This is a genomic window from Actinotalea soli (assembly GCF_017565425.1).
GTDB classification, from domain to species: domain Bacteria; phylum Actinomycetota; class Actinomycetes; order Actinomycetales; family Cellulomonadaceae; genus Actinotalea; species Actinotalea soli.
In genome coordinates this window covers 1-57671 of the sequence record NZ_JAGEMK010000006.1, presented here as the reverse complement: position 1 = coordinate 57671, position 57671 = coordinate 1, and the positions used below count along the sequence as shown (strand labels likewise).

Annotated in this window: 49 protein-coding genes (1 of these 49 running past the window's edge); 23 read left to right on the top strand and 26 right to left on the bottom strand. The window is 71.5% G+C overall.

Going from position 1 to position 57671, the window contains the following annotated elements; translation table 11 throughout:
• The 6 genes from J4G33_RS11900 to J4G33_RS11875 form a co-directional block, all read right to left on the bottom strand.
• Positions 1 to 1379: the 5' portion of a cytochrome b gene (locus tag J4G33_RS11900; protein ID WP_307793870.1), read on the bottom strand. It extends 208 nt beyond the left edge of the window; 1379 of the gene's 1587 nt are visible here — the first part of the coding sequence; it begins with the start codon at positions 1377 to 1379; its stop codon lies off the left edge, out of view.
• Positions 1380 to 1392: 13 nt separating this feature from the next.
• Entirely contained in the window at positions 1393 to 2787 is a 1395-nt protein-coding gene (locus J4G33_RS11895; protein ID WP_208056309.1) for an NAD(P)/FAD-dependent oxidoreductase, read from the bottom strand.
• 83 nt (positions 2788 to 2870) lie between these two features.
• Positions 2871 to 3467: an NADPH-dependent FMN reductase gene (locus J4G33_RS11890; RefSeq protein ID WP_208056189.1), complete on the bottom strand. Its 597-nt coding sequence runs from the start codon at positions 3465 to 3467 to the stop codon at positions 2871 to 2873.
• A 67-nt stretch (positions 3468 to 3534) separates the two neighbouring features.
• Entirely contained in the window at positions 3535 to 4776 is a 1242-nt protein-coding gene (locus tag J4G33_RS11885; RefSeq protein ID WP_208056188.1) for a dihydrolipoamide acetyltransferase family protein, read from the bottom strand.
• Between the two features lie 11 nt (positions 4777 to 4787).
• Positions 4788 to 5780: an alpha-ketoacid dehydrogenase subunit beta gene (locus J4G33_RS11880; protein ID WP_208056187.1), complete on the bottom strand. Its 993-nt coding sequence runs from the start codon at positions 5778 to 5780 to the stop codon at positions 4788 to 4790.
• Positions 5777 to 6874, bottom strand: a complete 1098-nt coding sequence (locus J4G33_RS11875; protein ID WP_208056186.1) for a thiamine pyrophosphate-dependent enzyme — start codon at positions 6872 to 6874, stop codon at positions 5777 to 5779. The genes J4G33_RS11880 and J4G33_RS11875 overlap by 4 nt, the downstream gene beginning before the upstream one ends.
• 234 nt (positions 6875 to 7108) lie before the next feature.
• On the opposite strand from J4G33_RS11875, the gene J4G33_RS11870 reads away from it, so the two are divergent.
• Entirely contained in the window at positions 7109 to 7558 is a 450-nt protein-coding gene (locus J4G33_RS11870; RefSeq protein WP_208056185.1) for a carboxymuconolactone decarboxylase family protein, read from the top strand.
• A gap of 27 nt (positions 7559 to 7585) precedes the next feature.
• Here J4G33_RS11870 and J4G33_RS11865 read toward each other — a convergent pair whose 3' ends face one another.
• Positions 7586 to 8437 carry an NAD-dependent epimerase/dehydratase family protein gene (locus J4G33_RS11865; RefSeq protein ID WP_208056184.1) on the bottom strand — a complete coding sequence of 284 codons (852 nt, stop codon included), beginning with the start codon at positions 8435 to 8437 and terminating at the stop codon, positions 7586 to 7588.
• 238 nt (positions 8438 to 8675) lie between these two features.
• Here J4G33_RS11865 and sigJ point away from each other — a divergent pair, with 238 nt between their 5' ends.
• Entirely contained in the window at positions 8676 to 9578 is a 903-nt protein-coding gene (sigJ, locus tag J4G33_RS11860) for an RNA polymerase sigma factor SigJ (protein WP_208056183.1), read from the top strand.
• A gap of 22 nt (positions 9579 to 9600) precedes the next feature.
• Here the strand turns inward: sigJ and J4G33_RS11855 are convergent, their stop codons facing one another.
• The 7 genes from J4G33_RS11855 to recQ all read right to left on the bottom strand — a co-directional run bounded on the left by J4G33_RS11855 (position 9601) and on the right by recQ (position 19619).
• Positions 9601 to 11331: an FAD-binding protein gene (locus J4G33_RS11855; protein WP_208056182.1), complete on the bottom strand. Its 1731-nt coding sequence runs from the start codon at positions 11329 to 11331 to the stop codon at positions 9601 to 9603.
• Between the two features lie 16 nt (positions 11332 to 11347).
• Complete coding sequence (locus J4G33_RS11850; protein ID WP_208056181.1) at positions 11348 to 12505, bottom strand: lipocalin-like domain-containing protein; 1158 nt, start codon at positions 12503 to 12505, stop codon at positions 11348 to 11350.
• A 795-nt stretch (positions 12506 to 13300) separates the two neighbouring features.
• Positions 13301 to 13738, bottom strand: a complete 438-nt coding sequence (locus J4G33_RS11845) for a hypothetical protein (protein WP_208056180.1) — start codon at positions 13736 to 13738, stop codon at positions 13301 to 13303.
• A gap of 88 nt (positions 13739 to 13826) precedes the next feature.
• Positions 13827 to 15839, bottom strand: a complete 2013-nt coding sequence (locus J4G33_RS17845; protein WP_208056179.1) for a beta-xylosidase family glycoside hydrolase — start codon at positions 15837 to 15839, stop codon at positions 13827 to 13829.
• A 161-nt stretch (positions 15840 to 16000) separates the two neighbouring features.
• Positions 16001 to 16147, bottom strand: coding sequence for a hypothetical protein (locus tag J4G33_RS11835; RefSeq protein ID WP_208056178.1), 147 nt, complete (start codon positions 16145 to 16147; stop codon positions 16001 to 16003).
• Between the two features lie 461 nt (positions 16148 to 16608).
• Positions 16609 to 17544 (bottom strand): AEC family transporter, encoded by a 936-nt coding sequence (locus J4G33_RS11830; RefSeq protein WP_208056177.1) that lies wholly within the window; start codon positions 17542 to 17544, stop codon positions 16609 to 16611.
• Positions 17545 to 17573: 29 nt separating this feature from the next.
• On the bottom strand, positions 17574 to 19619 hold the full coding sequence (recQ, locus tag J4G33_RS11825) for a DNA helicase RecQ (protein ID WP_208056176.1): 2046 nt from the start codon (positions 19617 to 19619) through the stop codon (positions 17574 to 17576).
• Positions 19620 to 19897: 278 nt separating this feature from the next.
• On the opposite strand from recQ, the gene J4G33_RS11820 reads away from it, so the two are divergent.
• From J4G33_RS11820 to J4G33_RS11800, 5 genes are all read left to right on the top strand, one after another.
• Positions 19898 to 20692, top strand: coding sequence for a 3-ketoacyl-ACP reductase (locus J4G33_RS11820; protein ID WP_208056175.1), 795 nt, complete (start codon positions 19898 to 19900; stop codon positions 20690 to 20692).
• 65 nt (positions 20693 to 20757) lie between these two features.
• On the top strand, positions 20758 to 22881 hold the full coding sequence (locus tag J4G33_RS11815) for an FAD-dependent oxidoreductase (protein WP_208056174.1): 2124 nt from the start codon (positions 20758 to 20760) through the stop codon (positions 22879 to 22881).
• A gap of 64 nt (positions 22882 to 22945) precedes the next feature.
• On the top strand, positions 22946 to 24124 hold the full coding sequence (locus tag J4G33_RS11810) for a GDSL-type esterase/lipase family protein (RefSeq protein ID WP_208056173.1): 1179 nt from the start codon (positions 22946 to 22948) through the stop codon (positions 24122 to 24124).
• A gap of 73 nt (positions 24125 to 24197) precedes the next feature.
• The gene (locus J4G33_RS11805) at positions 24198 to 24539 is read left to right on the top strand and encodes a cupin domain-containing protein (protein WP_208056172.1); all 342 of its coding nucleotides are present in this window, start codon (positions 24198 to 24200) and stop codon (positions 24537 to 24539) included.
• Positions 24540 to 24570: 31 nt separating this feature from the next.
• Positions 24571 to 25332, top strand: a complete 762-nt coding sequence (locus J4G33_RS11800) for a deoxyribonuclease IV (protein WP_208056171.1) — start codon at positions 24571 to 24573, stop codon at positions 25330 to 25332.
• Between the two features lie 164 nt (positions 25333 to 25496).
• Here the strand turns inward: J4G33_RS11800 and J4G33_RS17840 are convergent, their stop codons facing one another.
• The 5 genes from J4G33_RS17840 to J4G33_RS11775 form a co-directional block, all read right to left on the bottom strand.
• Positions 25497 to 26402: a DUF559 domain-containing protein gene (locus J4G33_RS17840; protein ID WP_208056170.1), complete on the bottom strand. Its 906-nt coding sequence runs from the start codon at positions 26400 to 26402 to the stop codon at positions 25497 to 25499.
• A 220-nt stretch (positions 26403 to 26622) separates the two neighbouring features.
• The gene (locus J4G33_RS11790) at positions 26623 to 27615 is read right to left on the bottom strand and encodes a sugar phosphate isomerase/epimerase family protein (protein ID WP_307793881.1); all 993 of its coding nucleotides are present in this window, start codon (positions 27613 to 27615) and stop codon (positions 26623 to 26625) included.
• Between the two features lie 8 nt (positions 27616 to 27623).
• On the bottom strand, positions 27624 to 28781 hold the full coding sequence (locus J4G33_RS11785; RefSeq protein WP_208056169.1) for a Gfo/Idh/MocA family protein: 1158 nt from the start codon (positions 28779 to 28781) through the stop codon (positions 27624 to 27626).
• 190 nt (positions 28782 to 28971) lie between these two features.
• A complete protein-coding gene (locus tag J4G33_RS11780; RefSeq protein WP_208056168.1) occupies positions 28972 to 30492 on the bottom strand; it encodes a mannitol dehydrogenase family protein in 1521 nt (506 codons plus the stop codon).
• A complete protein-coding gene (locus J4G33_RS11775; RefSeq protein ID WP_208056167.1) occupies positions 30489 to 31562 on the bottom strand; it encodes a LacI family DNA-binding transcriptional regulator in 1074 nt (357 codons plus the stop codon). The genes J4G33_RS11780 and J4G33_RS11775 overlap by 4 nt, the downstream gene beginning before the upstream one ends.
• A 197-nt stretch (positions 31563 to 31759) precedes the next feature.
• Here J4G33_RS11775 and uxaC point away from each other — a divergent pair, with 197 nt between their 5' ends.
• Positions 31760 to 33202 (top strand): glucuronate isomerase, encoded by a 1443-nt coding sequence (gene uxaC, locus J4G33_RS11770; protein WP_208056166.1) that lies wholly within the window; start codon positions 31760 to 31762, stop codon positions 33200 to 33202.
• Between the two features lie 85 nt (positions 33203 to 33287).
• Positions 33288 to 33650 carry an ester cyclase gene (locus J4G33_RS11765; protein ID WP_208056165.1) on the top strand — a complete coding sequence of 121 codons (363 nt, stop codon included), beginning with the start codon at positions 33288 to 33290 and terminating at the stop codon, positions 33648 to 33650.
• 68 nt (positions 33651 to 33718) lie between these two features.
• Here J4G33_RS11765 and J4G33_RS11760 read toward each other — a convergent pair whose 3' ends face one another.
• The gene (locus tag J4G33_RS11760; RefSeq protein WP_208056164.1) at positions 33719 to 35272 is read right to left on the bottom strand and encodes a UxaA family hydrolase; all 1554 of its coding nucleotides are present in this window, start codon (positions 35270 to 35272) and stop codon (positions 33719 to 33721) included.
• Positions 35269 to 37563: a DUF6807 family protein gene (locus tag J4G33_RS11755; protein ID WP_307793868.1), complete on the bottom strand. Its 2295-nt coding sequence runs from the start codon at positions 37561 to 37563 to the stop codon at positions 35269 to 35271. The genes J4G33_RS11760 and J4G33_RS11755 overlap by 4 nt, the downstream gene beginning before the upstream one ends.
• Before the next feature lie 263 nt (positions 37564 to 37826).
• Here J4G33_RS11755 and J4G33_RS11750 point away from each other — a divergent pair, with 263 nt between their 5' ends.
• The 4 genes from J4G33_RS11750 to J4G33_RS11735 all read left to right on the top strand — a co-directional run bounded on the left by J4G33_RS11750 (position 37827) and on the right by J4G33_RS11735 (position 42701).
• A complete protein-coding gene (locus J4G33_RS11750; protein ID WP_208056163.1) occupies positions 37827 to 38768 on the top strand; it encodes a carbohydrate ABC transporter permease in 942 nt (313 codons plus the stop codon).
• Positions 38769 to 38781: 13 nt separating this feature from the next.
• On the top strand, positions 38782 to 39783 hold the full coding sequence (locus tag J4G33_RS11745; RefSeq protein ID WP_372435058.1) for a carbohydrate ABC transporter permease: 1002 nt from the start codon (positions 38782 to 38784) through the stop codon (positions 39781 to 39783).
• 83 nt (positions 39784 to 39866) lie between these two features.
• Positions 39867 to 41222, top strand: coding sequence for an ABC transporter substrate-binding protein (locus tag J4G33_RS11740; protein ID WP_208056162.1), 1356 nt, complete (start codon positions 39867 to 39869; stop codon positions 41220 to 41222).
• A 126-nt stretch (positions 41223 to 41348) separates the two neighbouring features.
• Positions 41349 to 42701 carry a Gfo/Idh/MocA family protein gene (locus J4G33_RS11735; RefSeq protein ID WP_307793867.1) on the top strand — a complete coding sequence of 451 codons (1353 nt, stop codon included), beginning with the start codon at positions 41349 to 41351 and terminating at the stop codon, positions 42699 to 42701.
• A gap of 62 nt (positions 42702 to 42763) precedes the next feature.
• Here J4G33_RS11735 and J4G33_RS11730 read toward each other — a convergent pair whose 3' ends face one another.
• Positions 42764 to 43948, bottom strand: coding sequence for a LacI family DNA-binding transcriptional regulator (locus J4G33_RS11730; protein ID WP_307793866.1), 1185 nt, complete (start codon positions 43946 to 43948; stop codon positions 42764 to 42766).
• A gap of 65 nt (positions 43949 to 44013) precedes the next feature.
• Positions 44014 to 44910, bottom strand: coding sequence for an NAD(P)-dependent oxidoreductase (locus J4G33_RS11725; protein ID WP_208056161.1), 897 nt, complete (start codon positions 44908 to 44910; stop codon positions 44014 to 44016).
• 115 nt (positions 44911 to 45025) lie between these two features.
• Between J4G33_RS11725 and J4G33_RS11720 the strand changes: the two genes are divergently transcribed.
• On the top strand, positions 45026 to 46081 hold the full coding sequence (locus J4G33_RS11720; RefSeq protein WP_208056160.1) for a D-2-hydroxyacid dehydrogenase: 1056 nt from the start codon (positions 45026 to 45028) through the stop codon (positions 46079 to 46081).
• An 18-nt stretch (positions 46082 to 46099) separates the two neighbouring features.
• On the opposite strand, the gene J4G33_RS11715 is transcribed toward J4G33_RS11720, so the two are convergent.
• Positions 46100 to 47059 (bottom strand): DUF4862 family protein, encoded by a 960-nt coding sequence (locus tag J4G33_RS11715; protein WP_243759034.1) that lies wholly within the window; start codon positions 47057 to 47059, stop codon positions 46100 to 46102.
• A gap of 241 nt (positions 47060 to 47300) precedes the next feature.
• On the opposite strand from J4G33_RS11715, the gene J4G33_RS11710 reads away from it, so the two are divergent.
• From J4G33_RS11710 to J4G33_RS11670, 9 genes are all read left to right on the top strand, one after another.
• Entirely contained in the window at positions 47301 to 48356 is a 1056-nt protein-coding gene (locus J4G33_RS11710; RefSeq protein WP_208056159.1) for a TRAP transporter substrate-binding protein, read from the top strand.
• A 31-nt stretch (positions 48357 to 48387) separates the two neighbouring features.
• Entirely contained in the window at positions 48388 to 48891 is a 504-nt protein-coding gene (locus J4G33_RS11705; protein ID WP_208056158.1) for a TRAP transporter small permease, read from the top strand.
• 14 nt (positions 48892 to 48905) lie between these two features.
• The gene (locus J4G33_RS11700) at positions 48906 to 50216 is read left to right on the top strand and encodes a TRAP transporter large permease (RefSeq protein WP_208056157.1); all 1311 of its coding nucleotides are present in this window, start codon (positions 48906 to 48908) and stop codon (positions 50214 to 50216) included.
• 87 nt (positions 50217 to 50303) lie between these two features.
• The gene (kduI, locus tag J4G33_RS11695) at positions 50304 to 51143 is read left to right on the top strand and encodes a 5-dehydro-4-deoxy-D-glucuronate isomerase (RefSeq protein WP_208056156.1); all 840 of its coding nucleotides are present in this window, start codon (positions 50304 to 50306) and stop codon (positions 51141 to 51143) included.
• 45 nt (positions 51144 to 51188) lie between these two features.
• On the top strand, positions 51189 to 52019 hold the full coding sequence (locus tag J4G33_RS11690) for an IclR family transcriptional regulator (protein WP_208056155.1): 831 nt from the start codon (positions 51189 to 51191) through the stop codon (positions 52017 to 52019).
• Between the two features lie 70 nt (positions 52020 to 52089).
• Positions 52090 to 52881 (top strand): SDR family oxidoreductase, encoded by a 792-nt coding sequence (locus J4G33_RS11685; RefSeq protein ID WP_208056154.1) that lies wholly within the window; start codon positions 52090 to 52092, stop codon positions 52879 to 52881.
• Positions 52881 to 53894: a C-terminal binding protein gene (locus tag J4G33_RS11680; protein WP_243759033.1), complete on the top strand. Its 1014-nt coding sequence runs from the start codon at positions 52881 to 52883 to the stop codon at positions 53892 to 53894. The genes J4G33_RS11685 and J4G33_RS11680 overlap by 1 nt, the downstream gene beginning before the upstream one ends.
• A 1-nt stretch (position 53895) precedes the next feature.
• A complete protein-coding gene (locus tag J4G33_RS11675) occupies positions 53896 to 54930 on the top strand; it encodes a zinc-dependent alcohol dehydrogenase (protein ID WP_208056153.1) in 1035 nt (344 codons plus the stop codon).
• Positions 54927 to 55697, top strand: a complete 771-nt coding sequence (locus tag J4G33_RS11670; RefSeq protein ID WP_208056152.1) for an SDR family oxidoreductase — start codon at positions 54927 to 54929, stop codon at positions 55695 to 55697. Before J4G33_RS11675 ends, J4G33_RS11670 begins: the two co-directional genes overlap by 4 nt.
• 324 nt (positions 55698 to 56021) lie before the next feature.
• On the opposite strand, the gene J4G33_RS11665 is transcribed toward J4G33_RS11670, so the two are convergent.
• Positions 56022 to 56918, bottom strand: coding sequence for a PKD domain-containing protein (locus J4G33_RS11665; protein WP_208056151.1), 897 nt, complete (start codon positions 56916 to 56918; stop codon positions 56022 to 56024).
• Positions 56915 to 57517, bottom strand: coding sequence for a DUF6318 family protein (locus J4G33_RS11660; protein WP_208056150.1), 603 nt, complete (start codon positions 57515 to 57517; stop codon positions 56915 to 56917). The genes J4G33_RS11665 and J4G33_RS11660 overlap by 4 nt, the downstream gene beginning before the upstream one ends.
• Positions 57518 to 57671: the final 154 nt, after the last annotated feature.

Below are 57671 nucleotides of genomic sequence, written 5' to 3'. Positions count from 1 at the left end.
GCGGTGATCGGCTGATGGGTCTCGACGTAACCACCGTTCGGCGTCCGCACGATCCGGCCGGTCTCGTGCCCGTGCAGAAGGACCTTGCGGTCTCGGCGCTGGAGCCCGATGCCGATCCGGCGCGTGATGCCGAACGCGAGGGGTGGGCCGACGACCAGCGCCACCTGCAGCGTCGTGATGATCGCCTCGAAGCTGATGCTGAAGGTCGTCGCAAGGACATCGGAGCCCGCCGCGGCCCACAGGATTCCGTAGAAGAGCGCGCCTGCGACGCCGATGCCGGTGCGGACAGGGACGTTCCTCGGCCGGTCAAGCACGTGGTGCTCGGCGCTGTCGTTCGTGACCCATGACTCGACGAACGGGTAGGCGATGACCAGAACGAAATAGACGCCGACGACGGCGAGCGGGGCGAGGATGGCGAAGGTCCATGTCCAGCCGAACCATTCGGTCTCCCATCCCGCTGGGACGAGACGCAAAGCGCCGTCGAGGAACCCCATGTACCAGTCGGGTTGGCTGCCCGCGCCGACGTTCCCGGCGGAGGTGGGCCCGTAGGTCCAGATGGGATTGATCGTGGAGGTGGCGCCGAGCAGTACCAGCACGCTGCTGGTGATCGCAGTCAGCCCGACTGCGCGCATTGCGGCGTCGGGCCACAGCCGTAGTCCGAGCGACGCCTGGACAGGTGTTCCCGTGCCAGCGGGCCCCGGCGACCCGTGCCGGTATGCGAGCCAGCCTCGGGTCAGGAGCAGCAGGACGACCAGGGTCGGGGCGATCAGGACGTGGACCGGGTAGAGGTGCTCCACGATCTCGCCGGGGAACCGACCGCCGAACATCCAGGACACGAGCCGGGTCCCGATCACGGGGATCCCGAGCACGACACCTTCGACGATGCGCAGCCCGGTGCCCGACAGCATGTCGTCGGGCAGGGCGTATCCGCTCCAGCCGGCCAGAAGGACGGTGAGGAATGCCAGCGTCAGCAGCACCCAGCCCGCACGCCGGGGCCGGCGGAACCCACCGGTGAAGAAGAGGGCCAGGATCTGCAGGACCATCGCGGCTGGCATGAGAAGCGCTGCCCAGTGGTGGGTCTGGCGGATGAGCATCCCGCCGATCTGGGCGAAAGAAATGTCCATCGTGGAGTCGAAGGCCGCGCTGACCTCGGCCCCGACAAGGGGCGCATACGGGCCGTCGTAGGTGACCATCTCGCTGGACGGGGTGTAGGTGAATGCCAGCAGGATGCCGGTGAACGCAAGGACCAGCATGGACGCGACCGCCATGACGCCGAACAGGTTCGCCCAGTGCAGGTGTACACGCCGCTGCCCGAGCGTCCGGCTGAGTCTCCCCTCGGCCTGCACGACGAAGGCCTTCGCGCGGTGGCGTGCGGTCACGCGGGGGCGGCGGTCAACGGGCACGGTCGGCCCCGCTCAGCTCATGCTCACCGGCATCCGTCTCGGCCCCGATGTGCTTGTGCCGCGACCGGAGCACGTCGGGGTCGCCTGCCGCCAGGAAGGCTGCACGAGGTTCCTCCACGCCGCGTAGGGCGACGATGTCCCGTCCGAAGAGAGCGGCGCTCAGCCAGACGAGGAGCACGCGCAGCTTGCGCTCCCAGGTGGGGATGGCCAGGACGTGGTAGCCGCGGTGCATCAACCATGCCACCAGGCCCTTGATGATCAACCGACGGTACTGGAACACGCCTTCGTGCATGCCGAGCGTCGCGACGGTGCCGAGGCTGCGGTGGCTGTAGGGGCGCACCGCCTTGCCGCGCAGGTGCGCGACGAGGTTGTCAGCCAGATGCTTGCCCTGCCGGACGGCGTGCTGGGCGTTCGGTACGGTCAGGGCGCCGGGAGCGGCGGAGCTGAGGTCGGGGACGGCGGCATTGTCCCCGGCACCCCACGCGTCCGGCACGAGTGCCGCGTCGGTCCCGACACGTAGGTCCGCGCGAACGCGCAGCAGCCCACGGTCGTCGACGGGCAGGTCGGTGTGCCGGGCGATCACGGGGTTGCTCCCGTTGCCGACGGCCCAGATCAGGAGGTTGGTGTCAAAAGTCTCCCCGGCAGCCAGCTCGATGTGCCCGCCTCGTACGGAGGTGACCTGTGACTCGGTGTGGATGTGCGCGCCGCGTTGCTCCAGGTGGCGCACGACCCAGCGCCCGGGACCGTCGGTCACCTCGGGCAGGATCCGTGCTTGGGCCTCGATCAGGTGGAACGAAAGGTCCGAGAAGGCAATCTCGGGATACGAACGGAGGAGCGAGGTGGCCAGCGAGAGCAGCTCCCCGAACGCCTCGACTCCGGTGAAGCCCCCACCGACGACGGTGACGGTCAGCGCACGGGTCCGTGCAGGACCCGAGGGGAGCGCAGCAGCCTCATCGAACGCGGTCAGCAGCCGGTCGCGGATCCAGACGGCCTCCTCGACCTGCTTGAGCCCGATGGCTTGCTCGGCGAGCCCTGGGATCGGCAACGTGCGTGTCACCGCGCCCGCAGTGACGACGAGGATGTCGTACTCGATGGCCTGAGGTGCCGTGTCGCCCGTGTGGACCGTGACTGTCCGGTGGGCGTGGTCGATCGAGGTCGCGTGTCCGGCGATGATGCGGGTGCGCCGCAGGTGGCTGCGCAGGGAGACGATCGCGTGACGTGCCTCGACCGACCCCGCCATGACCTCCGGAAGGAACGGTTGGTAGGTCATGTAACCGCGAGGGTCGACGACAGTGACCTCCGCCTCACGCGGATGCAGCCGCTTCTCTAGCCGCCATGCCGTGTAGAACCCTGTGTACCCGCCGCCGATGATGAGTATCCGCATGGCATCCTCCACGTGCTCTATGAGGTCAGTGCTCCCGATGCCCTCCGGCGGCACCTTCCGCCGCCGCAGGCGGTGTCACGTACTCACGCAGCTGACCCCGTGACGGACGGGATGGCCTCGACGGCTGGTCGAGCCCTGTCGAAGTGCTCGTGCGCGGCCATGAGCCAGCTCATCAGGAAGTCCGCGGTCCCCTCGTCGGTGACGATGCCGTCGTCTGTGATGAGTCCCTCGCGGATCTGAAGGTAGGCCTCGGGCTGCGTGAGCGTGGGGGAGGCCAGGAAGCCCAGGATGTTGCGGAGATGCTGCTGTGCGGCCGCGGTGCCGATGACTCCGACCGACACACCGATCACGGCGGTGGGCTTCCCGGCGAAGCTGTTGTCGCCCCACGGGCGGCTGGCGGTGTCGAGGGCGTTCTTGAGAACGCCCGGGACCGAGCGGTTGTACTCAGGCGTGACGACGATGATCGCGTCGGATGCTTCTATCGCTCGCTTGAACTCCGCGGCTTCGGAGGGAATCGCGGAGTCGTGATCTGCGGAGTACATCGGCAGGTTGCCGATCGGGATGTCGGTGAGGCGGAGCCCGGCCTGAGGCGCGAGCGCGGTCAGTGCCCGCGCAAGGCGCCGGTTGATGGAGGTCGAGGAGATGCTGCCGACGATGACGCCGACGTCGTAGGTGGTCATGGAGATGTCCTTTCGTGACACGCGGGAACGATCGGGGGTAGGGGAGTGTCGAAGCTCTTCGCTGTCGTCAGCTGAGGACGCGAAGGGGGTTCTCGAGCAGCTGCACCAGCGTGGCGAGGTACCGTGCGGCGCCTGCTCCGTCGATGATGCGATGGTCAGAGGTGAGCGTGACGCTCATCATCCGGCGGGAGGTCGGCTCGCCGTCGATGAGCGCAAGTTCCTCGCGGACACCGCCGACGGCGAGGATCGCGCCCTGAGGGGGGTTGATGATGGCGGTGAAGTGGTCGACACCGAACATTCCGAGGTTGCTGACCGTGAACGTGCCACCGCTCATGTCGCGGGCGTCGAGTCGACGTTCGGTGGCGCGGGTGACCAGGTCGCGCGCGGCGTCGGCGATGGTCGTCACCGATGCTCGATCCGCATCGCGGATCACCGGTACGACGAGTCCGGCGGGCGAGGCGACCGCTATCCCGATGTGCACCCGGTCGTGGAGCAGCGTCGCCCCTCGTCCTGCCGGCTCGTACGAGGCGTTGACGCCGGGGTGGGCGCGCAGCGCTGTGGCCGCGGCCCGGACGACGAGGTCGTTCATGCTGACCTTGACCCCGGTGTCCGCATTCGCCGTGTTGATGTGCTGTCGTAGGTCGACCAGGGCGCCGACGTCTGCAGAGACGGTGACCGTGAACGTCGGGATGGTCGCGGTCTCGGTCAGGCGTGAGGCCACGGCGTGGCGGATGCTGTCGAACGGGATGCGTCGCGGCGCACGGTCATCCTCTGCACCCTCCGTGGGAGGGGTCGGCGCGACGGCCGGTGCGTGAAGGTGAACCGGTGCGTCCTCTTCTGGTGCGTTGGCAGGGGAGACGATGGCCGCTGCCAGGTCCGCGCGGACGATGCGGCCACCCGGCCCGGTGCCTGTGACGGTCGAGAGGTCGATCTGCTTCTCTCGGGCCATCCGCCGGACGAGCGGGGTGGTGAAGACCCGGCGGGGCGTCGTATCCGGAGCGTTGCGGGCCGGGGCTCGAGCGGCCTCGGCTGCCGCCGGCGGTGTCGGACCCTCGGTGCCGACAGCGTGATCGATCCCGTCGTCCAGCCGGGCGATCGGGGTGCCGATCTCAACCTGCTCGCCCTCAGCGACCAGGATCTCGACGAGGGTCCCGGCGTCGTAGGCCTCCTGCTCCATGAGTGCCTTGTCGGTCTCGACCTCGACGAGGATCTCGCCGGCCTTCACGGGGTCGCCGGGCTTCTTGTGCCAGGCGGCGATCGTGCCTTCCGTCATGGTGTCGGAGAGGCGGGGCATGAGGATGTCGATCATGAGCGTGCCTTTCAGGCTCGACGCGCGCGGGCGTCGAGGGTTGCTCGGATGGCGCCAATCGCATCGGCCAGGGAAGGCAGCGCGGCCATCTCGAGCGACTTGGCGTAGGGCATCGGAACCTCAGCCATGGCGACCCGTCGCACGGGAGCATCCAGCCAGTCGAAGGCGCCGTCGGAGATGGTTGCGGCGATTTCGGCGCCGATCCCGTACGTCAGCCAGTCGTCCTCCAGGACGACGGCGCAGCTCGTCTTCTTCACCGATGTGACGATCGTGACGCGGTCGAGGGGACGGAGGCTCCGCAGGTCGATCACCTCGACATCGATTCCCTCGCGGGCGAGCACCTCGGCCGCCTCCCGGGCGATCACAGCCATCCGCGAGTACCCGATGACGGTGATGTCGCTGCCGGTGCGGACGACTGCGGCACGTCCGATCTCAGCTGGCTCGACGACGTCCGGGACCTCGCCGGTGGTGTTGTAGAGGGCGAGGTTCTCGAGCACGAGCACCGGGTCGTCGTCTCTGATCGCGGCGAGCATCAGCGCTTTCGCGTCTGCCGGTGTCGACGGTGCGACCACCTTCATGCCGGGGACGAACGCGTAGTAGAGCTCGATGTTCTGGGAGTGGGTCGCACCGAGCTGCTGGCCACCACCTCCGGGGGTGCGGATGACAAGAGGCACGCGCGCCTGGCCGCCGAACATGCCGTAGATCTTGGCGGCGTGGTTGACGATCTGATCGATCGCGAGCAGCGAGAAGTTGATGGTCATGATCTCCACGACCGGTCGCAGACCCACCATGGCGGCGCCGATCGCCGCGCCGGTGAAGCCCTCCTCAGCGATCGGGGTGTCGCGTACGCGGCGCGGGCCGAACTCTTCGAGCATCCCGGCGGTGATCTTGTACGAGCCCTCGAACCGCCCGATCTCCTCGCCGATGAGGAGCACGTCGGCGTCTCGCTGCATCTCCTCGCGCAACGCGTCGTGCAGGGCTTGGCGATAGCTGATGACGGTCATGCCGGCGCCTTCTCGCTCATGGTCTCGCCAGGTCTTGCGGCTGCTGGAAACAGGGGCTGTCCAGGCAGTCGACGGGAGTCGTTCGGGACCGCGGTCGCGTAGGTGTAGTCGAAGAGCGTCGATGTCGCCGGGTGCGCGCTGGCGTCAGCGAATCGCACGGAGGCGTCGACGGCGGCCATGGCCGCCTCGTCGATCTCTCGGGTCGCATCGTCGGTGAGGATCGCGCGCTCGGTGAGACGCGCGGCGTAGGCGGAGAGCGCGTCGCCCGCGAGCAGCTGTGCCTTCTGCTCGCGGGTGCGGTACCCGGCGGGGTCGACCACGGAGTGGCCCTTCAGACGCTCGGTGACCGTCTCGAGGAGGAAGGGCTTCCCTGAACGCGCGTGCGTCAGCGCACGGAGGGCGGCGGCGTGCACGGCGACCGGGTCGTTTCCGTCGACACGCTCGGACGCCATGCGGTATGCCGAGGCGCGCTTGAACAGGTCGGGTTCGGCGGAGGAGCCCTCGACTGTCGTGCCCATGCCGAGTCCGTTGTTGCTGACGACGAAGACGATGGGCAGGTCCCACAGGGAGGCCAGGTTGAGCGACTCGTGGAACGCGCCGATGTTCGTCGTGCCGTCGCCCATCTGGCAGAGCACGGCCTCCGCACCGCCGCGGTGGGCGACCGCGAGCGCAGCGCCCGTGGCCAGCGGGACCTGCCCGCCGACGATGCCGTAGCCGCCCATGAGGCGTGCGTCGACGTCGAACAGGTGCATGGACCCGCCCCACCCCTTCGAGACACCGTCGGTTCGGCCGTAGAGCTCCGCCATCACGCGTTCGGGGGAGATGCCGCGTGCCAGCGCGTAGCCGTGGTCGCGATAGCTGGCGTACACGTAGTCGTCGGGTTGGAGCGCCGCCATGAGACCGACGACGGTCGCCTCCTCGCCGAGGTTCAGGTGGCAGTAGCCGCCGATCTTCGCCTCCGCGTAGCCGCGGGCCGCGCGCTCCTCGAACCTCCTGATCAGCACCATCTGGCGGTAGAAGGCGAGGGCGATGTCCTCGTCCTTGCAGGGCGCCGCGGACTTGGGGGGGCGGGGCGTCTTCGGTCGTGCGGACATGGGACAGCCTCTCTGTTCGTCCCCGAGCTGGTCGGCCTCGGGCACCGGGGTCGTGCGGTGGTCGCCGTCGCCCTTCATCTACAAGGACCTGGTGGCTGGCTCAGATGTGAGGTCGCTGCCCCCTCCGGCTCGGACCTCACGTTCACCCGCGACGCGCGGTCACATCGTCGGGAGCGGGACTACCGCAGCCCAGGGAGGGCACAGAGCAAGTGCCCGTAGGAGAGGTAGCTGCAGATGGCCCACGTGAACATCGGCAAGGTGCATCCCAAGGTGTACAAGGCGATGACGGACCTCGGCGAGGACGCCGCATCGACGGCCGGCGAGGAGGGGCTCGATCCACGACTCGTCGAACTGGTGAAGATCCGCGCGTCGCAGATCAACGGGTGCGCCTACTGCCTCCGCTCCCACACACGGGACGCCGCAGCGCTCGGGGAGACGCCTGAGCGTCTTGCCGTGCTTGCCGCCTGGTGGGAGTCGCAGTACTTCACCCCGCAGGAGCGAGCGGCCCTGCTGATCGTCGAGAAGGTGACGCTGATCAGTGATCGCGCCCCGGCGCCTGCGCGAGAGGCGGCCGATGTGGATGTTCTCACCGAGCGACAGATCTCGGCGATCACCTGGGTGGCGATCGCGATGAACGCGTTGAATCGGATCGCAGTCTCCAGCCACTTCCCGGTGGGGGCGTGAGGCGTTCGGCGTCCTGCCTTGCGCGACCTACCGGGAGTCGCGGCGATGGTCACCGTCAGCGCCCGGGAAGCCATCTCGCCACGACGGGTACGCCGGCACCCAGCCGAGCGCACGGGCCTTGGTGTTGGACACGGGCCTGCCGAGCGCCTGGTGGGTGGGCAGCGGCACAGGCCGGGGAGTCGGTGCTCCGATACCGCGCGCGAGGACCGGCATCCATACCTCTGCCGGGGCCGGATCACCGTCGACGATGTTGTAGACGCCGTCGGGCCAGTCGATCGCCGCCACCGTCGCGGTGATGACATCGTCGATGTGTACGAACGAGGCGATGGCCGGCGTGGCTAGGAGCAGCCCGGCAGTCGCCGCGTTGGCGACGCGGCCACCGTCTGCGTACCAGGTGCCCGGTCCGTAGAACCGTCCGTATCGGAGGATCGTGCTGCGAGGCATGCGGCGCACGTGCGCTTCCATCACGGCAACGGCCGTGTCCTCGATGAGCGGATCGGTCTCGAGAGCGGGGGTGTCGCCGGGCTCGTACGCCCAGGCGATGCTCTGAGCGATGATGCGCTCAACGCCGGCGGCCTGCGCCGCGGCGACGAGGTTGGCAGTCCCCGCCCGCCGCAGCCGGGCGTTGGCCTCGAAGTCGAAGTCGCTGAGATCTGTCAGCTGATCCACGATCAGATCAGGGGCGGTGTCGCGGACGACCGCTTCGGTGTGCGGCGCGTCAAACACATCGACCGTGACACCCGTAGCACCGAGCTCGCGGAGGAACGAGGCGTTCCGCTCTCGACGGGTGGTGGCCACCACCTGGTGACCATCCGCGACCAGAGGAGGGATGAGGCGGCTCCCGACGACACCGGACCCACCGACGATGAGTACTCTCATGAACCTTCCTCGAGATCAGGAGCCGTGGCCACCGGGACCTCCGTTGCGTCGTCTCCCTCGGTCGGGCGGGGCCGCCGTAGGTGGCGTACTGCTCGCTGGAGCCCGCGGCGATGCGAGCGATCTCCGGTCGGGTGTTGCCGTCATACCCGTCAAGACCACGCAGCGCCGTCAACTGTGAGCCGTCACCTCACATTCGGCTCGTCCTCCCGGTCTACTAGTGAGGAGCGGAGGGTGCGACATGGCAATCACCCCGGAGGACAGCGGCCAGGACGACGTGCTCGGCGAACGCCGTCACCTGGTGTCGTTGGCGTTTCGCATGCTGGGCACGGTCGCCGATGCCGAGGACGCCGTGCAGGAGACCTACATCCGCTGGTACCGGATGAGTGACCAGGAGCGTGCCGCCATCGAGGTTCCTCGCGCGTGGCTCACGAAGGCGGCGAGCAGGATCTGCCTGAACGTCCTCGCTTCCGCGCATCACCGTCGCGAGGTCTATGTGGGGCCCTGGTTGCCGGAGCCCGTCCCACCGCTGGCGTTCGCGACCCCGTCGGAAGGGGCCGGGGATCCTCTTGATCGCGTGACGCTCGACGAGTCGGTCAGTAGTGCTCTCCTCGTCGTCCTGGAGTCGATGACGCCCGCCGAGCGTGTTGCTTTCGTGCTGCACGACGTGTTCGCGATGCCGTTTGATGAGATCGCCAAGATCGTCGGCCGCTCCGCCGCCGCGTGTCGCCAGCTGGCAGTGTCGGCGCGACGGCGCGTGCAACGCAGCCGCGGCCGGCGTTCGACGCATGCCGAGCACGAAGAGGTGGTCAAGGCGTTCTCTGCGGCAGCTCGCGCAGGTGACATCGCCGGGCTGGTCTCCATGCTCGACCCGGACGTGGTGCTGCGTTCGGACGGCGGTGGCGTGGTCACCGCGGCACGCAACCCCGTTTTCGGCCGCGAGAAGGTTGCTCGGTTCCTCGTGGGGGCGCTGCACAAGCGGCCGGGCTCCACCGTCATCGAGCAGGAGACGCCGGATGGGACAGGCTTCGCACTGTGGGAGGACGGTCGGATCTACGGCATCGTCACCCTGGACGTGGCGCAGGGCGTCGTCGTCGACGTGCGCATGATGATGAACCCGTACAAGCTCACGTTGTGGAACTGAGCGTCTGCAGGCGGCCCGCCGACTACTCGACCAGCTTGCCGTCTGCGGAGACGTCGACCATGAGCTTGGCAATCTCGCCCGGCACCGACGGGATCTCCTCGTGCACGACACCCGTGGTGGGGGACCAGACCAGGTTCACCTGTAGAGCCGGGTCCAGGTCGGGGTAGTCGCTGCGGTTGTGGCATCCGCGGCTCTCGCGGCGTTCGAGGGCCGCCTCGATCGTGGCGCGCGCGGCCATCAGGGAAGCCTTGAGGTCGAAGGCATGCGCGACATCGCCGAAGCCGGCGATGTCGGGATGGGTGCCGACGCTATCGGTGCGCTCGGTGATCTCGTCCAACTCTCGCAACCCGGTCAGCAGGCCGGTCTCGTCGCGAACCACCCCGGCATGGGCGGTCATCGTGTTCCGGACCGCGCGCTGCAGCCTGCGCACACTCTCGGGGCCGTCGGCTGCCAGCAGCTCCCTGAACTCGTGACGCGCCTGCTCCTCGGCGTCGCGCGAACGGCGCTGCGCGTCCAGGCCCGCTGAGTACTCTGCGGCCGCTCGTCCCACGACCCGGCCGAACACCAACAGCTCGATCAGCGAGTTTCCACCGAGTCGATTCGCGCCGTGCAGGCCGGAGGATGCCTCACCGATCGCAAACAGGCCCGCGACGTCGGTGCTGTGGTCCTCGGGTCGGACCCACACTCCTCCCATGGAGTAGTGGGCGGTGGGAGCGATCTCGATCGGCTCAGCAGTGATGTCGAGCATCTGCAGGTCCAGCAGCGTCTGGTAGACGCGCGGCAGCCGCGTCAGGATCGTCTTGCGAGGTAGGTGGGAGACGTCGAGCCAGACGCCGCCCTTGTCTGTCCCCCGCCCCTCTTTGATCTCGGTGTAGGCGGCGAGGGACACCCGGTCCCTGGTGGACAGCTCCATCCGCTCCGAGTCGTAGTGCTTCATGAAGCGATCGCCGCGCGCGTTGCGCAGGATCCCTCCCTCGCCGCGCGCCGCCTCGGACACCAGCGTGCCTGCGGCACTCTCCGGCTCAAGGATGCCCGAGGGGTGGAACTGAACCAGCTCGGGGTCGCGCAGGCGGGCGCCGGCCTCGACCGCGAGCCGGAACGAGTCGCCGGTGTTCTCGTCACGGCGCGATGACGTGCGACGCCAGATGCGGGTGTGGCCGCCCGCGGCGAGGATCACGGCATCGGCGTGGATCAGATGCGGCATCCCATCGGTCACGTCGAACCCGTACGCACCGAAAACGACGCCGTCGCGCACGAGGAGGCGGGTGATGTAGAGCGAGTCAAGGATCGGGATGTCCAACCGCGTCGCGCGGGTCACGAGGGAGCGCTGGATCGCCAGGCCGGTGTAGTCGCCTGCGAATGCGGTGCGACGATAGGTGTGCGCGCCGAAGAACCGCTGAGAGATGCGCCCGTCGTCTTCGCGGGCGAAGGCCATTCCGTATCGTGCCAGGTCGGCGATGCCCCGGGCGGCGCCCTTCGTGACGATCTGGACGGTGTGCGGGTTGGCCAGACCGTAGCTCTCCTTGATCGTGTCGGCTGCGTGCTGCTGCCAGGAGTCCGCAGGATCGATGGTGCCAAGAGCGGCGTTGATGCCGCCAGCGGCCAGAGAGGTGTGCGCGTCCACGCGGGAGCGTTTGCCGACCGCCAGGACGCTCACTCCCTGTTCGGCGAGCTCGATCGCGGCGCGCAGGCCCGACCCGCCCGTGCCGATCACGAGCACGGTGGTCGAGATGCGACGTTCGGTGATGTTCATCTGCTGCTCTCCGTGGTCATGACTCGTTACTTCCGTTCGCGGTGCCCGCCTGGCGGGCGTGGCCGAAGTACATGAGCTCCCAGATCGCCTCGTCGGTATAGGTCTCCAGCACGTATCCGTCCGTCGCCTGCCTCTCGATGCTGAGTTCACCGATGAACCGGAGGTAGGCGCCGTCGAACCCGACCAGGCGCGCAGCGGCCTTGCGCCAACCGCGCATCTGCTCCACGAACGTGTTCGCCACCAGGTCGCGGCGCCTCGTGAAAGTGACGGTGTACCGGTCGGTTCCGTCGTCGTAGGTGTAGGTCGTCACGGTCGCGACGGGTTTGCCTGTCTTGGGGTCGGTGCGGATCTCGGAGGCCGAGAAGTTCACGTGAGCGGCGTCGTCGGCGACGATGCGGCCGTTCCTCGCCAGCATGAAGATGGGGATCGGTTCGTACCCGTACCTCTTGTGGGCCGTGATGTACGAAGCGATCACCGAGTACGGTCCGGCCTGGCCGCGTGCCCAGTACCAGTCGTTGATGACTGAGATCATCCCGACGTTGCCCCAGTTGTGATCGTGGTAGCCGACGCCGGTGACCTCGGTGCGGGCGCCGTCGACCTCGTAGCTGCCGCGGACCCTGCCTTGGGGCACCGATGGGAGCCAGGCGAACTCCAGGTCACGCTTGCGCCCGAAGACGAGGTAGCCGGTATGAGGGCGCCAAGGCTCCACCTCTGCGTCGAGCATGAGGTCCACCGTGATGCCGTCGACGTCCACGTGGATCGCGTAGTGCGACAGGTCGCCCGCGAACGTGTTGCCACCTAGGACCACGTCGGCCCTCGCGGCCGAGGCGGAGAACGAGGCGGCCGGGAAGTCCTTGATGATCTCGTAGCTGCGCCCGTCGGGTAGGTCGAGGTTGAGACGCATCTGCGGACTCAGTCGCGTGTTCGGGGCCGAGAGGTCCTTCGTCATGAAGATGACGACGAGCTTGGCCCCGTCATCCAAGTGTGCGTCGAAGTACCACCACTCGTACGTCCCCCGACGCCCATCGGTCCGCGCGCCGTCCTCCCACCCGGCGACCCGCTCGCGCTCGATCCCGAGGCGCCGGAAGTCCTCGTCGCGGTGCGCGATGCCCGCACGATGTGGAGTGCCCGGGCCATGGTCGGTAGTCCAGTTGGACGCCTCTTCGACGCTCATGGGTGCCCCTTCGCATAGGTGAGGCAGGAGTGCGCCTCACCTCTAAGGACCAGATGGCCTACCGAAATGTGATGAGGCGGGAGATGAGCGCATCGCGCTCCTCCCCGGGGGGCCTAGCCGTGTCTGTCGTGCACGGCGACGTCGCCGACCACGGGGATGGCGCTCGCGGTCCGGCCGCGTGATCTGCGAGGGGAGGCGAATCTCGTGCCTCGTGCCGACCGCGATCTGGGTGGCATCCTCCTGGTCGCGGCGCAGAGCGTTGACTCCTCCGATCAGGTGATGCGAGAGCCTGAGGCCAGCCGAGGACCTGCCTGTCGAGGTGCCCGCGGCTGACTGGGACGTCGAGTTCACAGAGTTCGTCGTCGAGTGCGGTGGAGACCTGATCCGGACGGCGCGGTTGCTGTGCGGTGACGACTACCCGCGCGGCGGAGCTGACCCAGCGCTATCCCGCCGGGGGCACGGCACGTCGCGGTATGCCCCTCGCGTACCCGCGCCCGCGTGCTCGCCAACGCCCCGCATCGACACCTGGCGCGCTCGACGACGGGAGGTGCTCACCGCCCCGGAGCCCCTGCCCGAGCAGCAGTCAACGCCGTCCGACCCCGACCATCCGCGTCGCGACGACGCCGTAGCCGCCCACGACGAACCGATCACGTCCCCCCCGACGGGCACCGGCAACCACGGCCCTGCGGAGAGGTCGACCCATCGGCCGGTGGCCCACGCACCCAGCGCTGCGTCGCCAGGTCGAACCGCTTGCTGCCTCCCCCCACGCCTCGTAGGGAAGTCGCTCGTGGGTCGTCAGGCGCGCAGCACCACCAGGAACTGCCCACCACCCGACTCGACCTGCGTCGTGACGGCCAGGTCGGGGGCGAAGCGCGATAGCCGATCGACCAGCCACGCAGCGGCGAGGTCGGCGTCCGCACGGCTCGGGCAGCGCGCCACCACCTCACGCCCGCCCTTGAGGCCGAGGCGCTCGACGGTCCCCACGATCGGTGCGGGGTCGACGACGAAGAGCTCGGGCGACCACGGCACCACCGGCTTGACCGCCCCTCGGCGGGTGTTGCACGCGCGGTGCGCGAGCCGCTCGGCGCCCGCGGCGGCCTTCTTGGACTTGGTGACGCCGAGGTCGACGCTCGGGCCGCGGTCGGAGTTGACCGACGCCTCAGGGTCGACCGGCTCGTCGCACAGCCAGCAGCGCCACGCGTCACGGTCGCCGACGACGTTCAGGTTGCTCATCCGCGCACCGTAGCCCGCCGGGTGCTCGACCAGGCCATCGGACCTGGGCTCGAGCACCCGGCGGGGGTGGGGCAGACGGGCACCTACCTCAGGCGCAGGCGCCCAGGTCCTGCCAGGGACCCCAGGGCGAGGCCCCCGGCTCCTCGTTGCGCGTCCACCAGGCGGCCTCCCAACGGTGCCCGTCGTGCACGACGACGTCGCCGTCCACGTGGATGGCGCTCGCGGTCCAGGCCGTGCCGCAGGCCGTCGTCGTGCCGACCTCGGTCCACGGGCCGTAGGCGCTCGAACCAGGCTGCTGGTCCCGCGTCCACCACAGAGCGGTCCACGTGCTGCCGCCGTGCCGGACCTGATCGCCGTCGTCGTAGTCCACGCCAGCCTCCCAGTCGGCGACCTGCGGGGCGGCGCACGCCTCGGCCTCGACGGCCGTGGGGGTCCACCGGAACCAGTCGAAGGTCGCGGTGATCTCCGGGGCCGCCGTCGCGCCGCGCAGCGCCGAGACGCCGATCCCGGTGGGGGCGAGGTCGGCGAGCGGGACCGGTCGGCCGACGGGCGCGAAGTCCTGCCCGTCGGTCGAAGCCGCGGCTCGCACGTCGGTGCCGTCGCTGGTCAGGCGCAGCCACACCGTGGTGCCGGTGCCCTCGGGGACGGGCGGGGTGTCGATCGAGGCGTTGCGCTCCGAGCCCTCCTGGCGCCAGATGTAGCTGAAGCGCAGGCCGTTGGTGCCGTAGCTGTAGTCGAGCTTGGCGTAGGTGTTGCCCGATCGGTGCAGGATGAGCCCGGCCTGCTGGAACCGGGCCGTCGGGTCGACGTCGACCTGGGTGGTGACCTCCCACGCGCCCTCGGGGACGTCCTGCACGGGGAAGGGCGCGCCGGCCACGCCGGTCGCGTAGGTCGGGATGGTCAGGGTGCCGTCGGTGAGCTCGTGGCGGGCGCCCTCGGGGTTGACCACGCGCCACAGGTCGGCGTCGAGGGTGGTGCCGTCGAACTCGTCGGAGGCCACGCCGCTGCACTGCTCGCGCAGCGGGTCGGGGTCGGGCGGGGTGGGCTCGACGCGGGTCGCGTAGGCGATGGTTGCGCCCAGCCGGTCGCCGGACTCGTAGAAGAGGTAGGTCTCTTCGCCGTCGGTGACCACCTCGGGGGCCGCCACCCGGCCGACGTCGTCCCCGACGCCTGAGGAGCGGTGCAGCACCTGCTGGGGGCCGACCTCGGTAACGGCCGGGTCGATGGCGCGCGCGTAGGAGACGCCCGAGGAGCCGTGGTAGACGACGTAGTTCTGCCCCTCCCAGGTGAGCAGGTTGCCACCCGAGACGTTGCGACCTGTCTCGGCGTTCGGCACGACGACGGGCTCGGGCCGCACGTCCCAGTCCTTGCCGTCGACCGACTCGGCCATCTTGATGCGCCGGATGTCGTCGGTGCGGTTCTGCATGTAGAACATCGCCCACCGGTACGGGGAGTCCGCGTCGGGGTGCTCGAAGACCCGCGCGTAGGAGCTCTCGGTCGTTCCCGCGCCGCCGTCGGCGTTGGTGACCGCGACCCCGGAGTCGTCGAAGGTCAGGCCGTCGGTCGAGGTGGCCCAGCGGCTCGTCGAGTTCTCGCCGTGGAAGTACAGCAGCATCTGGTCGTTCGCCTCGTCCCAGACCGCGTCGGGGGAGGAGACGTGCGAGACGCGGTTGTAGTACGGCGGCCACTCGTTGCTGATCAGCGGGTTGGCCTCGTACTCGGTCCACGGGCCGTCGAGGGAGTCGGAGTACATCAGGGAGATGCCGCCGGGGGCGTCGTGCGGGGCGTAGTACAGGTACCACTCGCCCAGCGGGTCGGCGAGGTGCTCACCCGCGTGGAAGATGCTCGGGAAGATGAACTCGTCGGTCGGGTTGTAGATCATCTCCTCCTTGTCGATGACCTGACCCGCGAAGGCGAACTGGGGGAGCGCTGGCGCCTGCTGGGCTGCGGCCAGCTCCTCGTTCGCCTGCGGCGTCGTGGCCTCCCCGCCTGACGACGGCGCCGCGGTGGCAGTGCCGGCGGTGGCGAGCGGGGCGATGAGGACCAGGGCAAGGATGGTGCTGAGGCGGGCGGTGCGTCGTCCTCGGCGTTGAGGGATCACGGTGACCTCCGTCGTGGTGGTCCGGGACGTCGTCGTCGCCGGACACCGGGCGGGCCCGGCTCACGCAGTCTTCGGAGCCACGGGTCAGCGGGTCAACGGGATGATGCGCATTATTAGCGGAGCGGGGCCTGCGGCTGGCCTGTTCGCGCGAGACGCGTGCGCTACTCGAGAGCTCCGTCGAAGGTGTCGAGAGTCTCGCCGGTGTCCATGTCGACGAGGACGATCCCGTCGGCCGTCCAGTCGACAGACGGGTCCGGCGCGAAGGTCTCGTCGGGACCGCAGACGACGCGGTCCCAGGTCGAGATCACCTCGAGAGGGTCGGTCCGGACAACCGCCACACGGGGGTGGTCTCGGAGCTGGGTGGGCCACCGCTCGGGGTCGTGGATGACTTTGCCATCCGCGTCCGCTGGCGTGGAGTTCCACCAGCCTTCGAAGTCCGGCCCGTCGCCCGACCCGCTCGCGGGGAACTCCGCACACAGCGGTTGCCGCTCGAGGGTCGCGGGGGCCGGGGACTCCTGGACTGCTTCAGGGGTTGTCGGCTCGGATGGTGAGTCTGGGGTCTGGGTGCAGCCAGCGATGGTCAGCAGGGCGATGGCGCCGCCGACGGTGACCACGAGCGAGTGCTCGTGGCTGTCGCCTCTCGATGCGGGCACGGCTCCGACCTCCCTGGACGCGTGCCCTGAGGCTAGCGGTGCGCTATGCCGTGGCGTCGAGGGCTGACGTCGCGCGGTCCCGGGTGGATGCGCCATCGAGTCGGCCCCGGAGGGTGTCACCCCAGCACCGCCGCGATCACGAGCATCACGGGCATGGCGAGCAGTGTCGTCCAGAGGCCGGCGTCGCGGGCGACGGCTTGGCCGCGGCCGTACTGCAGGGCGTAGACCAGCACGTTCTGCGCGGTCGGTAGGGCGGCCATCGTCACCACGGCGAGCAAGGCGGTGCCTTCGAGACCCAGCAGCAGTCCGAGCCCCGCGGCCAGGGCTGGGTGCAGCACGCTGCGCAGGGCGATGACCAGGGCGAGCTCGCGGGCCGGGGCGCTCGCGGCCTCCTTGCGTGGCACCGCGAGGGACATGCCGAAGGTCAGCAGCGCGAGGGGGGCCGCGGCGGCGCCGATGAGGCGGAAGGGCTCGTACACGACCTCGGGCAGGTCCCACGGCAGCAGGGTGAGGAGCACACCGGTCAGGGCGCCGATGATGATCGGGTTGCGCAGGGTCCGGGCGGCCACGCCCCGGGCGCGGGTCAGCGCGGGGACGGGCGCCGTCCCGTCGTCGGCCGGGGTGCGGGTGTCCGTGCCGCCGGGTCGCGCGTCGAGCACGGCGAAGGCCACAGGGGCGAGCACCAGCAGCTGGAAGAGCAGCGTCGGGACGACGGCGACGGCGTCCCCCAGCAGGTAGACCGCGATGGGGATGCCGAGGTTGCCGGCGTTGACGTAGGAGGCGGCGAGGGTCACGACCGTCGTCTCGCCCGCCGAGCGTCGGAACCCGAACCGCACCACGAGCGCCGCGATCAGCACCACCACCGACGTGCTGATCGCCGTGACCACTGCGAGCCGCGAGAGCAGCAGGCCCAGGTCTGCGTGCGCGATGGTCACCATGAGCAGGGACGGCGCGGCGATCGCGAAGACCGTCCGCGCCAGCACCTGCTCGGCCCCCGCCCCGAGCAGCCGTGCGCGGCCGATGAGCCAGCCGACGACGGCGATCGCCGCCATGGTCCCGAGGGCTGAGGTGACCGCCCCCATCAGGGGGCGAGGGCTTCGAGCAGCTGGGTGCCGTAGCGCTCGCGCTTGGTGGCGCCGACCCCGGTGACCGTGGCGAGCTCGTCGAGGCTGGTGGGGCGTTGGGTGGCGATCTCCCGCAGGGTCGCGTCGTGGAAGATCACGTAGGCGGGGACGCCGTTCTCCTTGGCCGTGGCCGCACGCCAGGCGCGCAGCCGCTCGAAGATCTCGGTGGCCGCGGCGTCGAGCTCGGGCCCGGCCTTGGCCCCGGACCGGCCGGAGCGCGTGGAGCGGGTGCGGGTGGCCTTGGGTGCCTCGCGACGCAGGGGTACCTGGCGGTCGCCGCTGAGTACCGCGCGGCTGGCCTCGGTGATGCGCAGGGTGCCGTACCCGTCGCCGTCGACCGCGAGCAGGCCCTGGGCGAGGAGCTGGCGGACGACGCCGCGCCACTCGGGCTCGGCCAGCTCGGTGCCGATGCCGAAGACCGTGAGGTCGGTGTGCCCGAGCTGGGTGATCCGCGGGGTCTCCTTGCCCAGCAGGATGTCCACCACGTGCCCGGCGCCGTAGCGCTGACCGCGCTGGTCGAGGCGGACCACGGCCGAGAGCAGCTTCTGCGCGGGGACGGTGCCGTCGAAGGCCTCGGGCGGGGTCAGGCAGGTGTCGCAGTTGCCGCAGGGCTCGCTCCCCTGACCGAAGTAGGCGAGCAGCTGGACGCGGCGGCAGCCCACCGTCTCGCACAGGGCGAGCATCGCGTCGAGGTGGGCGCTCAACCGGCGCCGGTGCGCGGCGTCCCCCTCGGAGCTGTCGATCATGCGGCGCTGCTGGACGACGTCGGCCAGGCCGTACGCGAGCCACGCGGTCGAGGGGAGGCCGTCGCGGCCGGCGCGGCCGGTCTCCTGGTAGTAGCCCTCGACAGACTTGGGCAGGTCCAGGTGGGCGACGAACCGCACGTCGGGCTTGTCGATGCCCATGCCGAAGGCGATCGTCGCGACCATGACCAGCCCGTCCTCGCGCAGGAACCGGGACTGGTTCTCGGCGCGGACCCGGCGGTCCAGGCCCGCGTGGTACGGCAGGGCCGGGATGCCCTGGGAGCTGAGGTGGGCCGCCGTCTGCTCGACCGACTTGCGGGACAGGCAGTACACGATGCCCGCGTCGCCGGCGTGCTCGGTGCGCAGCAGGTCGAGCAGCTGGGCGCGCGGGTTGTCCTTGGCGACGATGCGGTACTGGATGTTGGGGCGGTCGAAGCTCGCGACGAAGTGCTTGGCCCCGGTGGCCTCGCTCAGCTCGAGGCGCTGGGCGATCTCGGCATGGGTGGTCTCGGTGGCCGTCGCGGTCAGGGCGATGCGCGGGACCTCGGGCCACCGCTCGTGCAGGACGGCGAGCTGCAGGTAGTCGGGGCGAAAGTCGTGCCCCCACTGGGACACGCAGTGCGCCTCGTCGATCGCGAACAGCGCGACGTGCCCGCGGCCCAGCAGGTCCAGGGTGCTTGGCACACGCAGACGCTCAGGGGCCAGGTAGAGCAGGTCGAGCTCGCCGCCGAGGTAGGCGTGCTCGACGCGCTGGCGCTCGGCCGGGTCCTGCGTGGAGTTGAGGAACCCGGCGCGGACGCCCAGCACCGACAGGGCGTCCACCTGGTCCTGCATGAGCGCGATGAGCGGCGAGATGACGACGCCGGTGCCCGGCCGGACGAGGGCCGGCACCTGGTAGCACAGGGACTTGCCGCCACCAGTCGGCATGAGGACCAGGGCGTCGCCGCCGCCGACGACGGTGTCGATGATCTCGGCCTGATCACCGCGGAAGGAGTCGTAACCGAAGACCTCGCTCAGCACCTCGAGCGGGGTGCGCGGGGGACGGTCGTCACCCGCGGCGCGGACGGGGGGAGCGGGGTTGTGGGGAGTCGCCGCGGGGATGGGGCCCGCGGAGGAGGCGGGGCGCGACGACGGGCTGCGGCCGGCGGCGGTCGCGGTCGACGGGCCGGGGGCGGCGCCGTATCCGAGGTCGGGCGGGACGTCGTCGTAGGCGGGGTCGTACGGGGGTTCGTCGTCGGGTCCGGCCCAGGCGTCAGTCACCCCGCCACCCTACGAGGCCGGGGTGACGGGGCCGGGGCTGTCCACAGATCCCGAGGGCCCGTCCTCGTGTCAGAACCTCGGATACCTCTGGCACCCCCACGCTCTGACGCGAGAGTGCACCAATCTCGTGTCAGAACGAGGGGGTGCTCTGGGTACCCCAGGTTCTGACACGAGATTGGATGCGATGGAAAGCGCTTGCCCGAAGCTCCTTCCCCATGCCAGGATCAGGACCGTCGGCGCCGACCCGCCGACCCCGCTCGACGTGAGGAACGCACTCGATGACACCCGTGGCACTGGTCACCGGCGGCAACCGGGGCATCGGTCTCGGCATCTCCCGCCGTCTGCTCACCGACGGCTTCGCCGTCTCGATCCTCGCCACGCGTGAGGAGCCGACCGAGGTGCTCACCGAGCTCCGTGAGCTCGCAGGCAGCGACGATCGTGTGCGGTATGTCCGCGGGTCGGTGGCCGAGCCCGAGGACCACGAGCGCTACGTGGCCGACGCCGTCGACGCGTGGGGCCGGCTCGACCTCCTGGTCAACAACGCCGGCGTCGCGCCCTCGGTCCGTGCCGACCTGCTCGAGGCCACTCCCGAGAGCTTCGACCGGGTGCTCGGCATCAACCTGCGCGGCCCGTACTTCCTCACCCAGACCTTCGCCAACCGCGTCCTGGCCCTGCGCGGCGACCTGGCTGCCCTGCCCGAGCCCCCCGAGACGCCCGTCGCGACGATCATCAACGTCTCGTCGATCTCGGCCACCGCCGTCTCGACCAACCGGGGCGACTACTGCATCTCGAAGGCGGGTGTCGGCATGGCGACCCAGCTCTTCGCCGCACGCCTGGCCCCCGAGGGGATCGTCGTCTACGAGGTGCGCCCCGGCGTCATCGCCACCGACATGACCGCGGGCGTGACCAGCAAGTACGACGCCCTGCTCGCCGACGGCCTGGCGCCGATCGCCCGCTGGGGTCGCCCGGCCGACGTCGCGGGGGCCGTCTCGATCCTCGCCACCGGGCAGACGCCCTACTCGACCGGCGAGGTGTTCCACGTCGACGGCGGCATGCACATCCCACGGCTCTGACCGCCCCGCCGTACCCCTGCGCCCTACCCCCTGCGCCGTACCCTCCGACCCGAAGGAGCCGACCGATGACTGACCCCGAGGTGCTCCGGATCGCCGGGCGCGAGGTGCCCGTCGTGACCGCCAACACCGTGGTGGTCGGCACCGGCTCGGCCGGGTTCTGCGCCGCCGACCGGCTGTGGGAGTTCGGCCAGGAGGACGTCGTCATGGTCGCGGACAAGGTCAACGCGGGGGCCAGCCGCAACGCAGGCTCGGACAAGCAGACCTACTACAAGCTGACCCTCTCCGGGGGAGACGGCGACTCGGTGCGGGAGATGGCCGAGACCCTCTTCTCCGGCGGGGCGATGGACGGGGACAACGCCCTGGCCGAGGCCGCTCTCTCGGCCCGTACCTTCCTGCACCTGTGCGACCTGGGCGTGCCCTTCCCGCAGAACCGCTACGGCGAGTTCATCGGCTACAAGACCGACCACGACCCGCGCCGTCGGGCCACGTCTGTGGGTCCGTACACGAGCCGCAGCATGGTCGAGCAGCTCGAGAAGAAGGTGCACCGCAACGGCACCCGCATCTACGACGAGTGCCGCGTGGTCGACATCATCACCCGCCCCTCTGCCGGGCCCGACGGCGGCACCGAGGTGACCGGGCTGCTCGTGCTGCGCACCGACGTCCCGCACGACGGCGCCGAGTCGCCCTACCTGCTGTTCCGCTGCACCAACATCGTCTACGCGACCGGCGGGCCGGCGGGCATCTACGCCACGCGCGTGTTCCCCAACGGGCAGTGGGGTGCCTCGGGGGCCGCCTACCGCGCTGGCGTCCACGGCAAGAACCTCACCGAGTGGCAGTTCGGCCTGGCCTCGATCAAGCCCCGCTGGAACGTCTCGGGCACCTACATGCAGGTGCTGCCGCGCTTCGTCTCGACTGACGCCGACGGCAACGACGAGCGCGAGTTCCTCCCCGAGGCCATCCCCGACTACGGGCGCATGCTCTCGATGGTCTTCCTCAAGGGGTACCAGTGGCCCTTCGACATCCGGAAGGCCCTCGACGGCTCCTCGCTGATCGACCTGCTCGTCTACCGCGAGACCGTGCTGCGCGGCCGGCGGGTGTTCCTCGACTTCCGCACCAACCCGGTGCAGCCCGAGCTGGATGCGAGCGCGCTGTCCCCCGAGGCCCACGACTACCTCGAGCGGGCCGGCGTCCTCTTCGGAACCCCCATCGAGCGGCTGCGGCGCATGAACGAGCCCGCCTACCAGTTCTACCTCGACAAGAATCCCTACGTGGACCTCGAGAAGGAGATGCTCGAGATCGACGTGTGCGCCCAGCACAACAACGGCGGTCTGCTCGTGGACACCTGGTGGCAGTCCAACGTCGGCGGGTTCTTCCCCGTGGGCGAGGCCGGCGGCGCCCACGGCGTCTACCGTCCCGGTGGGGCGGCCCTCAACAGCGGCCAGGTCGGTGCCACGCGCGCCGCCCAGTTCATCGCGACCCGCCGCACCGACGACCCGGCCTCGACCGAGGAGTTCACCGCCGCGGCCGACCCGGTGCTCGCCGGGGCCCTGGACCTCGTCACCAAGGCCACTGAGCGCGCCGCGGCCGGGGTGCCGGACAACACCGGCGACCTGCTGCGCGACGTCGGCGTCCTCATGAGCGCCAAGGCCGGTCCGGTGCGATCCCCCCACTCGATCCACGAGGCCCTGGTCGAGGTCCACGACTGGCTCACCCGCTACGAGGACCTCGTCACGGCCGACGCCGGCTCGCGGCGCGCGGTCAACCGCACCTTCCTGGTCCGCGACATCCTCACCACGGCCTACGTCTACCTCTCGGCCATGGCCGACTACGTGGCCCACGGCGGCCAGTCCCGCGGTTCGGTCCTCTACACCGACCCCGAGGGATCCCTGCCCCAGGTGGGATACGGGCCCGACGCCGAGACCGAGCTCGACCTGCCCGAGCTGTTCCGCTTCACCCTCGACCGCGGGGCCCTCGACGAGGAGATCCAGGAGGCGGCGTGGCTGCCCGGCGGCACCCGCAGCCCCGGCGACGGGCTGCCCGAGGGGTGGTCCGAGCCCGAGCCTCGCACCGCCGAGGACCCCGCCGGGCGTCCCCTGTTCCGGTGGCGCCCGCGCCGACCGATCCCCGAGGACGACGACTTCTTCGAGAACGTCTGGCGCGAGTTCCGCGAGCACCGCAACATCTACTGAGCGCGCCCTCCACCGTGGGCCGGGCCCCGCGCGGCGTGGGCCAGTCTCAGGACAAGGAGCACCCATGAGTCTCGTGGACGTCCCGCTGGTCGGCGGACCGGTGCGCATCGCGGGTGCCATCGAGGTCGAGCCGACGACGGAGGGTCTCGTGCTGCACCGGCTCCCGGCCGGGGCGCGCGCCCAGATGCCCGACGACTTCATCGCGATGTGCGAGCAGCAGCCTGCCGGGGTGCGCCTGGTCTTCCGGACGGCGGCCCATCGGGTCGAGCTCGACGTCCGCGCCCTGCGCACCGTCTCGGCGAACCGTCCCCCGGACGGCCTCGACGGGCCCGTGCCGCTCGCCGCCCCCTACGACCTGCTGGTCGACGGCCTGCTCATGGGCCGGTCGACCGCGTCCGAGCACGGCACGTACCGCCTCGACTTCCGCCGCGGGACGGCGACCGCCGACGACGGGCCGCTCGCGACCGTGGTCTTCGACCAGCTCCCCGGGCGGGACGCCGAGGTCGAGATCTGGCTGCCCTACAACGAGATCACCTGCCTGGTCGCGCTCCGGGCCGACGCCCCCGTGACGCCGTCGGCCGGGGAGCAGGGCGCCGCGCGCTGGGTGCACCACGGCAGCTCGATCAGCCACGGCGGCAACGCCGACTCCCCGACCGGCACCTGGCCCGTGGTCGCGGCCCGGACCGCCGGGCTGGACCTGGTGAACCTCGGGTTCTCCGGCAACGCCGTGCTCGACCCCTTCGTCGCACGGACCATCCGCGACCAGCCCGCCGACCTCATCACCCTCAAGCTCGGCATCAACGTGGTCAACCGCGACTGCCTGCGACGACGCGCCTTCCGCCCCGCCGTCGAGGGGTTCCTCGACACCATCCGCGAGGGCCACCCGGACACGCCGATCGTCGTCGTCTCCCCGATCCTGTGCCCCATGGTCGAGGACTGCCCCGGACCCACCGAGATCGACCCCGCCTCGCCCCCGGAGGCCCCCGTGTTCCGCACCCTCGGGCGCCCCGAGGAGCTGGCCGCCGACAAGCTCAGCCTCGGCGTGATCCGCGAGGTGCTGGCCGCCGTCGTCGACCGTCGTCGGGCCGCGGGGGACGAGCACCTGCGGTACCTCGACGGGCGCGAGCTCTACGGCTGGGAGGACTGGGAGGCGCTGCCGATGCCCGACCTGCTGCACCCCGAGGCCCGCGGCCAGAAGCTCATGGGCGAACGGTTCGCCGCGCTGCTGCCCCGACTGGTCTGAACCTGTTCGTCGGAGACCGCCCCTGCGAGGTGGGCGCTCGACGGCGGGGCCCGTGGTGGGCGAGCATCGGAGCATGCTCACCGTGGTCAGGTCCGCCGAGCTCCCGGCCAGCGGGCGCACCGCCCTCTTCGAGGGAGAGGGGTACGGGTCGGGGGTCTCGTTCTTCCTCGTCGACACCCCGCCCGGGGGCGGTCCCGTCCTGCACAAGCACCCGTACTCCGAGACCTGGGTGGTGCGGGCCGGTGCGGTGCGGATCACGGCCGACGGCGTCGACACCCTCGCCGGGCCAGGGGACATCGCCGTCGTCCCGCCCGAGACCCCGCACAAGTTCCTCAACGTGGGCGAGGACCGGCTGGAGATGATCTGCATCCACGCCTCGCCGCGGATCCTGCAGGAGAACCTCGAGGAGCGCTGAGGCCGCGGGCCGGCGTGGGTACCGTGGGGCCATGGTGCTGATCGGAGCGCACGTCCGCGACGACGACCCGGTGACGGCGGCGGCCGCCGTCGGGGCCGAGGCCGTCCAGATCTTCCTCGCGAACCCCCAGGGCTGGAAGAAGCCGGTGCCGCGCGAGGACGCCGACGCCCTCATGGCCTCGGGGCTCGGGCTCTACGCCCACGCCCCGTACCTGGTGAACGTGGCGACCACGAACAACAAGGTGCGCATCCCCAGTCGCAAGATGGTCGCCGAGCACGCGTCCGCCGCGGCCGCGCTCGGTGGCCGCGGGCTGATCGTCCACGGTGGCCACGTGGGGGACGGGGACGACATCGCCACCGGCATGGACAACTGGCGCAAGATGTTCGAGCGCGCCACCTTCCCGGTCCCGGTGCTCGTCGAGAACACGGCCGGCGGGGAGAACGCCTGCGCGCGCACCCTCGACCGCATCGCGATGCTCTGGGACGCGATCGGCGAGTACGAGGTCGGCTTCTGCCTCGACACCTGCCACGCGTGGGCCGCGGGGGAGGACCTCGAGACCATCGTCGACCGGGTGCGCGCCATCACGGGCCGCATCGACCTGGTGCACGCCAACGGCTCGCGGGACGAGGCCGGCTCGAGCCGCGACCGGCACGCCGGCTTCACCGCGGGCACCATCCCTCCCGAGCTCATCGCCCACGTGGTCCGTGAGGCCGGCTGCGACGCCGTCGTCGAGACCCCCACCGACACCCAGGCCGACGACATCGCCTACCTCCGCGAGGCTCTCGCCGCCTGAGAGCCCACCCGCCCGCCAGGGAGGAGTCGTCGGACGAAGAGCCGTTGAGATGTCGCTTCTTGGCGGTCCTGCGCGGGGCGTATCCGCCAAGAAGTGACATCTCAAGGGTGGGTGGCGCGCTACGGGACGGGGGGCGGGGGAGGTGGGGCGTGGGTGGGTCCTGCTCAGGTGCGGGTGCGGAGGGCGTTGCGGACGCGTCGGACGATGATGTCGGGGTCGAACCGAATCACGTCCGCGGTGACCACGAGCACCAGGTAGCCGAGGTCTTGGAGCATCTCGCGACGCTCGACGTCCCTGCGCCAGAGCGTCGGGTCCGTGCGGTGGACATCCCCGTCGTACTCGATCGCGAGCCTGGCGTGGGAGTACAGGAGGTCTGGCATCGCGACCACGTCGCCGCGGGCGTCCCGGACGAGCTCGTTGACGAGTGGGCACGGGAGCCCCGCCTGCACCAGGGCGAGTCGGGTCCGGGTCTCCATCGGAGAGTCGGTCCGTGCCCGCAGCAGGGGCAGGGCTTGCAGGAGCCGACGTCGGCCCCGCGTCCTGGGCGGGAGTCTCCTCACGTGATCGGCCATAGCGTCGAGGGAGGTCGGTGGGCTCTTCCTGCGCAGCAGGCCGTCGCCGACCACCACCAGGTCATCACCCCCGACGAGGGTGGCGGCGTCGCACCATGCCTGCGACGGGGGCACCACCGGGAGCGGGCCGAGCCGGTCCGCAGGGAGTGGCTCAGCGCGGTGGTGGACGGTGATGCCGCGATGCCGGACCCTGCCCGCGCCGGGTGGGAGGTGCACGTGGACGGAGGTGTCGCGCTCGAGGTGCCACGGGAGCGGGACGCCGTACAGCCGAAGCGCCGTCGTGTGCGAGAGGACGCTCCCCGGTGGGAGCGCGCACAGGGCGGCGAGACAGTGCTGCCCCAGGTCAGCGTCCTGGGTGGTGTCGCGCACGCCGGTGAAGGGTGCGATCAGGTCGCGACGACGCAAGCGGTCGTCGCCGACGCCCAGCTCGCGGGCGTCCCGACGCGTGAAGGGACGCCCGACGAGGGCATCGGGCAGTGCTGCCGGTCGACGGGCCACGGCTCCACCGTCCCGGACCGGCGCGCCCCGGCCACCCTGCGGACCGCTCGCCTGGGGACGATCCCGTGGCCCGACGACCTGGGGAACCAGCCCCCACCTCTGCCCTTGCGCGTCACCCGGCCGTTGAGATGTCGATCCTTGGCGGAACGCCGGGAGCCCTATCCGGCAAGAAGTGACATCTCGACGGGGGGGGGGGATGCGGGGACTTGGCGCGCGGGGGCTAGAGGTGTGGGAGGACGTGGGTTCGGTGGCGGGCGGCCATGGTGGCGAGGGTCTGGTCGCCGGGGGTGTCCCAGATGGTCTGGTTGAAGATCTCGACCTCGACGTCGCCGGTGTACCCGGCGGCGGTGACCCACCTCGTGATGGTCGCGAAGTCGACGTAGCCGTCGCCGACGTGCCCGCGGGAGAGCAGCGGGTCGGCGGCGAAGGGGAGCAGGAAGTCGCAGGTCTGGTAGCCGGCGATCCGGCCCTCGGCCCCGGCCCGGGTGATCTGCCGCTCGAGCTCGGGGTCCCACCACACGTGGTAGGTGTCGACCACGACGCCGACGGTCTCGGCCGGGAACGGTGCGGCGAGGTCGAGGGCCTGGCCGAGGGTCGAGATGACGGCGCGGTCGGCCGCGAACATGGGGTGGAGGGGCTCGAGGACGATCCGCACGCCGTGCTCCTGAGCCACGGGCACGAGCTCGCCGATCCGGTCGGCCACCCGCTGCCGCGAGGCCACCAGGTCCCGTGCCGGGTCAGCCCCGGGGACGACGGCGCGGCCCGCCTCGCTCGAGGTCGACGCCTCGCCGTCCGCAGCCCGGTCCGCCGGGTACGGGAGCGCCGCCCCGCCGAAGGTGGAGGCCGCAGGCAGCCCGCCGACGACGAAGACCAGCTCGCTCGTGCCCAGGGTCGCGGCCTCGATGATCGCGGCGCGGTTGTCCTGGAGCGCGGCATCGATGCCGGCGTCGTCGGCGGCCGTGAGGAAGCCCCCGCGGCACAGCGAGGAGACCCGCAGCCCGGCCTCGCGGACGATCCGGGCCGACTCCTCGAGCCCGGCCTCGGCGACCCGGTCCCGCCACAGCCCCACCGCGGGCAGCCCGGCACGAGCCGCCCCCTCGACCGCCTCGCGCAGGGTCCAGCCCTTGGTGGTCGCGGTGTTGAGGGACAGTCGCGCCAGGTCCCCGGCCCCGCCCGACGACGTCTCGGCAGCCGCCGCGGCGTCTCCGGGCACCCCGGCGCTCACAGCGAGATCGTGGGGATCTCGAGACGGCGGCCCTCGGCCGAGGACTGCAGGCCCAGCTCGGCGAGCTGGACGCCGCGCGCGGCCGACAGCAGGCCGAAGCGGTGCTCGCGCTTCGCGGCGACGTCGCGCAGGAACTCCTCCCACTGCAGCTTGAAGCCGTTGTCGAGCTCGGCGTTGGCGGGCACCTCGGACCACTGGTCGCGGAAGGACTCGGTGACGGGCAGGTCGGGGTTCCACACGGGCTTGGGGGTGTGGGCGCGCTGCTGGGCCACGCACTTGGTGAGCCCCGCCACGGCCGAGCCGTGGGTGCCGTCGACCTGGAACTCGACGAGCTCGTCGCGGTAGACGCGCACCGCCCACGAGGAGTTGATCTGGGCGATGACCGGGTCACCGGCGGGGGTCTCGATCTCGAAGATGCCGTAGGAGGCGTCGTCGGCCGTGGCCGCGTACGGCGTGCCCTGCTCGTCCCACCGGGTGGGGATGTGGGTCGCGGTCTTGGCGATGACGCTCTTGACGTCGCCGAGGATGCCCTCGAGCACGTAGTTCCAGTGGCAGAACATGTCGACGGTCATGCCGCCGCCGTCCTCCTTGCGGTAGTTCCAGCTGGGCCGCTGGGCCTCCTGGACCTCCCCCTCGAAGACCCAGTAGCCGAACTCGCCGCGCAGGGACAGGATGCGGCCGAAGAAGCCTTCGTCCACTAGACGGCGGAGCTTGACCAGGCCCGGCAGGTAGAGCTTGTCGTGCACGACGCCGGCCGTGACGCCGGAGTCGCGGGCGATGCGGGCGAGCTCGACGGCCTCCTCGAGCGTCTCGGCCGTGGGCTTCTCGGTGTAGATGTGCTTGCCGGCCTTCATCGCGGCGGTCAGCGCGGCGGCCCGGCGGGAGGTGACCTGGGCGTCGAAGTAGACGTCGATGCTGGGGTCGGTCAGCACGCTCTCCGCGTCGGTGGTCCAGTGCTCGATGCCGTGGCGCTCGGCGATCTCGCGGACCGCTGCCTCGCGGCGTCCCACCAGGACGGGCTCGACCTGCAGGCGCGTGCCGTCGGGGAGCTCGACGCCCCCGGCCTCGCGGATCGGCAGGATCGAGCGGAGCAGGTGCTGGCGGTACCCCATCCGCCCGGTGATGCCGTTCATCGCGATGCGCAGGACCGTCATGGTGTCTCCGAAACGTCGTGCCGCCTGGCGGCCGCTGTGGGCTCTGGCGCGCGGGTGGGAATGCGCTTTCCCGCAGACTAGGGAGCGACCCTGCTCCGCGTCAAGCAGACGAGCGCCTCCTGCGGTCAGCGGCCGCCCCGCCAGGCGTCCGGAACGCCCCGCCAGGCGTCCGCGGCCGCCCGGCCCGCCGTCAGCCGACGAGCCGCAGCAGGTCCTGCACGCCGGTCCGCACCTCGGCGCGGAACCCGTCGTGCTCACGCACCGTGGCGGGGACGACCTGCTCGACCTCGAGCATCCGGTCGGCGAGCCCGGAGTCGTCCCCCTCGGCCGCCGCCCGGAGCCGATCGGCCAGGGGGTCGTCGAGCCTGAGCTCGCGGCCGGTGCGGTCGCGTCCCCGGGCGACGAAGACCATCCACGCCGCCATCGTCCGTGCCGCGGCGACCGGCACCGAGCCGGCCTCGAGCCGGTCGGCCGCGGTCGCGAGGATCCGGATGGGCAGCTTCTGCGACCCGTCCCCGGCCACCTGCAGGGTCGTGTAGCCGGTGCTCGGGTTGGCGAAGCGCTCGAGGATCTCCTCGCGGTAGGCGGCCAGGTCGAGGCCCTCGGGCGGGGTGAGCGTCGGGGTGACCTCCTCGTCCATGAGGCGCCGTGCCACGGCGTCGACCTCGGGGTCGAGCACCGCCTCGTCGATCATGGCGTGCCCGCGCAGGGCGCCCAGGTACGCGATCGCCGAGTGGGCGCCGTTGAGCATGCGCAGCTTGGCCTGCTCCCAGGGTGCGACGTCGGCCGTGATCCTCGCCCCCGCGCGCTCCCAGGCGGGACGCGGGCCGGCGAAGTCGTCCTCGATCACCCACTGGCTGAACGGCTCGGCCACCACGAGCGCGTGGTCCTCGAGCCCGAGCAGGGCGGTGGCCTCGGCGCGGTGCGCGTCGGTGGTCGCGGGGGTGATGCGGTCGACCATCGTCACCGGGAACCGGACCGAGGTCGCCACCCAGGCGCGCAGCGGGGCGGCGTCCGACCCCACCGCGCTCAGCACCCCGTCGAGCAGCAGGGCCACGACCCGCCCGTTGTCCGTCATGTTGTCGCAGCACACCACGGTCAGCGGGGCCCCGTGCCGGGAGAACCGGCGGGCCAGCCCCCGGGCCAGGGCACCGATCGGCGTGCGGGCGGCGTCGGGCAGCTCCCAGCCGCCGGTGCTGCCCGTGCCCCGGGCCCCGAGCTCGCGGCGCAGCACGTCGAGGTCGGTCGCGAGGTCCGGGTCCTCCAGGTCGGGCCGGCCCGACGACGTGCGCCGGTACCCCTTCTCCGAGACGGTCGAGCTCACCACGTGGGTGGTGGGCGCCGCGATGGTGTCGAGCACGAGCGAGGCCTCGGCCTGCAGGAAGGCCGCCCCACGCATCGAGCCGACGACCCGCAGCGAGGTGTGGTCGCGCCCCTTGGTCAGCACCGAGTACAGACCGTCCTGGGGGCCCAGCTGCTCGGCCACCCGCGGGCTGCGCTGGGTGACCCCGAGGATGCCCCAGCCCTCCTCGCCGGTGGCCGCCGCGGCGTCCTCGGTGAACACGGCCTGGTGGGCGCGGTGGAAGGCCCCGACCCCCAGGTGCACGATCCCGATCCCGGTGCGCGCGGGGTCGACGGCGGGGCCGCGCACCTCGGCGCGCTGCGGCGGGTGCTCGGCGAGGGTGCGCAGGGACAGGCGGGGGGCGCTCATGGTGCTCCAGGGCTGGCGGCGGTCGGGTCGGTGGGGCCGTGACCGGGGCGGTGACGCTCGCGGGGTGCCGTGACCGTGGTCGAGTCCCGCACCACGAGGGAGACCGGGACGACGAGCACCCCCTCGGGCTCGAGGTCTGGCTCGCCCCGGTCGGTGGCCGGTCCGGCCCCGACGCTGGTCTCGGCCTCGAGGAGCAGCTCGACGGCGGTGCGGCCCAGCTGGCGCAGGGGCACGGCGACGGTCGTCAGGGTGGGCGAGACGTGGGTGGCCGTCGGGACGTCGTCGAAGCCGACCACGGAGACCTGGCCGGGGACGTCGACCCCGCGCGAGCGCAGCCGGTCGAGGATGCCCAGGGCGATGAGGTCGTTGTGCGCGACGACGGCGGTCGCCCCGCTGGCCGAGACCAGGTCCGCCGCGGCGACACCACCCGCGAAGACCATGGGGAAGTGCCCGAGCTGGACGAGCTCGACCTCGGGCAGGTCGTGCGCCGCGATCTCGAGGGCACGTCGGCGCTCGCGGTCCGACCACGAGCCCCACTGGCCCCCTGCGTAGGCGATGCGCCGGTGCCCGAGGGCGTGCAGGTGACGGACCGCCTGCCGGATCCCGTCGTCGTTGTCGATGATGACCGAGCGCAGGTGCTCGGACTCCCGGTTGACCAGGACGATCTCGGGGTTCGTGGGCAAGGTGGCGAGGGCCTGGTCGGACATCCGTGGCGAGCAGAGCACGATCCCGTCGACCTGGGGACCCATCTGGGCGACGAGCTCGGTCTCGAGGTGCGGGTCCTCGTCGGAGTCGGCGACGAGGACGGCCATCCCGGCCGAGCGCGCCCGGTGCTGGACCCCCTTGACGATGCCGGAGAAGAACGGGTTCTGCAGGTCCGGGACGATCACCCCGAGCCGGCGGCCCTCTGCGGCGTGCTCGGTGCGCGGGGCGCGGTAGCCGAGCTCGGCAGCGGCCCGGGCCACCCGGTCCCGACGGTCGGCGGAGACCCGGTCAGGGGTCGCGAGGGCACGGGAGGCCGTGGCCGGGGAGACCCCGGCCGCCCGAGCGACATCACGCAGCGTGGCCATGGGGGTGGGTCCTTCCACATCGCTGAGGCGGGGTGGGAGCAGTGCACCACGTTTCATCCTGTTGCATCAAGGGGCCACGAGATCTCACGCCCGCCGGCCCGCGATTGGAATCTCCTCGTGGGCTTGTGCGGTTTCCGCCGCGGAAGGCAGGATGGCTGCGGACGAGATCGTTTCATCGCGTTTCACCAGGAGGCCTCATGTCATCGTCGACGAGCCCTACGGGCGGGCCCTGGCGGCTGCACCCGGACCGCGCGCTGCCGGCCGACCCCACCACGCGGGACCTCGCACGCTCGATCTACTCGAGCACCCGGGACCTGCCCATCGTCTCGATGCACGGCCATGTCGACGCCGCCATGCTCAACGCCGACCAGCCCTTCGGCGACCCGGCGGAGGTCTTCGTCGTGCCGGACCACTACCTCGTCCGCATGATCGTCTCCCAGGGGGTCCCGCACGACTCCCTGGGCGTGCCGCGCCGCGACGGCGGCCCGGTCGAGGCCGATCCCCGTGCCATCTGGCGGACCTTCTGCGAGCACTGGCACCTGTACCGCGGCACGCCGACGCGGTTCTGGCTCGAGCACGTCTTCGTCGAGGTCTTCGGGGTGACCGAGCGGCCCTCGGCCGACTCCGCCGACCGCCTCTACGACGCGATCACCGAGCGGCTCGCCACCCCCGAGTTCCGGCCGCTGGCCCTCGTCGACAGCCTCGGCATGGAGATCCTCGCCACCACCGACCCCGCCACGGCGACCCTCGCGGACCACGGGGCCCTGGCCGAGCGGGGCTGGGGCGAGCGCATCGTCCCGACCTTCCGCCCCGACGCGCTCCTGCACCTCGACGCCCCGACCTGGGCCGCGGACGTCGCCCTCCTCGCCGAGCGGGCCGACCTCGCCGTCGACTCCTACGACGGCTACCTCCGTGCCCTCGAGGCGCGCCGCCGAGCCTTCCTCGCCGCCGGTGCCCGGGCCACCGACCACGGCCACCTCGCCGCCGACACCACCCCGCTCAGCGCCGAGGACGCCGGACGGATCTTCGCTGCGGCCCTGCGCGGCGAGGTGACCACGGCCGAGGCGACAGCCTTCAGCGGCCACATGCTGTTCGAGATGGCGCGGATGTCCACCGAGGACGGCTTGACCATGCAGCTGCACCCCGGCGTGCTGCGCAACCACGACCCCCAGGTGCTCACCCAGCGCGGCCCCGACGTCGGCTACGACATCCCGGTCTCGACCGAGTTCAGCCGCAGCCTGAGGCCCCTGCTCGAGGCCTTCGGCCACCACCCCGACCTGCGCTTCATCGTCTTCACCGTCGACGAGACGATCTACTCGCGCGAGCTCGCCCCCCTGGCCGGGGTGTACCCCGCGATGAAGCTCGGGGCGCCCTGGTGGTTCCTCGACACCCCCGACGGCATGCGCCGGTTCCGCGAGATGGTCACCGACACCGCGGGGTTCTACAACACCACCGGGTTCGTCGACGACACACGGGCCTTCTTCTCGATCCCGGCCCGTCACGACCTCGCCCGCCGGGTCGACGCCGGCTTCCTCGCCCGCCTGGTCGCCGAGCACCGCCTCGACCTCGACGAGGCCGCCGAGACCGCTGTCGACCTCGCGTACCGCCTGCCGCAGCAGGCCTACCCGGCCCTGCGCTGAGCTGCCACGGGGCTCGCCGAGGGGACCGACGACGAGAGGGCGGCGGGGGCTTGTCGACGCTGCCGGTCCGTGATGGGCTCGGACCATGGCTGAGGCGACGTCGCACTCCCACGCTCTCTACCGTCGGTGGCTCGAGGAGCTGTGGAACGGCACCCCCGAGGCCGCCCATGAGCTCGTCACCGAGGACTTCGCCGGCTACTGGCCCGACCGCACCGTCCGCGGGCCGGCCGAGCTCGCCGAGGTCGTCGCGCAGACCCAGCAGATGTTCACCGACCTGACCTTTGCCCTGGCCGTCGGCCCGGTGGTCGAGGGGGACCTCGTCGCGGGGCGCTGGATCGGCTCGGGCGCCTCGCCCGAGGGGGCCGTCCGTTTCGCCGGCAACGACCTCGTGCGGGTGCGCGACGGCCGGATCGTCGAGTACTGGGTCGGGACGGTCACCCTCGGCTGAGGCTCACCGCCGTCCGTCCCCGTCGCCGCCCGCCACCGGCCGGGGCGGGCGGAGGTCGCTCCTGCTCCTCAGGTCACGGTGCCCAGCTGCCAGGGGATGAACTCGTCCTGCCCGAGGTCGAGCTCCTCGCTCACGGTGGTCTCCCCCGAGGCGACCGCGAGGATCTTGGCGAAGATCTCCTCCCCGACCTGCTCGAGGGTCGCGGTGCCGTCGACGATCCGCCCGGCGTTGAGGTCCATGTCCTCGGCCATGCGCAGGTACATCTCGGTGTTGGTCGCGACCTTGATCGACGGGCTGGGCTTGCAGCCGAGCACCGAGCCGCGGCCGGTGGTGAAGACGACGACGTTCGCGCCGCCCGCGACCAGGCCGGTCACCGAGACGGGGTCGTAGCCGGGGGTGTCCATGAAGCCCAGCCCGGGCGAGCTGATCGGCTCGGCGTAGTGGTAGACCGCCGAGAGCTCGGCCGCGCCCGCCTTCGCCACCGCCCCCAGGGACTTCTCGAGGATGGTGGTGAGCCCGCCGGCCTTGTTGCCCGGGGACGGGTTGTTGTCCAGGGTGCCCCCGCCGGCGACGGCGTAGTCCCGCCACCAGGCGATCCGGTCGAGCAGCCGCTGGCCGACCTCGGGGGCCACAGCCCGCCGGGTCAGCAGGTGCTCGGCCCCGTACACCTCGGGGGTCTCGGCCAGCACCGAGCGTGCACCGTAGGCCACGAGCAGGTCCGAGGCGTGGCCCAGGGCCGGGTTGGCGGTGATCCCCGAGTACCCGTCCGAGCCGCCGCAGTTGAGACCCAGCACCAGCTCGCTGACGTCGCACTCCTCGCGCCGCAGCGCGTCGATCTCGGGGAGCATCTTCTGGATGGCGTCGACCCCGGCCCGCACGGTCCGTCGGATGCCGCCGGTCTCCTGGATGGTGAGCTGCTCGACGAGGGTGTCGGGGGAGAGCTCGAGGCCGTCGAGCACCTGGTCGACCTGGATCATCTCGCAACCGAGCCCCAGCACCAGCAGGCCCACGACGTTGGGGTGGCTCGCGTAGCCGCGCAGGGTGCGCAGCAGCATCTGCCCGCCCTCCGAGGTCGGCACCATGCCGCAGCCGCTGGTGTGGGTCAGGGCCACGACGCCGTCTACGTGCGGGAAGGCCTCGAGCACCGGTCCGCGGAACTGGTCGGCGATGAGCTTGGCCGAGCTCGCCGAGCAGTTGACCGAGGTGAGGATCGCGACGTAGTTGCGGGTGCCGACCCGGCCGTCGGCGCGGCGGTACCCCTGGAAGGTCGGGCGAGGGCCCACGGGGGCCGTCGGGCTCACCCGCGCGGTGCCGAACTCGTAGTCCTGGTCGACCTCGTCCATGCCCAGGTTGTGGGTGTGCACGTGGTCCCCGGGGGAGATCGCCACGGTCGCGCGGCCGATGGACTGCCCGTACTTGCGCACCGGCTGCCCGACGCCGACCCCTCGTACCGCGAGCTTGTGGCCGCGCGGCACGCTCTGGGTCACGGTGAGCTCACCGCCCGCGTGGTCGGGGGCGCGCAGCACGGTGCCGGACTGCAGGTCCCGGGTCGCCACGGCCACGTGGTCCTCGGCGCGCAGCAGGAGCGTGCACTCGGCGAGGTCGAGGGTCACGGTGGTCATCGGGCGTCCTTCCGTCGGTGCGTCATGTCCTGGAGCGCCGCCTCGACGCGCCCATCCTCCCACCGGCCGTCGGCCACGAGGATCGTGAAGGATCGGGAGAGCCCCGCAGCGCCGACCTCGACCGGGGCGTCCCAGGCGAGGGCCGAGCCCAGGCCCGGGTAGTCCGCCGCCCGCACGAACCACGGGTCCTGGGCGGTCTGCTCGTCTGCCGGGAGGACGGCGATCGTGAAGTCCTGCGCGCCCTCGGCCCCGCGGTCCGCCGCGCCGTCCCCTCCCGCGGCCGAGGCGGTCGCGCTCCAGGCGAGCCAGCGCGCGCCGTCGGCGGGGCGGGTGCCGTGCACGGCTGCCTCGCCACGGGCCGCCGGGGTGCGCAGGTCGATGCCCTCGCAGGGGGCGACGCGCCAGAAGAGCCCGCCGTACCCGCCCTGGTCGCGGCCGTGGGACCCGGGGCTGCCGAGCTCGACGGGCTCCTCGACCCCTTCGGGGAGGTTCAGGTGGAAGGCGAGGTCGAGCCGCCACGAGCCGGCGTCGAGCGGTGACCATGCGAGGTCGCGGACCTCCTCGAGCAGGGTCTGGCCGTCGGGCCCGGCCCAGAGGAGCCGGTGGCTGACCGAGCCCGGCGCCCGCCGCACCCACTCCTGGTGCACGATGCGCCCGTGGTCGCGGCGCCACGTGTAGCCGGCACCGCGCAGGTAGGTGCGCCCGCCCCACAGGTTGGCCCCCGCGACGTCCTGCACGCCCACGGCGAGGCCCAGGTGCCAGGTGTGGTCCAGCGGCGCGGCATCGGTCACGACCGTGCCGCCCGGCGTGCGGACGGGGTGCAGGTGGGGGCGCGGGGAGTCGAAGTCGGGGCTGCCGCTGCCGTCGACGTACCGCGCCACCTCGGTGCCCGCGATCTCGACGCGCAGCAGGTCCCCGTGCTCGCGCCACGTCGGGGCCTCGGACCACGGCGGGATCTTGACCGGCCGCGGCGCGGCAGGCGTCGACCTGGACGATCCGGGGGTCGCGGCCCAGGGGGCGCCCAGCTCGGCGAAGGTGCGGTGCTCGGTCGCCACGCGGGCGCACCAGGTGGCGACGCCGTCGACCACGAGGTGGGTGCCGAGCTCGTCGGTCACCGAGGTGACGTGCTCGGGGCCGATCGGCAGCGGGTCGGGTGCGGCCCGGACCGCGTCGAGCACCCGCATGAAGGCGCCGGTCCCCGCGAGGGGGCTCAGCAGCGGGGTGCCCTCGGAGCGGTGCGCGAGGAGGTCCTCGAGCAGGGTGGTGCGCGATCCCTGCAGGGTGTGGCTGCGTCCCGCGGGCGACCCCGAGGCCTCGTCGGGCCGGGTCACCGTCACGGTGTCGGCGTAGTAGTCGAGGATCGCCCGGCCCGTGGTGCCCTGGACGATCACCCGCGGCTGGGTGTGCTCGGGGGCGCACAGGGTCAGGCCCAGGGTCACCCGGAGCCCGGTGGCCGTCGTGATGCGCACGGCGGTCGTGTCGTCGACCTCGACGTCGTTGGCGCGGTACTGGTCGAGCTCGACCTCGACGACGTCCTCGGTGGTGCGGGCGTCGGCCAGGTGCAGGGCCGTGGCGACCGCGTGGGCGAGGGGGTTCGTCGTGACGCCGTCGACCACGGGCCGGCCCTCGAGCTGGCGACGGCCCGTCCACCGCGACCGGGTCCAGTAGTCCAGGGACCGCACCCACGTCCCGGTCGCGCCGACGCCGGTGACCTCGCCGATCAGCCCGTCGGCGACCAGCTCGTGGACGATCGACAGGGCCGTCGAGCCGAAGGTCTGGAACCCCACCTGGACCACCCGGCCCGTCTCCTGCTCGACGTCGAGCAGCTCGTCGAACTCGGCGAGGGAGGCGGTGGTGGGCTTCTCGAGCAGGACGTCGGCCCCGGCGCGCAGGGCTCGCGCGGCGAGGTCTGCGTGGGTGTGGATGGGGGTGCAGATGACGACGACGTCCGGCCGGGCCTCGGCGAGCATGGCGTCGACGTCCTCGGTCCAGGGGGTCGCCAGGAGGGCCGCGCGGTCCTCGGCGGAGGTGACCTCGGGGGGCCAGGGGCCGGCCTCGTCGAGCGGGGTGAGGTCGACCAGTCCGACGAGCCGCAGGGCTCCCGCGCGGTGCAGGCGCCAGATGTTGCCGAGATGTGACCTGCCGTGCCCATGGACCCCGACGAGGGCCACCGCGGGGCCCGCGCCGTCGGGGCCGCCGGGGGCCCGCAGACTGTCCCGGTCGAGCGTCTGCGCAGGTGGCGGCCCTGCTGGGGTGGCCTGGGTGGCCTGGTCCGAGGGGCTCGGGGTCACGTCCTGCTCCGCTCCGTCGCGGCCTGCCGGGGGTGCCGACCTGGCTCGAGTGTGGTTGACATCACGTTCTGAGGGCTGGTACCAAAGTTGTATCAGAAGATGGATAACGCTTTCCACCTTCGCGGCAGACGTGATGTAGCGTCAGCCCACGGCAGTACCAGCTCGGTCCATCAAGGGCGATCACCGAGGAGTGTGCATGACCGACGTCCGGCCCAGCGCGAGCCCGCTCGCGACGGCCTCCCAGATCCGCACGGGGGTGACTCGTGTCCGCTCTCGGTGAGCTCGCAGCCCTCCGCAAGACCAAGGGCGCCAAGGACACCCTGAGCCCGAGCGAGCGGGGCGACAACAAGGCGGCGATCTTCTTCCTCGCCCCCTGGTTCATCGGCCTGGGCCTCATCACGGCCGGGCCGCTCCTCGCCTCGCTGTACCTGAGCTTCACGGACTACAGCCTGCTCGAGGCGCCCAGCTGGATCGGCATCGAGAACTACGTCCGGATGCTCGACGACCCGCGGCTGCACAACTCCCTCGTGGTGACCTTCACCTACGTCTTCGTCTCGGTGCCGCTGCAGCTTGCCGCGGCCCTCGGCCTGGCGATGGTGCTCGACCGAGGGCTCCGTGGGTTGGCCATCTACCGGTCGGTCTACTACCTGCCCTCCCTGCTGGGCGGCAGCGTCGCGATCGCGATCCTGTGGCGCCAGATCTTCGGCACCAACGGGCTGGTCAACCAGGTGCTGGGCATCTTCGGCATCCAGGGGCAGGGCTGGGTCTCCCACCCGGACTACGCCCTCGGCACCCTGATGATCCTCAACGTGTGGACCTTCGGGGCACCGATGATCATCTTCCTGGCCGGTCTGCGGCAGATCCCCGAGATGTACTACGAGGCGTCCTCGATCGACGGCGCAGGCCGGGTGCGCAAGTTCGTCAGCATCACCCTCCCGCTGCTCACCCCGATCATCTTCTTCAACCTCGTCCTGCAGGTGATCGGCGCGTTCCAGGCCTTCACCCAGGCCTTCGTCGTCAGCGGCGGGGGAGGCGGACCAGCGGACTCGACGCTGTTCTACACGCTGTACCTGTACCAGAACGGGTTCCGCAGCTTCGACATGGGCTACGCCTCGGCGATGGCCTGGCTGCTGCTGGTCATCATCGCCGCCCTCACGGCCGCCAACTTCTTCTTCTCCAAGTACTGGGTCTTCTACAATGACTGAGCGCCAGGACGCGGTGAGCACACCCCGCGAGAACCCCGCCCGCGACGCGTCGGTCACCGAGGCCGTCCCTCCCGGCCCGCAGTCCCAGGCCGGTGCGGCCTCCGGGGGCGCCGGCACCCTGCCAGTACCCGCCGTGGCCTTCAGCACCGACGAGCGACCGCCGCTGCGCAAGCACCGGCGCACCGCAGGGTCCCGGGTGCGCAGCCTTCTCAAGCACGCCGGCCTCATCGGCTTCGGTTTCGTGATGCTCTACCCGCTGCTGTGGATGCTCTCGAGCTCGATCAAGCCCAACGCGCTCATCTTCCGCGACCCGTCGCTGCTGCCGACCGAGCTCGACCTGAGCAACTACACGGTCGGCTGGAACGCGCTGCTGCACCCGTTCAGCCACTACCTGCTGAACTCGTTCATCATCGTTCTCGGCTCGGTGCTCGGGAACCTCATGAGCTGCTCGCTCGCGGCCTACGCCTTCGCCCGGCTGAAGTTCAAGGGCCGGCCGATCTGGTTCGCCATCATGCTGATGTCGATCATGCTGCCGATCCACGTGGTGATCGTGCCGCAGTACATCCTGTTCTCCCAGCTCGAGTGGATCAACACGTTCCTGCCGTTGATCGTGCCCAAGCTGCTCGCCACGGACGCCTTCTTCATCTTCCTGATGGTGCAGTTCTTCCGCGGCATCCCCAAGGAGCTCGACGAGGCCGCACGCATCGACGGCGCGGGGCACGCCCGGATCTTCTTCCGGATCATGCTGCCGCTGGCCACCCCGGCCCTGGCGACGACGGCGATCTTCACCTTCATCTGGACCTGGAACGACTTCTTCAGCCAGCTGATCTTCCTGACCAACCCGGACATGTACACCGTCCCGGTGGCTCTGCGGACCTTCGTCGACTCCACCGGTGAGAGCTCGTGGGGGTCGCTGTTCGCGATGTCCATCGTGTCCCTCATCCCGATCTTCCTCGTCTTCCTCTTCGGCCAGAAGTACCTGGTCAAGGGCATCGCGACGACAGGCATCAAGTAGCCCGGCGCCGCACACCGCAGGACAGCACCGCAGGACCGCTCGACCCACCATCGAGCGCCGCACCACAACCACCGAGGAGCACGATGTCCCACCACACCCGTACCCAGACCCCGGGCCGGCGCCGCGGCATGCGCATGGCGGCCCTCGTCGCCGCTGCCGGGCTCGCGCTCACCGCCTGCTCGGGTGACAGCGGCGTCCCCGGAGCCAGCAACGACGACGGCGACGAGGCCCCCGCCGCCGAGGGCGAGGCCACCATCCGCTTCGCCTGGTGGGGCTCGGACACCCGGCACGAGGTCACCCAGGAGATCCTCGACAACTTCATGGAGGAGCACCCGGACATCACCGTGGTCAGCGACTTCACCGACTGGAACGGCTACTGGGACAAGCTCGCGACGACGGTCGCCGCGGGGGACACCCCCGACGTCATCACCCAGGAGGAGCGCTACCTGCGCGACTACGCGAGCCGCAACGTGCTGGCCGACCTCAACGAGTTCTCCGGCACCATCGACCTGTCCAGCATCGACGACTCGATCATCGAGGCGGGCCAGACGGACGGCGGCCAGTACGGCATCCCCACCGGCGTGAACGCCTACGCGATCCTCGCCGACGAGCAGATCTTCGCCGATGCGGGCGTCGAGATGCCCGACGACGAGACGTGGACCTGGGAGGACTACGTCGAGATCGCCAGCGAGATCTCGGCCAACACCGAGGACGGCGTGTTCGGCGCGCAGGACTACGGGTTCAACGAGCCCGGCTTCGCCATCTTCGCCCGCCAGCGGGGCGAGAACCTCTACAACGAGGACGGCTCGCTCGGCTTCAGCGCGGACACCCTCGCCGAGTGGTGGGAGATCTCGTTGCAGCTGCGCGACCAGGGCGGCACGCCCTCGGCCTCGGAGACCATCGAGGTCGACGCGGGCGGTCCCGAGCAGTCGCTCGTGGGCACCAACTCCGGGGCGATGGCCTTCTTCTGGACCAACCAGCTCGAGGCCGTGAGCAACGCGGCAGGCCGCGACATCACCCTGCTGCGCCACCCGGGGGAGTCGCAGTACGAGCGCACCGGCATGTACTTCAAGCCGGCGATGTTCTACTCGATGTCGGCCAACTCGCAGTACCCCGAGGCCGCCGCGACGCTGATCGACTACCTCCTCAACAGCGAGGAGGCCGCCGAGCTGATGCTCTCCGACCGTGGTCTGCCGGCCAACACCGAGGTGCGTGCCGCGGTCCAGGACCAGTTCTCCGAGATCGACCAGCAGGCGGCCGACTTCCTGGCCGACCTCGAGGACGAGATCGTCGACGGTCTGCCCGTGCCCCCCGTGGGCGCCGGCGAGGTCGCCGAGATCACCCGGCGCATCAACGCCGAGGTGCTGTTCGACCGGCTGAGCCCGCAGGAGGCCGCCGAGCAGTTCATCAACGAGGTCGAGACCGCCACCGGTCAGTGACCCCCAGCCGTCGCTGACCGGCCACCGAGCCTCGGTCGATCAGCGACCCCAGCGGTGGGGGGGGGGGGGGCCCCCCCGCGGGCGCCCCCCCCCCACTCCCGCTTTCGAAGGACGAGGAGCACGCGCGTGGGTGACAGCTCGCAGGGACGACGGCGCTACGCCGTCGTCGGCACCGGGCACCGGTCGCAGATGTACGTCGAGGCGCTGCTGGGCCCGCACGCCGAGGTCGGCGAGATCGTGGCCTGGTGCGAGCCCAACCCGGCACGGATGGACTACTACGACGGCCTGGTCCGGTCCGCCGGTCTGACCACCCTCCCGGCCCGGTATGAGCCCGACGACCTCGAGAAGATGGTCGAGGTCGAGGACGTCGACACCGTCGTGGTGACCAGCCCCGACCACACCCACGCCGAGGTGGTCGCCCGGGCCATGGAGGCCGGGGCCGACGTCGTCCTCGAGAAGCCCATGACCATCGACCTCGCGGGGACCCGGCGCATCGTGGACGCGGCCGAGCGCACCGGGCGTGACGCCGTCCTGACCTTCAACTACCGGTACTCCCCGCGCAACGCCGCGCTCAAGGAGGTCATCGCCTCGGGGGAGATCGGCGAGGTGACCTCGGTGCACTTCGAGTGGGTGCTGGACACGATGCACGGCGCGGACTACTTCCGCCGGTGGCACCGCCGCAAGGACCTCTCCGGCGGGCTGCTGGTGCACAAGGCCTCGCACCACTTCGACCTGGTCAACTGGTGGCTCGGCGACCTGCCGTCCCGGGTCTACGCGAGCGGCGCGCTGCGCTTCTACGGCCAGGCCAACGCCCGACGGCGCGGCCTGATCCGGCGACCCGCGCGCGGCACCGGTCGCAACGGGCGCAGCAAGGACCCCTTCCTGCTCGACCTGCGCGAGGACCCGCGGCTGACCAGCCTCTACCTCGACGCCGAGGAGCACGACGGCTACCTGCGCGACAAGGACGTCTTCACCGCGGGGATCACCATCGAGGACAACCTCTCGGTGCTGGTCGACTACGCCCGTGGGGCGACCCTGACCTACTCCCTCAACGCCCACAGCCCCTGGGAGGGGTACCGGGTGTCGGTCAACGGCACCGCCGGACGGGCCGAGCTCGAGGTCGTCGAGCGCGGGGCGGTCCTGGTGGGCAAGGACGGCAGACTCGTGATCGACCCGAGCGTGGTCGACGTCCCCGAGGAGGACGAGGCCCCGGTCCGGCCCCGCGCCCAGCGGCTCGTGGTGCAGCAGCACTGGGGCAAGGCCCGCACGGTCCCCATCCCTGAGGGCCCCGGGGCCCACGGCGGCGGGGACGACCGCATGCTGCACGACCTCTTCCGCGGGGTCGAGCACGACCCCCTCGGCCGAGCAGCAGGCCTGCTCGACGGCGTGCGCTCGGTCGTGGTCGGGATCGCGGGGAACACCTCCCTCGAGACCGGCCTGCCCGTGCGGACCGCCGACCTGCGCCTCGGCCTCACCTGAGCGGGACGGCGGGGCGGGCCCAGCAGGTCAGGGTGTGACGGCCCCCGGTCGCGGAGCGGCCCTCAGGGCCGGCGCGGCGGGGTGGACTCGCGCAGCACCACGGTGCCCTCGACGTGCACCAGGCGGGGCTCCGTGGCGGGGGCCGCGAGGGCGAGCTCGGTGGCCGCGATGCCGACGTCGACCAGCGGCACCCGCACCGTGGTCAGGGCCGGGGTGATGTCCCGCAGGGTGACGATGTCGTCGAAGCCCGCGACGCCGACGTCCCGGGGGACGCGCACCCCCAGGTCACGGGCCGCGGCCATGGCGCCGACCGCCATGACGTCGTTGACCGCGAAGACCACGTCCACCGGCGGCCCGTCGCGCAGCAGGCGGGTCATCCCGTCGTAGCCACCGTCACGGGTGAAGGCGCACGAGGCGACGGCCTCCTCGGCGAGGGGGCAGCCGAGCTCCTCGAGGGCCTCGCGGAAGCCGGTCAGCCGGTCACGGGCGGTGAGGTGGTCGGTCGGCCCGCCCAGCACCCCGAACCGCCGGTAGCCGTGCGCGTGCAGGGCCCGGGCGAGGGCTGCCGCGCCGCTGTGGTTCGCGATGACGACGGTGTCGACGTCGAGCAGGGGCTGGCCGATCAGCGCGACCGAGCCGCCCGAGTGACGGAAGTTCGCCAGGGCCGTGCGCATCGCGTCGTTGGTCTCGTCGTCGTCGCGGCGGCCGCCGGCCACGATGATCGCGCGGGCCCGTTGCCGGGTCAGCACGTCGACGAACCGCGGCTCACGCGTCGGGTCGTGCTGGGTGCTCGCCAGGGTCAGGGCGAGGTCGGCCCGCTCGGCCGCGAGGCCCACCCCGGCCGCGATCGAGGAGAAGTACGGGTCGGCGATGTCGTGCAGGATCAGCCCGAGAGAGGTGGTGCGCCCTCGGGCCATGGCCTGGGCGTTCGCGTCGGGGGAGTAGCGGAGCCTCTCGGCCGCGGCGAGCACCCGCTCGCGCAGATCGGCCCGGACGGTGCGGTTGGCGCTGCCGTTGATCGCGCGCGAGGCCGTCGCGAGGGAGACCCCGGCCTCGCGGGCCACCTGGCTCAGCGTGACCGGACCACCGGGGGAGCGACCGCGGCGCCGCTCGTCGGAGGAGACCGCGGCGGCGGCGTCCTCGACCACGCCCGAGCCCTCGGGCACCGGGAGGTCGGCGCCCGTGGTCGGCGCCGTCGGGGGCACGGGGGCGTCGGCTCCGGGGTCGGCGAGGTCGGTGGGAGGCACAACCCTCAGGGTAGGGCTTCCCGTCCTGGCGGTGCGGAACCTTCCATGAGACCTCTGCGGGCGGCTCAGTCGCCCCGCTCGAGCCCCTCGAGGTAGGCCTGCACGACGGCGGTGTCCTGGTCCCCCAGCCCCGCGGCGGTGAGGTCGGTGAAGACCTGCCGCACGACGTCGGTCTGCGGGGAGGCCGTGCCCGTGCGGCGCAGCTCGTCGACCGCGAAGCCCAGGTCCTTGACCATGAACCGGGCGGGGCCCGAGGGGCTGTGGTCGTGGGTCGCGAAGCGGTGCTTCTTGACCTCGAGCAGGCGGCTGCCCGCGTAGCCCCCACCGAGCAGGTCGAGCATCGCGCCGACGTCGATCCCCGCGCGCTCGGCCAGCACCGAGGCCTCGCCCAGGGCCAGGACGGTGGCCGCGACGATCATCTGGTTGCAGGCCTTGGCGACCTGCCCGGCCCCCAGCGGGCCCAGCGGCACGGGGGTGCCGGCGGCCGCCAGCACGGGCAGCGCCAGGGCGACGTCCTCCTCGGCGCCACCCACCATGATCGACAGGGTCCCGGCCTGAGCGCCCTCCTCGCCGCCGCTCACCGGGGCGTCCACGAGCCGGGCGAGCTCACCCGTCTCGGTCCGCAGCCGCGCGTCGAGCCGCCGCAGGCCGTCGGCCGAGACGGTCGAGCTGACCACCACGAGGAGCGGACGCACGACCCCCGCCACGAGGCCGTCCGGACCGTCCAGCAGGGCCTCGACGTCGGGCAGGTCGGGCACCATGAGGACCACGACGTCGGTCACCGCGGCGAGCTCGCGCGGGGTGCCGTGCCAGGTGGCCCCGGCCTCGAGCAAGGGCTCGGCCGAGGCGGGCCGGCGGGCGGTGACGTGCAGCGGGAAGCCGGCGGTCAGGAGGTGGCGGGCCATCGGGGCGCCCATGACCCCCAGGCCGATGAACCCGATCTGCGGGAGGGTGGAGGACATGGCCGCAGCGTAGCCTCGGCCCCCGCAGGCCTGACCCACCGCAGGATCCGACCCACCGCAGGACCCGACCCACCGCAGGACCCGACCAGGGCACGTACCCCACCAGGAGGCTCGCATGGCAGGCACGGACCGGTTGCGCATGGTGCTCGCCACACCGCTCGAGGAGGAGCTGTGCCGTCGGCTCGAGGAGATCGAGCCGCGCGTGCAGCTGGTGCGGGACCACAGCCTGCTGCCGCCGATGCGGCACCCCGGTGACCACGGCGGGGATCCGTCCTGGCGGCGCACCGCAGACCAGCAGGCGGCCTTCGAGGACCTGCTCGACACGGCCGACGCCCTCTACGGCATCCCCGACGTCTCGCCCGAGGCCCTCGCCCGGACGGTCGCGGCCAACCCGCGGCTGCGCTGGGTCCAGACCATGGCGGCCGGCGGCGCGTCCCAGGTCGCGGCCGCGGGGATCGCGGCCGAGCACCTCGCGCGCGTGCGGTTCACCACCTCGGCCGGCGTGCACGCCCGGACGCTGGCCGAGTTCGCGGTCTTCGGGCTCCTCGCCGGGGCCAAGACCCTGCCGCGGCTGCTCGAGCTGCGGTCGCGGGGTGAGTGGCCGGGCCGCTGGGCCATGGGCCAGATCCACGAGCAGACGGTCCTGGTGGTCGGTCTCGGCAGCATCGGGCGGGAGACGGCACGGCTCGCCGCGGCCCTCGGTGCGACGGTGATCGGCGCGAACCGCAGCCCCGTCGAGGCCGAGGGGGTGCAGCGGACCGTCGGGCTGGACGAGCTCGCGGCTGTGGCCCCCGAGGTCGACGCCCTCGTCGTGACCCTCCCGGGAGCCCCGGCGACCACCGGGCTCGTGGACGCGACCGTCCTGGACCGCCTGCCCGCCGGGGCGACCGTCGTCAACGTCGGGCGCGGCACCGTGATCGACGAGGAGGCCCTGGTCGCCGCCCTCGTCGAGGGCCCCGTCGGCTTCGCGGCCCTCGACGTGACGGCCGTCGAGCCGCTGCCCGCGGCGAGCCCGTTGTGGACCCTGCCGAACGTGCTGCTCAGCCCGCACACCGCGGCGCTCAGCCCGCACGAGGACCGCCGGATCGCCGAGCTCACGGCCGAGAACGCCTCACGCCTGCTCGACGGTGAGCCGCTGCGCAACCTGGTCGACGCCGCCGAGCTGCTCTGACGGTTCAGGCCCAGACGGTCAGCCCCGGGCGTCCTCGAGCAGGGCGAGGCTGGCCCGGGCGACCGCGACGCGCTCGTCGACGGTGGCCGTGCTCGGGCGCACCGCGACCTTGACCGCGACGGGCACCGGGCCTGCGGCGACCAGGGTGCGGCGCACCTGCTCGACGTCGAGCAGCGACCCCGAGGAGCGCGCGAGCGCCGGGTGCGGGCCTCGGGGTGGGATGTGCGCGTCCGACCAGGCCGGGCCCCAGGCCGTCTCGGTGTCGGCCGCCCCCGAGAGGACCAGGGCTCCCAGCAGGCGGGCGTCGCGGGCTGCCCGGGCGTGGTCGACCGGGGTCTGCGCCGAGCGTCCCTCGATGGCTGAGCGACCCCAGTTGATGCTCAGGCCGATCCTGGCGTCGGGCCCGAGGGCCTCGAGGGTCGCGATCTCCTCGTCGAGGGTCAGGAAGCCCTTGGCGGCGTCCTGCCCCTCGACCCGCGCGTCGCAGTGCTCGAGCAGGAGGCGCGCGCCGGCGAGGTCCCACCCGGCGAGGGTCGTGAGCGAGCGGCGCAGGCTGTCGAGGGACCCACGCCCCGGCCCGGGGGCGCTGTGCACCTGGATGCCCGTGACCACGGGCCGGCCCTGCTCCTCGGCGAGGGTCCTGGCCAGGTCGCGGGCGCGGGCGACGTCGGCGAGGGCGGCCTCACGCGCGGCGTGGTCGGTCGAGGCCAGACCGTAGCGGTCGCCGTCGCCGAGCCGGTGCATGACGGTGGGGATGCAGGTCACCAGCAGGTCCCACGCCGGGTCGAGGTTGCGCTCGCGCCACGCGGGGGACAGCAGGCCGTGGTCCTCGGGCAGGAGCGGGGCCTCGAGCCCGGCGATCGGCAGGTCGCGGACGGCGGCGTAGAGCTCGGCCTCCTCGGCAGGGTCGCCGGGGGCCATGGCGTAGGTGCCGAGCAGGGGCAGGGGGCGCGGGGCAGGGGCCTCGTCGATCGTCATCGTTCCTCCGAGGGGGCGGGGCTGGTCTCGGAACCGTATCGATCCGGGCCTAGGCCCTAGGGCCTGTTGTCAGGTTCCACCAGGCGGGCTAGTGTTCCGCAGGTCGGAACTTAGTTCCATCTTCGGCACTGACATCGCGGTCAGCGAGACCACGGCGGCAGCTCCGGACACACCGCGGACGTGCACACCGTCTGCGGGCACAGCCCGCTCACATCCCCCGTGAGCCGACGAAGGAGTCAACATGAGGCGAAACAAGGCCGTTTCGATCACCGCGCTGGTCGGGGCATCCGCCCTGGCCCTCGCCGCGTGCAGCGCAGGCACGACCTCCCCCGGGGAGAGCGAGAACGGTGGCGACACCACCACGGAGGTCGAGGCGAACGCCGACACCCTCGTCATGAAGGCGGCGTTCAACCAGCCCGAGTCCCACCCGCAGTACATCGTGCTCGACGAGCTGGGCGACAAGCTCTTCGAGGCCACCGACGGTGCGTACGACATCGAGGTCTTCCCGAACGAGACCCTCGGCGCCCAGCGCGAGACGATCGAGCTGATGCAGGCCGGCACGCTCGAGATGGCGTACGTCGGCGGCCCGCTGCTCGAGAACTTCAACCCCGACTTCGTGGTGTTCAACCTGCCGTTCGTCTTCGACTCGCAGGACCACCAGCGGCAGGTCACCAACGACCCCGAGATCGTCGAGGACCTGTACTCCTCCCTCGAGGACCAGAGCATCAAGGTGCTCGGCGCCTTCCACGGCGGCATCCGGTCCGTCTACAACACCGAGAAGCCGATCAACACCCCCGAGGACCTCGCGGGCATGAAGATCCGCGTCATCGAGTCCGACACCAACATCGAGATGCTCAGCCTCATGGGCGGTACCGGCACCCCGATGGGCCAGGGCGAGGTCTACACGGCCATGCAGTCCGGCCTGCTCGAGGGTGGCGAGAACAACGAGCTCATCTACTACAACCTCAAGCAGCACGAGGTCGCGCCGTACTACAGCTACACCCGGCACCTCATGTTCCCGGACTACCTGATCATCAACCCCAGCGTCTGGGAGGGCATGACCCCCGAGCACCAGGAGGTCTTCGAGGGCCTGCTCGCCGAGGCCATCGAGCACGAGGCCGAGCTCTGGGAGGAGCAGGTCTCCGAGGCCAAGGAGGCCGCTGAGGCCGAGGGCGCGCAGTTCAACGAGGTCGACGTCGAGGCCTTCACCGAGGTCATCGCTCCGCTCACCGAGGAGAAGATCGACAACGAGGTGACGCAGACCATCTACGACCAGGTCCGCGCCGCAGCCTCCTGATCGCCGCGCCCGTCCCGAAGAGGCCCATCCCATGACTGCAGCAAAGAATGCGCTCGACCGCGTCCTGACGTGGGTGTGCGTGACCCTGTTCGCGGTGCTCGTGATCGACGTCGCGTGGCAGGTCTTCGCCCGGCAGGTCCTCAACCAGCCCAGCGGCTGGTCCGAGGAGCTCGCCAAGTACCTGTTCATCTGGCTGGGCCTCTTCGGGGCGGCGCTCGTCTTCGGGGAGCGAGGGCACATCGCGGTCGACGTCGCGGTGCGCAAGCTCCCGCGGGGCGTCCAGACCGTGCTCATGGTGATCGTGCAGCTCGCGATCCTCACCTTCGCGGTGCTGGCGCTCATCTGGGGCGGCCTGAGCGTGGTCGACCTCGCCTGGGCGCAGAACCTGACCGGCCTGCCGGTCAACGTCGGCCCGCTCTACCTGGCGCTGCCGATCTCGGGCGTGCTCATCGCCTTCTACACCGTCTACCACCTGGTTCGGATCCTGACGGGCGCCGAGCGCCCGGTCGAGGCCGCCGAGCCGGACGTCCTGTGAAGGAGCGCTGACCCATGGATCCAGCAGCACTCGCAGCGCTCATCCTGGTCGCGGGCATCGCGATCTTCCTGGTGATCGGCGCGCCGATCAGCATCGCCGTCGGGCTCTCGTCCCTGACCGCGCTCTTCGTCATCCTCGGCGTCGAGAACGGCGTCCTGACCTCGGCCCAGCAGATCTTCCGGGGGATCAACTCCTTCCCGCTGCTGGCCATCCCGTTCTTCGTCCTCGCGGGCGTGATCATGAACAACGGAGGCATAGCCCTCCGCCTGATCAACGCGGCCAAGGTCATGGTCGGCCGGACCCCCGGGTCCCTCGCCCAGACCAACGTCGCGGCCAACGCCCTCTTCGGCGCGGTGAGCGGCTCGGGGGTCGCGGCCGCCGCAGCCATCGGCTCGACGATGGGACCCATCCAGGCCAAGGAGGGGTACAACCGCGGGTTCGCCGCGGCGACCAACATCGCCTCGGCCCCCGCGGGGATGCTCATCCCGCCGAGCAACCTGATGATCGTCTACTCGCTCGTCTCGGGAGCTTCGATCGCGGCGCTCTTCGTGGCCGGCTACGTCCCGGGTCTGCTCTGGGCGGCCGCCTGCATGATCATCGTGTTCCTCTACGCCCGCAAGCGTCCCGAGCTCAAGATGACCGAGCGGATCAGCTTCACCGAGGGGGCCAAGACGATCCTCGTCGCGGTGCCGGCCCTGCTGCTCATCGTCGTGGTGATCGGCGGCATCCTGCGGGGCATCTTCACCCCGACCGAGGCCTCGAACATCGCGGTGATCTACTCGCTGGTCCTCTCGGCGATCTACAAGTCCATCAAGGTGCGGGACCTCCCGCGCATCCTCATGGACGCCGCCCGGACCACCTCGGTGGTGATGTTCCTCATCGGGGTCTCCTCGATCATGGGCTTCGTCATGTCCTTCGCGCAGATCCCGGCGATGGTCTCCGAGGCCATGTTCACGATCTCGGAGAACCCGGTCGTCCTGCTGGTCCTCATCGCGGCCGTGCTGCTCGTCGTCGGGCTCTTCATGGACCCGACGCCGGCGGTGCTGATCTTCACGCCGATCTTCCTGCCGATCGTCGCGGCCTTCGGGATCCACCCCGTGCACTTCGGGATCATGATGGTCTTCGCCCTCTCGGTCGGGACCATCACGCCCCCCGTCGGGCCGATCCTCTTCGTCGGGGCCAAGGTCGCCGGGCTCGGCATCGAGGACGTCGTGCGGCGGCTCATGCCGTTCTTCGTCGCCCTGGTCGCCCTGCTCGTGATGGTGATCTTCACGCCCGCCCTGTCGATGTGGCTGCCGACCACCCTCCAGCTGGTCACCCCCTGATCCCACCGGGCCGGCGGCTGCCCCCCGCGCGCCGCCGGTCCGGTGGACCACCTCCTCCCGCCAGACCCGCTCTCCGAAAGGCCCACCATGGAACAGCGTTACGCCACCAGCCCCGAGCAGATCCCCGGGATGGACACGGCTGAGCTGCGACGCCGGTACCTCGTCCCCGGCCTCTTCGCCGACGACGAGGCGCGCGCCGTCTACACCCACCACGACCGCGTCGTGCTGGCCGGGGTCCGGCCGGTGGGCACCACCGTCACGCTGCCGACCTTCCCCGAGATCCGCTCGGAGTTCTTCTTCGAGCACCGCGAGGCGGGCATCGTCAACGTCGGCGGCGCCGGGACCATCACGGTGGACGGCACGAGCTACGACGTCGGGCACGCCTCCTGTCTGTACGTGGGCCGTGGTGCCCGTGCGGTGACCTTCAGCTCGGCCGACCCCTCGGGCGAGCAGGGCCCGGCCCGGTTCTACCTGGTCTCGGCGCCGGCGCACACCGCCTACCCGACGACCCTCGTCGAGGCCGGCACCGGCACCGTGCGTGAGCTCGGCGACCCGCTGACCTCGAACCGCCGCACCCTCAACCAGTACATCCACGAGAACGGCGTGCGCAGCTGCCAGGTCGTCATGGGGGTGACCACGCTGCACCCCGGGAGCATGTGGAACACCATGCCCGCCCACACCCACGACCGTCGGATGGAGGCGTACCTCTACTTCGGCCTCCCGGAGGAGGCCCGGGTCATCCACATCCTCGGACGGCCGGACGAGACGCGGCACATGGTCGTCGCCGACGAGGAGGCGATCATCTCCCCGAGCTGGTCGGTCCACTCGGGGGTCGGCACCGCCTCCTACAGCTTCGTGTGGGCGATGGCGGGGGAGAACCAGTCCTTCGACGACATGGACGGGTTCCCCATCACCGAGATGCGATGAGCCACGCTGGTCATCCACCCACCGACCGACGGACAGGCGAGAACCATGACGAGCGAGAGCGTACGGACCGCGCCCGGGCGTGAGACCGAGCCGGACGGAGTCGTGCGCATGGCCGACGTCGAGGCCGTCCCCACCACCGCGAACGCGAGCGAGAAGACCCTGCTCGTCCTCGAGGCCGCCCTCGCCCACCCCCGGTTCACCGACGTCGTCGCGGCGACGGGGCTCGCGAAGGCCACCACCCACCGGATCATCAGCACCCTGGTGGCCCGAGGGTTCGTCAGCCTCGCGCAGGACGGCACGTACCTGCCCGGACCGCAGATCCTGGCCCTGGCCGGGCGCGCCCTGCAGCGGATCGACATCTCGGCGATCGCCCAGCCCTACGTCGACGAGCTCGTCGAGGAGGTGCACTGCACGATCCACGTGGGTGCGGCCAACGGCGACGAGATCATCTACCTGATCCGCTCGGACTCCGACAAGCCGTACCAGATGCCCTCACGGGTCGGCCACGCGATCCCGATGCACTCCTCGGGCATCGGCAAGGCCGTCCTGGCGGGCTACACCGACGACGAGCTCGAGCGCTTCGTGGTCCGCGCCGGCCTGCCGCGACGCACCGAGCACACCCTCACCACCATCGAGGAGCTGCGCGCCGAGATCGAGCAGGTCCGTCGCTGCGGCTACTCCCTGGACCGTGAGGAGAACGTGCCCGGCGTGGCCTGCGTCGCGGCTCCCATCCGAGACCACACCGGCACGGTCAAGTACGGCCTGAGCATCTCGACCATCACCCTCGAGCACACCCTCGAGCAGGTCGAGGCCATGCACGAGGCAGCCACCCGCACCGCGGACCGCATCTCCACCGCCCTGGGGTACGTCCCCTGACGCGGACACCGACCAGCACGACCCCCACCGGACCGCCGGTCCGCACCGACCCGATCGAGAGAGCACCACGATGACGAACAGCCCGACCACCCCCGCAGCCTTCGCCGAGCAGCTCCTCAGCCTCGAGGGCAAGCTCGCCGTCGTGACCGGCGCGAGCCAGGGCATCGGACTCGCGATCGCCGAGACCCTCGCGACCGCCGGGGCCGACGTCATCGGCGTCAGCTATGACATCGAGGAGGGTGACAGCCCCACCCGTCGGGCCGTCGAGGCCCAGGGCCGGAGCTTCACCCCGATCAAGTGCGACTTCTCCGACCGGGCTCAGGTGGCGGAGCTCGCGGCTGAGCTCGCCGGGCGCGGCGTGGACATCCTGGTCAACAACGGCGGGACGATCCGCCGCACCCCGGCCGCCCAGCACTCCGACGAGGACTTCGACCACGTGCTGGACGTCAACCTGCGCACCGCGTGGGTGCTCTCGCGCGAGGTCGGCCGCACCATGATCGAGCGCGGCTCGGGGCGCATCGTCAACACCGCCTCGATGCTGAGCTTCCAGGGAGGCATCAACGTGCCCGGCTACACCTCCTCGAAGTCCGCGATCGCCGGGCTCACCCGGGCCCTGGCCAACGAGTGGGCCCAGCACGGGGTCAACGTCAACGCCGTGGCCCCCGGCTACGTCGCGACCGCCAACACCCACGACCTGCGTCAGGACCCCGCGCGCAGCAAGGCGATCCTGGACCGCATCCCCGCCGGGCGCTGGGCCGAGGCCTCGGACATCGCCGGCGCCGTCCTGTTCCTGTCGAGCCACGCCGCGGACTACGTGCACGGCGTCGTGCTGCCGGTCGACGGCGGCTGGCTGGCTCGCTGATGCGCATCGTCATCACCGAGTGCGACCACGACTCCTTCGACGCCGAGCACGAGGTGACCGGTCTCGCCGGGGCCGAGCTGGTGCTGACCCAGTCCCGCGACGCGACCGAGCTGGTCGAGAACGCGGCCGGGGCTGAGGGCGTCCTCGTGCAGTACGCGCAGATCACCGCCGAGGTGATGGACGCCCTGCCGGCGCTGCGGGCCATCGGCCGCTACGGCGTCGGGGTCGACTCGGTCGACGTCGCCGCCGCGACCGAGCGGGGCATCGCGGTCTGCAACGTGCCCGACTACGGGACCGAGGCGGTCTCGGACCACGCCGTGGGCATGGCCCTGGCTGCCGCCCGGGGCATCCCGCGGCTCGACCGTGGCGTGCGGGCGGGGTCCTTCGACCTCGCCGTCGTGCGGCCGCTCTACCAGACGCGGGACCGCGTGTTCGGCGTGGTCGGCATGGGCCTCATCGGCACCGCGACCGCCCGCAAGGCCGCCGGCCTGGGCTACGAGGTGATCGGGTACGACGTCGCGGCCGAGCCCGGGGCGGCGACCTTCCACGGGTTCGCCTCGGTCTCCCTAGACGAGCTGCTCGAGCGGTCCCAGGTGGTGTCGCTGCACACGCCCCTGACCGAGGGGACCCGCGGGATGATCGGCGCGGCCGAGCTCGCGCGCATGCGCACCGACGCGATCCTGGTCAACACCAGCCGCGGCGGCGTCGTGGACACCCCGGCCCTGGTCGACGCCCTGGCCGCGGGCAGCATCCGGGCCGCGGCCATCGACGTGCACGAGCAGGAGCCCCTGCCGCCGGACCACCCGCTGACGACCTTCGACTCGGTGGTCCTCACCCCGCACCTGGCCTGGTACACCGAGGAGTCGTACGACGAGCTCAAGCGCCGCACCGTCGCCAACGTGATCGACGTGGTCGCCGGCCGTGCCCCTCGCAACATCGTCAACCCCGAGGTGCTCGGCGCGCCGGGGCGCAACGCGACCTGCGCGCCGGTCGCCGTCCGAACAGGAGCGTGAGATGACCACCATGAGGGCAGCGGTGTGGACCGGGACCGACGAGGTCGAGGTCCGTGAGATCGAGACCCCCGAGGTCCCCGAGGGGTGGGCCCTGGTCCGCATCGCCTACAACGGGATCTGCGGCACCGACCTGTCGATCTTCCACGGCAAGCACCCGCGGGCCCAGGCGCCCCTGGTCATGGGGCACGAGATGTCCGGCTGGGTCGAGCGGGCCGGGTCGAGCGGCCCCGCGGCGGGCAGCCTCGTGACGGTCGAGCCGCTGATCAGCTGTGGCGAGTGCAAGGCATACCGGGACGGTCACGCGCACGTCTGCCGTCGCCTCGGCCTCTACGGGATCGACGCCCCGGGTGGGATGGCCGAGTACGTGGCCCTGCCCCCCGAGGTGCTGCACGCGGTGCCCGCGGGTGTGGACCCCCGCACGGCGACCCTCGCCGAGCCCCTCGCCGTCGCGGTCCACGCCCTGGCCCTCTCGGGCATGGAGCGCGGGGACACCGTGGCCGTCTACGGCGCCGGCCCCATCGGAGTCCTGACCGCCCTGGTCGCCCGGCACGAGGGCGCGGGCACCGTGGTCATCACCGAGCCGAGCGCCTGGCGCCGCGAGGTGGCCGAGGGGATGGGCTTCACCGTCGTGCCCGACGGGTCGAGCATGATCGAGACCCTGGCCGACCTGACCGACGGCGAGGGGGCCGACACCACCTTCGACTCCGCGGCCCACCCGAGCGTGGCCGCCGAGCTGACGGCCGCCACCCGGGTGCTGGGGCGGATCGTCGTCGTCGGCGTGTACAAGCAGCCGACCCCGCTCGACCTGCAGGCGGTGTGCTTCAAGGAGCAGTCGATGGTCGGGGTGCGCGTGTACACCTCGGCGGACATGGCGCGGGCCATCGAGCTCATCGCCTCGGGGGACCTGGGCCTGGACCGCTTCCCGACCAAGGCCTTCGACCTCGCGCAGGTCGGCGAGGCCTTCGACGCCGCGACCACCGGCCAGGACTGCCTCAAGGTGCTGGTCACCCCCCTCGACGGAAAGGCCGACGCATGAGCACCACGCCTGCCCCCCAGCCCTTCGACCTCACCGGCCGCACCGCGGTCGTCACCGGCGGCGCCCGGGGCCTGGGCCTCGGGGTCTCGACCGCCCTGCTCGACGCCGGGGCCGACGTCGTCGTCATGGCCCGCGGGGGCCTGAGCGACGAGCTGGTCGCCCACGCCGAGGCCCGCGGGCGGAGGGTCCACTTCCAGGCCGTGGACCTGTCCGACGGCGAGGTCGTGGCGCAGGCCGCGCAGGCGGTGCTCGCCGAGCACCAGGTCGACATCCTGGTCAACAACGCCGGCACCCAGGACCGCCACCCCGCGGTCGACTTCCCGCTGGACTCCTGGGACACGGTGCTCGACATCAACCTGCGCTCGGTGTTCCAGCTGTGCCAGATCTTCGGGCGGCCCATGATCGAGCGCGGCGAGGGCAAGGTCATCAACTTCGCCTCGCTGCTGACCTTCCAGGGCGGCATCACCGTGCCTGCCTACGCCGCGAGCAAGGGTGCCGTCGGGCAGCTGACCAAGGCCCTGTGCAACGAGTGGGCCGGCAAGGGCGTCAACGTCAACGCCGTGGCCCCCGGCTACATGGCCACCGACATGAACGAGGCCCTGCTGGCCGACCCGGTGCGCCTCGAGCAGCTCTCGGTCCGCATCCCCGCGGGCCGCTGGGGCACCCCGGACGACATGGGCAACGTCGTCGTCTTCCTCGCCTCGCCCGCGGCGGCCTACGTCCACGGCCAGGTGCTCGCCGTCGACGGCGGCTGGCTGGCCCGCTAGCCCGCCGCCGCAGCGCGCCAGCTCTCCTGACCGGGGTCGATCAGGGTCACATGGTGACCTGGATCGACCCCGTTCTCGTGGTCCCGGGACCGCGGCCAGCAGGCTCCCGTGATCGGGGTCGATACGGGTCGGATAGTGACCCAGATCGACCCCGTTCTCGTGGTCCCGGGATTGCGGCCAGCAGGCTCTCGTGATCGGGGTCGATACGGGTCGGATAGTGACCCAGATCGACCCCGATCGTGTGGGGGGTCGGCCAGGCGCGGGGGTCGGCGGCCGTGCGGGGGGTCGGCGACGCGCGGGGGGCGGCTCAGTCGAGGGGGCCGCTCAGTTGAGGGGGTCGGCGACCAGCTGGGACCGGGCGCTGACGGCCTCGGTCGGGAACGGGGCCGAGGTGGTGGTGGCGGTCCCGGCGACGGGGAGCCACACCCCGGCACCGGCCAGCTGGTACTCGCCCTGCCAGGTGGTGGTGAGGGTGACGGCGTACCTGCCCTCCCGCGCGTAGGCCTGGGCCACGGTGTGGTCGGGGTAGGGCCGGCCGGCGTCGGTCGTGGTCAGCGGCGCCGAGCCGTCCCCGAGGTCCCAGGTGAACTCGACGGGGGTGGCGCGTACCGTCACGGGGACGCCGAGGACGTCGGTGGTCAGGGTCTGCGGCTCGGCGCTGGTCATGAGGATCAGGTCCTTCCCGACCAGCCCGCGACCGTCGGCCGGCTGGAACGCCGGGGCCGAGGCCTGCAACGGCAGCCGACGGAACTGCTCCGCCGTGAGGACGACGACCTGGGCGGCAGCAGCGTCCTCGGCGCAGCCGCCCTCGTCGACCTGCTCCCACTCGCCCGAGGCTGCGCCCGAGGAGTCGACGGGGCGCGTGAACAGCGGCTGAAGGTAGTCGGACCCGTCCTCGCACTCCGGCGTGATGTACGTCGCTCCGTCGTCACCGAGGCAGGCCTGGGTCCCGTCCATCCAGTCCTCGGCGATGCAGAAGCCGATCGGGATCCGGCGGTACTCGGGGGCTGGCGCGCCGGACGCGCTCGGTCGGTCGGTGGCTGCGCTGCCGGTGCTTGAGTCCTGCCGTTCGTGTCGTCCGACGACGACGGAGTCATCGACCGCTTCAGCGTCCCACCAACCACCGCCCGACGCGCGCACGACCGCCTGCACCGCGCTGCTGGGGATGAGGCTTGCTGTGAGCAGGAGCGCGAGTCCACCAGTGGTGATCGTCTGCCTCATGGCGCCTCCGTCTGGCCGCCGCTTCCTTCGAGCAGCACCCAGCCCTGCTCGGTGAAGCTCACGTCCAGGACAGCCGTCCCGGACTCCTCGGCGAGTACCTCGGTCGTCTCACCTGAGGCGTCGAGCTCTTCACCAGCGCTGAAGGTGTAGTCGACCTCGACGGCGCGGGCGTTGATCGTGGTGTCGGTGCCGATCAGTTGGCTCGAGTGGACGCTGACACCGCCGCCACGCATCCCGCCGGACGCGTGGAGTGTCTCCGCGCGCTCGCGGACGTTCGTGCACAGGATGCAGCTCTCAACCGTGACGGCGTTCCAGTCGGTGGTGTCCCCGGTCGCCAGGACGTACGCGAACAGCTCCATGAAGTACTCCGCCGCCGCGACGGCTCCCGCCTCGTCGCTGCTGTCCATCGCCTCGGGCCGGGTCGGTGCCTCGGCGACCGGCTCGCTCGGCTCGGGGCTCGGCGTCGGGGCTGCGGTGGTCGGGGCTGCCGTCGTCGGTGGCGCGGTGGGCTCCTCGGGGGTGCAGCCCACGACGAGTGCCAGCGCCAGTGCTGCTCCCGCTGCACGCAGCACGCGTGCTCGGACCGCCCCCTGAGTCATGGCAGATGACCCTAGCAATGCTGAACCGGGTCATGCCGGGGCGTTCCGGACCTGTGGACGACCGCATGGTCGGCGCTCGCGACGCGCTCGAGCCTCGGTCCGGCCGGTAGCGCGACAACGGGGTCGATCGGGGTCAGATGGTGACCCCGATCGA

Coding starts and splice junctions, on each gene's coding strand:
- J4G33_RS11895 (WP_208056309.1), bottom strand. CDS start 2,787: ATGCGGATACTCATCATCGGCGGCGGGTACACAGGGTTCTACACGGCA.
- J4G33_RS11890 (WP_208056189.1), bottom strand. CDS start 3,467: ATGACCACCTACGACGTCGGCGTCATCGTCGGCAGCATCTCCTCGACC.
- J4G33_RS11885 (WP_208056188.1), bottom strand. CDS start 4,776: ATGATCGACATCCTCATGCCCCGCCTCTCCGACACCATGACGGAAGGC.
- J4G33_RS11880 (WP_208056187.1), bottom strand. CDS start 5,780: ATGACCGTCATCAGCTATCGCCAAGCCCTGCACGACGCGTTGCGCGAG.
- J4G33_RS11875 (WP_208056186.1), bottom strand. CDS start 6,874: ATGTCCGCACGACCGAAGACGCCCCGCCCCCCCAAGTCCGCGGCGCCC.
- J4G33_RS11870 (WP_208056185.1), top strand. CDS start 7,109: ATGGCCCACGTGAACATCGGCAAGGTGCATCCCAAGGTGTACAAGGCG.
- J4G33_RS11865 (WP_208056184.1), bottom strand. CDS start 8,437: ATGAGAGTACTCATCGTCGGTGGGTCCGGTGTCGTCGGGAGCCGCCTC.
- sigJ (WP_208056183.1), top strand. CDS start 8,676: ATGGCAATCACCCCGGAGGACAGCGGCCAGGACGACGTGCTCGGCGAA.
- J4G33_RS11855 (WP_208056182.1), bottom strand. CDS start 11,331: ATGAACATCACCGAACGTCGCATCTCGACCACCGTGCTCGTGATCGGC.
- J4G33_RS11850 (WP_208056181.1), bottom strand. CDS start 12,505: ATGAGCGTCGAAGAGGCGTCCAACTGGACTACCGACCATGGCCCGGGC.
- J4G33_RS11845 (WP_208056180.1), bottom strand. CDS start 13,738: ATGAGCAACCTGAACGTCGTCGGCGACCGTGACGCGTGGCGCTGCTGG.
- J4G33_RS11830 (WP_208056177.1), bottom strand. CDS start 17,544: ATGGCGGCGATCGCCGTCGTCGGCTGGCTCATCGGCCGCGCACGGCTG.
- J4G33_RS11820 (WP_208056175.1), top strand. CDS start 19,898: ATGACACCCGTGGCACTGGTCACCGGCGGCAACCGGGGCATCGGTCTC.
- J4G33_RS11815 (WP_208056174.1), top strand. CDS start 20,758: ATGACTGACCCCGAGGTGCTCCGGATCGCCGGGCGCGAGGTGCCCGTC.
- J4G33_RS11810 (WP_208056173.1), top strand. CDS start 22,946: ATGAGTCTCGTGGACGTCCCGCTGGTCGGCGGACCGGTGCGCATCGCG.
- J4G33_RS11805 (WP_208056172.1), top strand. CDS start 24,198: ATGCTCACCGTGGTCAGGTCCGCCGAGCTCCCGGCCAGCGGGCGCACC.
- J4G33_RS11800 (WP_208056171.1), top strand. CDS start 24,571: ATGGTGCTGATCGGAGCGCACGTCCGCGACGACGACCCGGTGACGGCG.
- J4G33_RS11785 (WP_208056169.1), bottom strand. CDS start 28,781: ATGACGGTCCTGCGCATCGCGATGAACGGCATCACCGGGCGGATGGGG.
- J4G33_RS11780 (WP_208056168.1), bottom strand. CDS start 30,492: ATGAGCGCCCCCCGCCTGTCCCTGCGCACCCTCGCCGAGCACCCGCCG.
- J4G33_RS11775 (WP_208056167.1), bottom strand. CDS start 31,562: ATGGCCACGCTGCGTGATGTCGCTCGGGCGGCCGGGGTCTCCCCGGCC.
- uxaC (WP_208056166.1), top strand. CDS start 31,760: ATGTCATCGTCGACGAGCCCTACGGGCGGGCCCTGGCGGCTGCACCCG.
- J4G33_RS11765 (WP_208056165.1), top strand. CDS start 33,288: ATGGCTGAGGCGACGTCGCACTCCCACGCTCTCTACCGTCGGTGGCTC.
- J4G33_RS11760 (WP_208056164.1), bottom strand. CDS start 35,272: ATGACCACCGTGACCCTCGACCTCGCCGAGTGCACGCTCCTGCTGCGC.
- J4G33_RS11740 (WP_208056162.1), top strand. CDS start 39,867: ATGTCCCACCACACCCGTACCCAGACCCCGGGCCGGCGCCGCGGCATG.
- J4G33_RS11725 (WP_208056161.1), bottom strand. CDS start 44,910: ATGTCCTCCACCCTCCCGCAGATCGGGTTCATCGGCCTGGGGGTCATG.
- J4G33_RS11720 (WP_208056160.1), top strand. CDS start 45,026: ATGGCAGGCACGGACCGGTTGCGCATGGTGCTCGCCACACCGCTCGAG.
- J4G33_RS11715 (WP_243759034.1), bottom strand. CDS start 47,059: ATGACGATCGACGAGGCCCCTGCCCCGCGCCCCCTGCCCCTGCTCGGC.
- J4G33_RS11710 (WP_208056159.1), top strand. CDS start 47,301: ATGAGGCGAAACAAGGCCGTTTCGATCACCGCGCTGGTCGGGGCATCC.
- J4G33_RS11705 (WP_208056158.1), top strand. CDS start 48,388: ATGACTGCAGCAAAGAATGCGCTCGACCGCGTCCTGACGTGGGTGTGC.
- J4G33_RS11700 (WP_208056157.1), top strand. CDS start 48,906: ATGGATCCAGCAGCACTCGCAGCGCTCATCCTGGTCGCGGGCATCGCG.
- kduI (WP_208056156.1), top strand. CDS start 50,304: ATGGAACAGCGTTACGCCACCAGCCCCGAGCAGATCCCCGGGATGGAC.
- J4G33_RS11690 (WP_208056155.1), top strand. CDS start 51,189: ATGACGAGCGAGAGCGTACGGACCGCGCCCGGGCGTGAGACCGAGCCG.
- J4G33_RS11685 (WP_208056154.1), top strand. CDS start 52,090: ATGACGAACAGCCCGACCACCCCCGCAGCCTTCGCCGAGCAGCTCCTC.
- J4G33_RS11680 (WP_243759033.1), top strand. CDS start 52,881: ATGCGCATCGTCATCACCGAGTGCGACCACGACTCCTTCGACGCCGAG.
- J4G33_RS11675 (WP_208056153.1), top strand. CDS start 53,896: ATGACCACCATGAGGGCAGCGGTGTGGACCGGGACCGACGAGGTCGAG.
- J4G33_RS11670 (WP_208056152.1), top strand. CDS start 54,927: ATGAGCACCACGCCTGCCCCCCAGCCCTTCGACCTCACCGGCCGCACC.
- J4G33_RS11665 (WP_208056151.1), bottom strand. CDS start 56,918: ATGAGGCAGACGATCACCACTGGTGGACTCGCGCTCCTGCTCACAGCA.
- J4G33_RS11660 (WP_208056150.1), bottom strand. CDS start 57,517: ATGACTCAGGGGGCGGTCCGAGCACGCGTGCTGCGTGCAGCGGGAGCA.